Raw genomic sequence first — 55,186 nt, 5'->3', positions numbered from 1 at the left:
CTCGCACCACAGGACGTGAACTGCGATCGCCACGAGAACCCGAGCCCGCCGTAGCACACTGGATCATCGCAGTGCGCGCACCTCCGGATAGGGATGTTCGCCGGCCAGCAGCGGGGACGGGCGGTGATGGATGACCTGGTCGGCGAACTGGGTGACGTAGGCGTCCTGGATGCGCAGGCCGCGTGCTCCGTCGATGGACGCCAGGGGGAACAGGGCGCGAATCGGAGCGGCCAGATAGATCACGGCGTAGTCGGTGAAGTTGAAGTGGCCGGTGCCGGCGATCTCGTAGCGCCAGACGGGGCCGCTGCTCTTGGCGAGCAACTGCCGGGTCCGGTGGCGCATGGTCTGCTCCAGGGGGACGGTGGCGCGGCAGGTGCCGGTGACGCACGAGTTCTCACCGCCGAGGATCAGCGCCGGGGCCCGTAGGCCGGCCCGGACGACGGTGCCGAACAGGGCTCCGTCGAGGTCGACCGCGCCCGCGCAGGACGGGTCGTCGTGGCAGGCCTGGAAGGCGGTGGCGCCGCCGAAGGAGTGCCCGATGTAGAGGGGGTGGGAGGCGCCGATGTACCCGGCCAGGCGCGCATCCTGACCGGTCTGGGCGGCGACGAAGCGCGCGTCGGTGGCCCAGACGTCGATCAGCCGGTCCGCGGTCGTCCCCTCGTCCAGGTCCTCGTGGTTGCCGGCCGGGGTGCTGGTGACCGCGTGCCCGCGCAGGACCGTGACGTTCGCGCTGTAGGTCGGGGTCATACTGGCCACGACGTAGCCGTGGCTGGCCAGGTCCTGGGCGAGGGTGCTGAACACCGGCGCGCTCAGCCCCATCCCGGGCGCGAGCACGATCAGGGGGAAGCGGCCCGGCGCTGTGGCTGCGCGAGCACCAGCGCACCCACGGCCTCCACCCCTGCCAGCACGCCACCGGGCAGCAGCGGCGCCACCAGGCGGCCGTCGCGAGCCGGCACCAGGACGCTCAGCGTGAGCAGCAGCGCCGCCGCCGCGGCCACCAGGCGATCCAGGTCGTGGCCAGTGTCGCCTGCATGCGGCGCCGTACGCGCGCGGCCGGATCACCCGACAGCGCGGGCCGCAGCCAGGCTCGGACGGCACCCGCCGCGAGGTCCAGCAGCACCCGAGGGCCGCCGCCTGTCTCCTCGACAAGCGCGGCGAGCTCCTCCCCGTACCGCTCGCGGAACCACGGCGGATGGCACGCCATCACGACGCGCGCCACCAGGCCGCTCACCGCGCGACCCCCATCGACAGGCGGCGCAGGCCGACGGTGGCGAAGCGCGACATCTCCGCCAGCTTCTCGCCCAGCTCCGCCGCTCCAGCCGCGGTGATCCGGTACGGCCGGCGACGTTCCTCCCCCGGCAGCGCCTCGACCAGCCCCCGCTCCTCGAGCCGGGACAGCGCGCCGTACAGCGTCCCCGGGCCGAGCGTGACACCGGCCTGCTCCCGTACGTCCTTGATGATCGCGTAGCCGTGCTTCGGCCCGTCGGCGAGGCTCCCCAGGATGAGCAGCGGCGGATTGCCCCAGCCCAACGGATCGGTACGGCGCGCCATCGCGGCCCCCTCTAGTACGTCAAACTTTAGATCGCGCGACGATGGTATCCGTTGCCGTGCATGATCAGGAGCTCGACGACCGCAAGGACCCGGCGCACACTGATGCACGCACTCTAGGAGGGCCGATCCTAGGGAATCGGCTCCCCTCCTCATCGCCGCAGGCTCCTGGCATCGTCCCTGGTGTCGAGCAGCGATGAGAAGGGAGACAGACATGAGGGAGCTCACAGTGGGCGCCGCGCGTGTGCCGTACCGGGTGATGGGCGAGGGCCGCCCGCTCGTCCTGGTGCATGGGGGCAGTCCGGGCTCGAAGGCCTGGGACGGCGTGGCCGGGGCGTTCGCGGGCAGCAGCACGGTGGTGCTGCCGGATCTTTCGGGAAGCGACGCGGCGCGCGACGACGGGGGCGAGCTCACGGTCGAGCTGCTCGTCGAGCAGGTCGCCGCCGCGATCTCCGATCTCGGACAGGGGCCCGCCGACGTGGTCGGGCACTCCATGGGTGCTTCGGTGGTCGCCGCGTTGGCCGCCGTCCGGCCGGACCTGGTGCGCAGTGTCGTGCTGGTCGCGGGCTGGGCCGGGCGGGGCGATGAATATCTGCGCAACGCGTTGACCGTCTGGCGCGATCTCGCCGGCGATGGCGACACCTTCGCGCGGTACACGATGCTGATCGCCTACAGCCGTGAGCATCTGGCTTCCATCGGCCCGGCGGCCGTGGCGGAGGTCGCCGCCGCCTATCGACCGCTTCCGGGCAGGCTCCGGCAGATCGATCTCGCCTTGCGGCTGGACGTCCGCGACCTGCTGCCGCAGGTCCAGGCGCCGGCACTGGTGATCGGATGCGCCCGCGACGCGCTGATCTCCGTGGCGTACTCCCGCGAGCTGGCCGCCGCCATCCCGGGCGCCTCGTACGCGGAAGTGGACAGCGGACACAACGTGACGGCCGAGCGGCCGGCGGAGTTCGCGAAGCTCGTCCGCGACTTCATCCACCAGGGATGACCGAGGTGGTCATCGCGTCGATGGTGAGCTTGAGCATCGGGGCGATGGTGCCACCGAAGCCGGCCCGTGCCTGCGCGGCTCCCGCGGATCGGAGGTCCGCGCCCTGGGCGGAGCGGTAGTTGGCGAAGCTGACCACCTGGAGGTCGGGCAGCACCAGCCAGGCGTATGCCTGGTCGGGTCGGCGGGCGGAGTTCTGGATCACCAGTCCGGATCCGTTGAGCGGCTCGTACGGTCCGGTCAGGCTGGGTGCGGCGAAGCCATAGAGCCCGGTGGGCGCGCGGTCGGCCGGGTGGAAGGTGTGGCGCTGGGTGGAGAAGAAGAGGTGGTACCGGGAGTCGTGGACGATGACGTGCGGTCGTTCCAGCTCGTGGTTGATGCCTTCGGCGACGAGCAGCGGCGGCAGGAGGGACCAGGTGCCGGCTCGTGGCTCGGCCAGGGCGATCGCGCCGGTGAAGCCGTCCTCCCAGGCGGTGGAAGCGGCGACGAGGAGATGGTCGCGCCCGTCGGCCGGGTCGCGGAACCAGCCGGGATCACGGAAGGCCCTGATGCGGCCCGGCGCTCCGTCGGCCTCCTCGGCCGGCAGGCCCGGGGCTCCGTCGCCCTCCTCTGTCAGCAGGTACATCCGCCCGTCGGAGCGCAGGACCTCGCGATGCTCGGCGTCCGGTCGCAACGAGATCCGGCCGGCGTCGGCGATCAGGGCGGCGCGGGCCTCGATGACGCTCTGCCGGTACGTCGGGCGCGCTTCGCCGCGCCGTCCGGCGGCCGTGTAATACACCGACACGGTCCCATCAGGCCGCCGGACCGCTGATCCGGACCATTCGCGGCTGCCGAGCGCGACGCCGTCGGCGAAGGCGTTCCCCAGGTCCTTCCACTCGCCGTCACGTCGGGCGAGCAGGCGAATCCGCGCCTGGTCGTGGCGCTCCTCGGGGTGACCGGCAGCGGGGGCCGACAGGGCCAGCCACAGCTCCTGGCCGCCGACCACGCTCGTCGAGCCGTCCTCGTCCTGGATCGGCCACAGGTCCCACAGATCGTGGTCCGGCAGGATCCGTGGTGCGGCCTCGGGGGTGATGACGGGCGCCGTGGTCGTGGCGGCCTCGGCGAGCAGGTCGAGGTGCCGGCGGGTCCAGCGTGCCGTGCGGAGCTCGGGCATCGCGGTCAGCCCTTCAAGGAGCCCTGGAGCAGGGCCTTGACGAAGTGACGCTGGAAGATGAGGAAGATCACGAGCGTGGGCGTCAGGATCAGCAGCGATCCGGCGCACAGCAGCGGGATGTCGGTGCCCCACTGTCCCTGGAAGGCGCCCAGGGCGCCGGACATCGTCCGTTTGGTGGGATCGTCGACCAGGACGATGGCCAGCAGGAACTGGTTCCAGGTCCACAGGAACAGCAGGATGCCCAGGGACGAGATCGCCGGCATGGCCAGGGGGACGTGGATGCGCCGGAACAGCTGCCACACGTTGGCGCCGTCCATCCGCGCGCTCTCCGACAGCTCTCCGGGCATGTTGACGAAGTGGGCGCGCATCCAGAAGACGCTGAAGGGCATGAACAGGCCGATGAGCGGCAGGATGATCGCCCAGCGCGTGTTGAGCAGCCCCATATCGCGGATCTGGTAGTACAGCGGCGTGATGATGCCCTCGAAGGGCAGGGTCAGGCCGAGCACGAACAGTAGGAAGATCACCCGGCCGCCGATCACGCGCAGGTGGCCGATGGCGAAGCCGGCCATCGTGCCCAGCAGGATGGAGATCGGGACCACGCCGAGCACGATGAGGGCGCTCGACTTCAGCAGCTCGCCCATCTTCGCGGCCTCGAAGGCGCGCGGGAAGTTGCCCCACTGCGGCTCGTCCGGCCAGGCCAGCCCGGCCGGATAGCTGCCCGAGGGGTGCAGGGCGGTGACGAACAGGCTGAGGAACGGCAGGAGCGTGACCGCCATCATGAGGATGAGCAGCAGCCTTCCGGTCCAGGCTTCGCGCGAGGCGGTGATCATTTGTTGCCGTCCTTCGCGAACCACTGGATGGGAAGGGCGCAGGCGATCACGAGGACCATGAGCACCACGGCCAGGGCCGAGGCCATGCCCACCTCGCGTTCGGAGAAGGCCAGGTAAAAGATCTGCAGGCCGGGCACCATGGTCGTGTTGCCGGGACCGCCCTGGGTGGAGATGTAGATGATGTCGAAGCTCGCCAGGGCGGCGATCACCGTCACGGTGACGCAGACCGCGATCTCCTGCCGCAGGCTCGGCACCGTGATGGAGACGAACTCCCGCCACGCCCCCGCCCCGTCCAGCCGGGCGGCCTCGTACAACGCCGGGTCGATCTTGCTCATGCCGGCCAGGAGCAGGAGCGTGCACAGGCCGAGGAGCACCCATGCGCCGATCAGGCCGACCGCGGGCAGGGCGGTGGCGAAGTCGCCCAGCCAGGCCCGGGTCACTCCCCCGAGACCGACGAGCGAGAGCAACTGGTTGATCACACCGGTGGAGGCCAGCAGCCAGCTCCACGCGATGCCGGCCGCCACCAGCGGGATGACCTGCGGCAGGAACAGCACGGTCCGCGCTATCAGGGCGAGCCGGCTGGCGGCGATCCGCCGGATCGTCGCGGCGATCGCCAGGCCCAGCACGACCGGGATCGCGCTGAAGAACACGATCAGCTTGACGGCGTTGACCAGCGACTCGAACAGGTCTGGATCGGTGAAGACCTTGCCGTAGTTGGCCGGGCCCACCCAGGTGGACGGGCCGATGCCGTCCCAGTCGTACAGCGAGTACTGGAACGTCAGGGTGATCGGGCGCAGGACAAACACCGCGTAGAAGGCGAGCGCCGGGGCGACGAACAGCCAACCGGTAAGGCCGCGCAGCTTGGCCACCGCGGGCCGCCGGTGCGAGGGTCCCACCTGCCTCAGTTCCCTTCGAGCTGGCCGGCGTAGTCGGCCTGGACGGTCTTCAGCAGTTCCTGTGGCGTCTGCTGTCCCGCGACGAGTTTCTGCAGCTGGGGCGTCCAGCTCTTGGCGTAGATGGCGCCGGTGGCGTTGGCGATGAAGTCCATCGCGCCGTTGTCCTTGGCGATGTTCGCTCCCGCGGCCAGCGTGCCGGCGGTGACCGTGCCGGCTTTGACGGTGGGCATGTACGCGTCGGCCGGTCCCATCGGACGGGATCCGCCGACCTCCACGCCGATCTCACGCGCCCGCTTGTCGGTGGCCACCCAGTTGAGGAAGAAGGCGGCGCAGTCGGCGTTCTTGGCGTTCGCGGCGATGCCGAAGGTCAGAGGTGCCGACATGGCGGCGCGCTTGCCGCCCTCCTGGACCGGCGGCATCAGGGAGAAGCCGACGTTGCCCGCCATCTGCTTGTCGAGGTTGCCCGACTCCCAGTCACCGTCGAACATGAACAGACCCTTGCCGCCGATGAAGCGGCTCATCATCGTCGCGTAGTCGACCGCGTTGACGTCCTTCTGGAAGTAGCCGGCCTTGATCCACCGCTCCAGGTGCTGGGCGGCCCGCAGGTTCGACGGGGTGTCGATGGTGGCGCCGGGCTTCTGGAAGATCCAGTCGTTGATCGGCTCGGGCGGTCCGTAGGAGGCCATGAGGTTCTGCAGCGGGAAGGCCAGGCCGCCGGTGGCACCGCCGTTGAACTGCACGATGGGTGTGATGCCCGCACTCTTGGCCTTGGCCAGCACCGCGTCGAACTCCGCCAGCGTGGCGGGCGGCGCGGACATCCCTACCTGCGCGGCGAGCTTCTTGTTGTAGAAGACGCCGGTCATGCTGAAGTTGAGGCCCAGGGCGTACAGCGAGCCCTCGCCGCGCGGCCGACCGCCCGGACCGAGGCGCAGCTGCTGGAGCTGCGAGGCCGGCCACTTGTCCCAGCCGAACGCCGTCGCGTAGCCGTCCAGGTTCTTCAGCAGGTTGTCCTTGACCAGCTCGGAGACCTGGGGCAGGCGCATCAGGTCGGGCGGGTTGTCCGCCAGCACGCGCGGGGCGTTCTGGGTGATGACGGCGAACTGGTCCTCGCGGATGTTCCACGTGACGTTAGGGTGCTGCTTGGTGAACTCGGTGGTCAGCGCCTTGGGGAGCGGGAAGCCGGTCTCGAAGTAGCCGTTCATGGTGATCGGCGCGGTGCCGCAGGTGGGCGCCGCGGACACCGGCGACGCGCTGGTGGCCTGGGGTCGCGGGCTGTCGCTGCCGGGCGCCGCGCAGGCGGCGGCCAGCGTCCCCATGGCGATCACAAGCGCGGCCCCGGACCTGCCGGGGCGAACTCGGCGAGCCATGTGCATCTCCTCTGCTGCATGGGACGATCGGCACCGGGCTGATGTCCCGCATTCCATTGCTAAATCGGGTTAGCGCCCGATAGTCTCACGGCGCGCATCGTACGATGTCAACCCCCCGTAACACTCTCTTGACGATCGGAGGTCCTGGGTGAGCCCACGACGGGTCACGCTGGCCGATGTGGCCAAGGCCGCCGGTGTCTCCCGCCCGACCGCCTCGCTGGTGCTGTCCGGCCGTGGCCGCGAGCTGCGCATCTCTCAGGACGTCGAGCAGCGGGTCCTGCGCGCCGCCGAGGAGTTGCAGTACCGGCCCAACATCGTCTCCGTGGGCCTGCGTACGGGCACCAGCCGGACGATCGGCTTCGTCTCCGACACCGTCGCCACCTCCCGGCTGGCCGGCGACATGATCAAGGGCGCGCTCGAGGCGGCCCGTGAGCGCGGCTTCATGCTGTTCATCGGTGAGACCGAAGGCGACGCCGAGCTCGAACGCCTCCTGCTCCAGGCCATGCACGACCGCCAGGTCGACGGGCTCATCCTGGCCTCGATGTTCACCAGGACCATCAAGGTGCCCAAGGGCATCACGGCCGCGCCCGCCGTGCTGCTCAACGCGCTGCCCAAGCAGCCCACTCCCCTGCCCGCCGTCATCCCCGACGAGGTCGAGGCGGGCAGGCGCGCTGCCCGCGTCCTGCTCGACGCCGGCCACCGCGACGGCATCTACCTGATCGGCGCGGGCCCGCGCCTGCGCGACGTGCCCGCACAGAGCGTCGCGGCGGTGGAGCGGCTGGTCGGCATCCGCGAAGCGCTCCGCGAGGCGGGGGTCAAGGTGGCGGGCGCCCGCACCTGTCCCGACTGGCAGCCGGAGTACGGCCTCACCGCGACGCGCGACCTGCTGCGGACCGCCCAGCCGCGGGCGCTGATCTGCTTCAACGACCGCATCGCCATGGGCGCCTACCAGGCACTCGACGACTTCGGGCTCAAGGTGCCCGCGGACGTCTCCATCGTCTCCTTCGACGACCACCCCATCGCCTCGTGGATGCGCCCCAAACTGACCACCGTGGCGCTGCCCCACTACGAACTGGGCCGCAAGGCCGTCGACGTGCTGTTCACCGAGATCGACCGGTTCACCGAGGCCGACCGCGACCGCCCGGACCCCGACCGGGCCGGCGAGGTGCACCGGGTGCCGATGCCGGTCCGCGGCCGCGAATCCGTCTCGCCGTCACCGGCTTGACGCTCCTACTCGAAAGCGCGTCGTGGATCACGTGCCGGCCGGCGTCTCCAGCGATGGCGCCGCCTCGGCACGGTCGAAGCGGTCCCAGACGCCGCTGACCGAGCGGTTCTTGCGGCCGTTGCGCAACAGCGTCACGCTGACCAGCGCCGACAGGGGACGTTAGGCGCGCCCTTGTGTTCGGGTCCAACGATTGTTGGCGATGGGAGCCATCTCCCGCGGAGAACTGAGCGCTACAGGTTCGCCGTCAGGCGGGTCAGGATGCGCGCCGCGGGCTCGGCCGATGCGTGCCGGTAACCGGTGCCGGCCCACAGGTGGAGGCGCTCGGCGTCACCGGCGGCGGCCGCGGCTCTGCGCAGCGGGCTGGTCAGGTGGTGCAGCGCGGGATAGCCGGCCGGGGCGAGGTGATCGTAGAGGTCGGTGAACGCGTTGCGGAGCGCGCGTGCGGGGCGGCCGGTGAACGCGCGGGTGACGAGCGTCCGGTCGCGGGCCGGGTCGGCGAGAGCGTCCTGGTGCGTTTTCGAGGCGCCGCTTTCGTCGGCGCGGAGCAGGACGGTGCCGACCATGGCCGCCACGGCGCCGGACAGCAGGACCTCGGCGACGGCATCGCCGGTGGCCAGACCTCCCGCGGCGACGAGCGGGAGATCGGTCACGTGGGCCACTTCGCGCAGGAGCCGAGTGATCGGTGTCGCCGTGGGGACGCGGTCAGGGGTAAGGGTGCCTGAGTGACCGCCGGCCGCGCCGGCCTGCACGGCGAGGAGATCGGCACCGGCGTCGGCGGCGCGCAGCGCTTCTTCGGCCGAGGTGACCGTCTGCATGATCAGCGTGCCGGCGGCGCGCAGCGCTTTGACGACCGCCGGATCCGGGATGCCGAAGGTGAAGCTCGCCAGCGGGACGGGGTCCGCCAGGAGGAGGTCTATCTTGTCGCGCCAATGGTCGTCGTCTTCGGTGAGAGCGACGTCGGCGAGGTCGAGCCCGTAGCGGTCGGCTTCGGGCTGGATGGCGAGGGCGTAGCGGCGGTAGGCGGCGGGGTCGGCCGGGATCGGATTGGGGGCGAACAGGTTGACGCCGAACGGCACGGCGGCCGCCCGTACCTCGGCGATCTGCTGCGCGAGCACTTCCGGGCGCTTGTAGCCGCCGGCCAGCAACCCGAGGCCGCCGGCTTCGGCGGCGGCGGTGACCAGCCGGGGCGTGGTGGCGCCGCCCGCCATGGGTGCGGCCAGCACGGGAACGGACAAGCCGATGGCGGTCAGTGCGCTGTTCATCGGACCCTTCTCTCCTGCCGGTGCCGGATCCGGCCCTTCGCCGTCCTGGGCTCCGAGGTTAGGAGGTGGGACCCGTGACAGGGAAATTCCGCCGCCACTCAAGGAGCTGCCTGTCGGCGGCGTCGCGGCCGCGCCTTCGCGCTGAGCGCGCCGCTGATCCTCACCGGGCCCGCCTCGGCCCTCCGGCGGTCGGTCTCGCCTCCTGGACCGGCCACGCCCTTCCACGCCCGGACGGAGATGGCGAGCTGACGGTGATGGCGGTGCCCGCCGTACACGGTCCGGAAGACGGCGAGCGTGACAGCGACGGCGACGTCAACTGCGAGGTCACCGGATTCGTCCTGTCCGGACGTGGCCTGCCCACCGTGTACGTCAGCGGCGACAACGCCTCGATCCGTACCCTGGCCGAGATCGCCCGCCGGGTGCCGGAGATCGACGTGGCGGTGCTGAATGCCGGCGCGGTCAGGGTCGCGGCGACGTTCGACGGCCGGCCACTGTCGCTGGACAGCCGCCGGGCGGCGGCAGCTTGCGGCCCGCGCCGGCGTCGTCGCGATGATCATCGTGCCAGGAGGTGGAACGCGCCCCGGATGGCGGCCTGACCGCGGGCCGCCACGTCGAGGGTGTCGAATGCGGTGGCCGGGTCGGACACCATGAGACTGACGGCCAGCGCTCGGCGGTCGGGAGTGCGGGCGAGGTAGTGCAGGGATACGACCCCGGGCTCGCTGCCGCCCTTGTACCACACCACCGGAAAGCGGGATGCGTCCAGGTTGAGCCCGTCGTCGTTGAGCGACAGCGCGTGGTGGATCCGCGGCTGGTCGAGCCGCAGGAGCCCCGCGTAGGCGTGGCAGATGTCGGCCGGCGAGGCGAACCACTCGATCTGGTCGATGTATCTCGGTTGGGGCCAGGTCTCGTGCACCTCGGGCAGCGGTAGCCGTTCCAGCTCCAGCACCGTGGCGATGCGATGCTGGACCGGCAGGGCCAGATACTGCCGTGCGCGTTGCGCGTCCGAGGTGGCCTTGAGCTGGAATAACGCCTTGGTGGTGAGGAACGGGACGTTCGCGTCGGGCCGCCGGTGGCCGAACAGCGACAGCTGGCGCACCACCGCGTCCCGGCCCAGCCGATGGATCAGGTGGTCGGTGGCGGTGTTGTCGCTGATCGAGATCATGTGGTCGGCGTATTCCGCCAGCGGAAGGGCCGCGCCGGCCGGGCGCTCCTGCAAGATGCCCGAGGGCAGGCTCTTGTAGTCGTCGCGGATGACCAGTTGCTCGTTCCAGGAAAGTCGCCCGTCGGCCACGGCTTGGGCGAGCGCACCCAGCACGTACAGCTTGAACGCCGAGCCGATCGGACCTGGCGTGCCGGCATCGCGGCCGTGCGCGATCCGGCACTGTCCGTCCGGCTCGATCTGCGCCGCGGCGAAGGACACGCGTGCGCCCAACCCGGCCAGCCGCGTGTCGATCTCCGTCCATGTGGCCGGGTCGGGTTCGTCCGGGGTCAGGCGCATGGTGTCCACACGCCCGGCCGCGTCCACGCCCACCGTGATGCGGTAAGCGGCGGTACGGCCGCGCACCGCTGCCTGGACGCGATCCGGTCGCGTGGTGAGGATCTCGCGGAGTGCGACCGGGCCCACCGCGGCCAGTGCCGCGTTCAGTCCGTCCGGTCCGCCACTCGCCTCCAGCAGGGCCGGGGCCAGGCGCTGGCGGATCTCGCTGTCCTTGAGTGGAGTTCGGGTAGTCGCCTCCACCAGCCAGTTCAGTTGCTGTTCTGCGGTGCTGGAGGGAATGTTCGCCGCGGTTTCGTCGATCACTGTCGTGCCTTCCCTGAAGAGGTGGTCAGCGCTTGAGCCTGGAGATGAGCCGGGCCATGGCCGGCCGGCGGGGTGCCAGCCAGTCGGCGATGTCGGCGATCACGGCCGCGTCGACGTGCTGGGGCGCCTCGTAGCTCGCGGGTGTGGACGGGCCCGAGCCCGGGAAGAACAGGTGGTCGTCGGCGTCGTAGACGCGAATGTCGACGTCCGGGCGGTGCGCGAGACCCTCCCGCCAGCCCGCCAGGTCGTCGGCGACGGTCACCTGGTAGTCGCGGCCGCCCTGCAGGATGAGCATCGGCTTGTCCAGCGCCGCCGCGGTCGCCACCGGGTCATAGCCGCGCAGGTCCAGCCAGTACGCCCCCGAATAGCCGAACGGCAGGTCCGCGGCGGGAGTGGCGGCCGACAGGCCGGGACTGTCGACGAGTGCGGCCTGCCGGGTGATCGTCTCCACCGCGGCCTGCGCGCCGGGGTCCAGCGAGGCGAGGTAGCGGACCACGCGTACGGCGGCCCGGTGCATGGGCTGGCTGTCGCCGGCCAGGAGGACCAGCCCGGCCACGGACGGCTCGGCGGCGGCGACCCGTGGGGCGACCTTGCCGCCCATGCTGTGGCCGGCGACGTGCACACGCGCGGCGTCGACGGCCGGGTGGTCCTGGAGCAGGTGTACGGCCGCGACGGCGTGCGGAACGTACTCCTCCCTCATCGTGAAATCCGCCCGTGCCGCCACCTGTTCGGCGTGCGCGCAGGTCACCTTGTCGAAACGCAGCACCGCCACACCACGGCCGGCCAGCCCCCAGGCCAGGTCCTTGAGCGGCTTGTTGGCGCCGCTGGTCTCATCCCGGTCGAACGGGCCGCCGCCGCTGAGCAGCACCACGCCGGGCCACGGCCCGCGCCCGCGCGGCACGCTCAACGTGCCGGGCACGGCCAGCGCGCCGGAGCCCACGGTGACCTCGTGCTCGTCGAACCTCCTGCGGCGAGCGTACGGTGGCGGCGTCCACTGCGTGGTGAGCGCGGGCGCCAGTCGCAGCCCGTGCAGCAGGCCGGCCTCGTCGACCGACATGACCACCGTCAGACCGCCCCGCTCACACGTCACCGGCACGCTCACCCGGACCAGCCCCGCCTTGACCGGCTCGCTCACCGGCGTCCCCAACGCCGAGACCGCCCCGGACCTGGCGACCTCGCTCTCCCAGCCGACGCGCAGCGTCTGTGCGGACACCACCGCGCGCAACGGCGCGGCGAACACCTCCTCGACCTCCGCGAACCGCCCATCGCACACCATCTCGACCACCGCCACAGCGACTGCCGCAGGATCGGTTGCCACCATCACGCCATCCCCAACCTTTCTACTGTTTTGCGAACGGTAGCACGGTATGAGAACGTCGTCTGGTGGACACCTTGGAGCTACTGGCACATCCGGTACGGCTGCGGATCGTGCACGCGATGCGCGGCGGGCGGGAACTCACCACCACCCAGCTGTGCGCCCGGATCCCCGACGCCTCGAAGGCCATGGTCTATCGGCACGTCGACCTGCTCGCGGCCGGCGGAATCCTGGAGGTGGCCGACGAGAGGAGGGTGCGTGGGGCGGTGGAGCGCCACTACCGCCTGCGCCTGGACCGGGTCGTCGTCGACGCCGAGGCGCTCGCGGCCCTGTCGCCCGACGACCACCGGCGCGTCTTCGCCACCTCGATGGCGGTCCTGGTCGCCGAGTTCAACGCCTACCTCGACCGCCAGGACGCCGACCCGCTGGCCGACCTCGTCGGCTACCGGCAGCACGCCGTCTGGCTCACCCGTGGCGAGCTGGAGAAGTTGATCGGCGAGCTGCGCCGCGTCATCTGGCCCCTGCTGGCCAACCAGCCGGCACCGGACCGCGCGCAATACCTGCTCAGCCCGATCTTCTTCCCGGTCGAGCAGCCACCCGCCGACTCCGGCCCGGCCTAGCCCGTCAAACCCAACGGCGAATGACGTCGATCGTCGTTTCCGGTGAGGTGTTGAAGCAGAACCGGACTCCTGGAGCCGTCGCCGCCAGAACAGGGGCGCGGGCCGCGACCCCCGCGTCAGGTCATCGCCGCATTGGCCCAGACCCTGCGGCTCGACGACGATGATCGCGACCTGGTGTTCCGGCTGGCCGGCCACGAGCCGCCGCAGGCGGAACGCATCGCGATGGTCTACGGCCGAGCGTACTGCTGGACCGCATGGCGGACCTGCCCGTGGAATTACGTCGTGGCAGCCCACGATTCGAGGAGCTCTGGCGGGAGGGGCGCTCCTCCCCTTGGCGTACCGCGACCAAGAGCATCAGGCATCCCAGCCTGGGCACGATCTCGCTCGACTGCGACACCGTGCTGCTGCCGGACGGCCATCAGACCGTGCTCGTGTACTCGGCCGATCCCGGATCTCCCGAAGCGGCGGTGCTCGACATGCTGCGAGTGATCGGGCTGCAGCAGGTGTGAGGCTCCGAGGGCGCGTCCCGGTCCCTTTGGGGGCGGGTCTACCGGGCGTCGTGTCAGTCGTCGATCGCCTGGTAGAGGGTGGTCCAGAAGTCGTGGATGAGCCGTGCCGAGTTCGGGACGGACATGCCGACCTGGGTGAGCAGGATTCCGGTGAGCTGGTTGGCGGGGTCGGCGTAGGTGGAGGTGCCGCTTCCGCCGTCCCAGCCGAACTGGCCGATGGGGGCGTAGTCGCCGCGGTAGGTGCGCACCGCCATGCCGAAGCCCCAGCCGCCATGCTGGCCCTGGCCGAAGGACAGGTGGACGTTGTTGACGGCCATGGCGTGCCGGGCGGCCTGCTGCTCGGGCGTCAGGCGGTTGGTGGTCATCAGCTCGACGGCGGGCCGCGACAGAATCCGTTCGCCCCCGTGCGTGCCGCCGTTCAGCAGCATCCTGAAGTAGGCGTGGTAGTCGTCGGCCGTGGAGACCAGCCCGCCGCCGCTGCCCTGGAAGGCCGGCGGCTTGCTCCAGCGTCCGCCCTCGGCCTCGTCCCACACGGTGAACTCCCCGCTCTGCGGGTCGGGGGCGTAGAGGGCGGGCAGCCGGTCGATCTTGCCGGCGGGTACGTGGAACCCGGTGTCCTTCATGCCCAGCGGTTCGAAGATGCGCTCGCGCAGGAACTCCTCGAACGACTGGCCGGTGACCCTGGCGACCAGCACGCTGAGTACATCGTGGCTGATCTGGTACTGCCAGCGCTCGCCTGGCTGGTACATCAGCGGCAGCTCGCCAAGGCGGCGCATCCACTCATCCGGCTCGGGCATCGGCTCCGGCAGGTCGGGCGTGAGTCCCCGCTCGAAGATCGCGCCCATGATCGGCGTGCCCAGCGCCGTCATGTCCATGCCGAGCCCGAACGTGGAGCTGAGCAGGTCTCGTACGGTGATCGGCCGCCGCGCCGGCACGGTGTCGTCCAGTGGGCTGTCGATCCGCTTGAGCACCTGCCGGTCGGCCAGTTCCGGAAGCCACGGCTCCACCAGGTCGTCCAGCCGCAGCCGGCACTCATCCAGCAGCACCATCGCCCCCGCCATCGCGACCGGCTTGGACGTCGAGGCCATCCTGAAGATCGTGTCCCGCCGCATCGGCGCGCCACCCTCATGACGCATCGTCCCGATCGCCTCGACGTGCGCCTCCTCGCCCCGGCCGACCAGGGCGACCAGCCCGGGAATCTTCCCGGACTCGACATGCCGCGCCAGCACCTCACGCAGTCTCCGCAGCCCCGCCTCGGAGAAGCCGCTCTTGCCAGTTTCCATGATCAATATCCTTTGTCCACAGTGTTCGATCGTGCGAGACCCGACCCGGACTGGCGCCCATGGGCTTCCATGAGCGACGCGCGAGGGCCGGGACCGAGCTCAGTCATCGGGACTCCCTTCGCGGCGTCGCCTGCGTCCGCATCGTTCGGGAATCCCTGAACGGCTGTGACACTACATTGCGTTCATAAATCAGTCAACAGACAATGAAGACTCACACTGCTGCTATACCTGGCAAATAGAGCGCGCTTTGCAATGACAGTGAAGCTGAATGCAATGAATGATCATTGTGCATTGCAATGGGATCTGAGTGAATGCATACTGTGCAGCGAGTGTGCGGCCGCAGAGCTCAGCGCATGTCGGCAGACAGGAGACGAGCACCGATGCCCGGAGGCAGACTCACCAATGAGGACCGTCAGCACATCGCTGCGGCCCTGGCCGAGGGACTCGGATACGCAGAGATCGGCCGGCGTCTGGGGCGGCCCGCCTCGACCATCATGCGGGAGGTCACCCGCAACGGCGGACCCGACGATTACGGCGCGGACCGGGCGCACGAGGCCACCCGGCATCGTGCGCGCCGGCACAAGCAGGCTCAGCCTCCGGCCCCGCCGATCCCCGACACCGGCCACGGGCGCGACCCCCGAGCGGTGCGGGACTTCACGGAGTCCTTCACCGCCCTCCTCGGTCAGCAGGGCCTGTCCCGGATGGAGGCCAGGGTGCTGGCCTGCCTGTACATCACCGACTCCGGCGCTCTCACCGCCGCCGACCTGGTCGCGCGGCTCCGCGTCAGCCCGGCGTCGATCTCGCACGCCGTCGCCTTCCTCGAACAGCAGGGAATGCTCAGCCGGGTACGGGCTCCCGGGGAGCGCCGCGAACGCTATGTCATCGACGATCAGATCTGGCTCGGGACGCTCCGCGCAGCTCTGCGGATGAACGACACACTGGCCGTCGCCTCGCAGCGCGGGGCCGAGATTCTCGGGGTCACGACCCCGGCGGGCGCCCGCTTCGAGTCATCCGCCGAGCTTCTTCGCCTCCTGAGCGGAGCCTTCCGGGAGGTCATGGAGCAGTGGCTGCAGAGCCAGGCCGCCCGGAGCGCCTAGCTCCCGGGCAGGAGCGATGTGGCTGCGCTCGGCTCGCCCCCGGCCCGCCGGACGGGCGGCGGGCCGCGCGGGCTTCGGGGATCAGCCCGCGGACCCGTCCCGGTCGATCATGTCGAGCACAAGTTTGGCCGCCCGCTCCGCCCCGTCGGTACGGACCGTCGGGGCCACGACGGCCGCGCGGGCACCGGTCTCGGGAGCCAAGGCGATCTTGAGTGCGGTCGACAGGGACTCGGCGGTCGGCGTCGGGCCGTCGTGTCCCGTACCGATGCCCAGCTCGGTTACCCGGCCCGCCCAGTACGGCTGATCGGCGACCTGGGGCACGATCACCTGCGGTGCCCCGGCACGGGCCGCCGTCACCGTGGTGCCCGCGCCGCCGTGGTGCACGACCGCGGCCACCCGGCCGAACAGCTCCTGCTGGTTGACCTCACCGACCACGAAGCAGTCGTCCCGGTCGTCGATCAGCGACAGATCGGCCCAGCCGCTCCCCAGCAGGACGCGGCGACCCTGCGTGCGGACCGCTTGGATGACGGCCCGGGAGATGTCCTGCGCGCTCGCGCCCCGCATGGGCATGCTGCCGAAGCCCACGTACACCGGCTCCGCACCGGCGGCCAGGAACGCCTCCAGCTCGGCCGGAAGCGGGCGCTCGTCCGGGCGGATCCACGCGCCGGTCTGTGCCACGTGAAGCTCCGGCGTCTCCTGCCACGGGCCCAGGACCGGGTCGGCCGCCAGGAACGGATGGTCGGTGAAGACATGATCACGGATGCCGTCCACCGGCGGCAGGCCGACCGAGGCCCGGTGGGTGTTGATCGTCTCGCCGAACAGCGCGTTCATGTGCCCGGCGTGGATATCCCACAGCGCCCGGTTGTCGGTCACCTCCGCCGGGACCTCCTGGCCCGGCCAGGGGCGAGGCGCGTGGTGCGGCGACGGCAGGTAACTAGGAGAGAACGACGTGAACGCATAGGGCACGCCCAGCTTCTCGGTCGCCGCCCGCGCACCGGCCACGGCCGGCAACGAGCCGGTGGCCACCACCGCGGCACCGCCCTCGGCCACCCCGGCGACCGCCTCGTAGGCCATGGCGGTCAGCTCGGCGGCGATGTCGGACAGGCGCGTCTTGCCGGGGACCGCCCCCGTCGCCAGCGCGCGGATCGGCCAGGCGACGGGAGTCAGCGGCACGTCGATGCCGTCCAGCAGCTCGGCGAAGTCCGGCGGCGCGCACACCCGCACCTCGGCGCCGAGAGCCCGCAGCCGCAGCGCCAGCCCCGTCATCGGCTCGACGTCCCCGCGCGACCCGTAGGTCACCAACACAACGCGCATTCCACGCCCCCCACTTTCCGTACGTTCCTGCGTCGAGGGGTGATTGTGCGGCATGACCGGGGTCTTGTGGCAAGACCCCCCATGCGCTATAGGTTAGAAGTGAAAGGGAGTGGATCTCCCTCGTAGTCGATCTCGCGCAGCGCGGCCACGCCCTCGTCCGGGTCGGTGATCACATCGGGTAGCAGCCCTGGCCGAACAGCACCCGCAGGGGCGGGTTGCCGGAGTCGACGAGCTTGAGGAGCGCCTGGACCACGGCGGCCGGGTCGCCGACGGGCTGCTTCCCGGCGACCGCGCCGAGGCGGCGCGAACTTTGTGCCAGTACGGTCATGTGACATACGCCACCGATCACAGGTGTCACACAGCGGTGCGGGCCGGCGTCTTGTGCCTGGAGCACAGTGGAGAAGCCAACAGGCAGGAGCCGGCCATGGACGAGCGCAGCGAGCCGACGACGGGCACAGCCGAGCCGCTCACTGGTGGCGACCGGCTGGACTCCGCCACCGAGGCGTTCGTCACCCACCGCAACCTGCTGTTCACCGTCGCCTACGAGATGCTCGGATCGGCGGCCGACGCCGAAGACGTCCTCCAGGAGACCTGGCTGCGATGGATGAAGGTCGACCTGGCGCAGGTGCACGACCAGCGCGCCTACCTGGTCCGGATCACCACCCGGCGCGCGCTCGACCGGCTGCGCACCATGAAGCGCCGTAAGGAGGCCTATATCGGCCCCTGGCTCCCCGAACCACTGCTCACCACGCCGGACGTGGCCGAGGACGTCGAACTCGCCGAGAGCGTGTCCATGGCGCTCATGCTCATCCTTGAGACGCTCTCGCCGACCGAACGTGCCGTGTTCGTACTGCGCGAGGCCTTCGATGTCAGTTACGACGAGATCGCGACCGCCGTCAGCAAGAGCCCCGCGGCCGTACGCCAGATCGCGCACCGCGCCCGCCGGCACGTCGAAGCCCGCCGCCCCCGCGAGGTGATCTCCCCCAGCCAGGCCCGGGCGGCTCTGGAGTCGCTGCGGCACGCCCTCGAAACCAGAGACCTGCAGGGCCTGCTCGACGTACTCGCCCCCGAGGTCGTCCTCATCAGCGACGGCGGCGGCATCAAGCAGGCCGCGCCACGTCCGATCACCGGCGCCGAGAAGGCGGCTCGTTTCATCGTCGGCGGCCTCGGCAAGGCCCAAGTCGCCCTCACCAGCGACCCCACCGTGGTCAACGGCAACCCGGCACTCGTCCTTCGCGTGGACGGTGAGATCGACGGCGTCATAGCGATCCAGGTCGAGGACGCCCGCATCACCGGCCTGTACTACGTCCGCAACCCGCAGAAGCTGACCCGCATCGCATCCGAGACCCCGCTCACCCTGCGCTGACCGCCGACGACATGCTCGCCACCGGCCAGCGTCCGGTCGACCTGGTGCAGGCGCTGTCCCTGCCGGTGCCCTCACCGGTGATCTGCGAACTGCTCGCGCGACGATTGACCCTGACGCAGGGTGAATGTCTCAGCATGGTGGCATGACCAAGAAGACGAGGGCGATCGAGGTCGGCGGCCTGCGCACGTCGTCCAGCGATAGGGCTCAGGCGGCGAAAGGCGACCGGACGATGCGGCACTTCACGATCCATCACGACGGCGTCACGCTCCCGGTGACCCGCGGTGGCCACGGGCGACCGCTGGTCCTGTGCCCTGGACTGAACTCGACCCAGGCCGGCCTGCACGAGCTGGCCGAACTGCTCCGGCGCGACCACGACGTGCTGACCTTCGACCTCCGGGGCCATGGCCTCGCCTCGGCCGCCGACCGGTATTCCTTCGAGGCGTTCCTCATTGATCTGACCGCCGTGATGGCGGGGCCGGCACACCTCGACCTGGATGCGGCGCCCACGCTGGTGGGTTACTCGCTGGGCGCGGACCTGGCCGTCCACTATGCCGCCCAGCATCCCGGCACCGTCGCCGAACTTGTGCTCATCGACGGCGCGAACCCGGTGCCCGAACCGTTCATCACCGAAGCCCTCCTGCCGGAGGTTCGCGCCATGTGGGCGGACCTGGCGGCCCAGCAGGAGACCGAGCGCGGCACCGCGCGTCAGGTGCTGCTCACCGCCCGGGAGATTCTCGACCTGAACATCGAGATCGACGCGGTCCGCTCCAGGATCCTCGACCAGTACAGGAAGATCGACCGGCCCATCACCCTGATCATGTCGACCTCGATGGCCGGCGACAGCGGCGAAGGGCACACGCCGCGGTTCAACCACAACTGGCGGGCCGGTGTCGAACGGCTCGTCCGCGAGCAGCCACACCTCGCCACGTCCTGGCTCAACGCCGACCACCAGCTGGTGTTCACTCATGCCCCGGAAATCGCCCAGATCATCCGGAACACCCAACACCCAGCCGGCCAGACGACTTCTCCAGCAACTCCTGAGAGGCTGCTCTGATGCTGACCATCGGCGAGCTGGCGTCCTACGCCGGAGTGACAGTACGCGCGGTGAGGCACTACCACGCCAAAGGGCTGCTGCCGGAACCGGAACGCGACCACTCCGGCTACCGCAGATACGACGCCGGCGCCGCCGTCGAACTGATCAAGATCCGTACCCTCGCAGAGGCCGGAGTCCCGCTGGCGCGCGTACGGGAGCTGCTCCAGGCCGACGAGGAGGAGTTCGCCGCGGCGGTGGCAGACATCGACAAGCGGCTGCGGGCGGAGATCCGGCAGCGACAGCACCACCGGGAGCGGATCGCCCGGCTCGCCGCCGGCGACAGCTTGACGCTGCCCCCGGAGGTGGTCGAGTATCTCGGCCGGCTGCGTACGCTCGGGGTCGACGAGCGGATCATCCAGGCCGAGAGCGACGGCTGGGTCCTGCTGGCCGCACACTCCCCCGAACGGGTCCCGGAGTGGATGGCCCGCAAGCGGGAGCAGATCGCCGACCCGCAACTCATCGATTTCTTTCTCACCCTGAGCCAGGCACTTGACCGGGTTACCGGCGACCCGCGGCTGGCCGAGCTGGCCGACAAGCTGGCCGCCTACTTCACGCGACTGGCCGAGGAGAAGGGCGAGGACTACGTCGACGACATCGACCTCGACCCACCGCTCGTCAAGCTGATGGACACACTGGCATTCGACACTGTGCCGCCGGCCCGCCGGCTGATCGAGCTGCTGAGGAAGCGTGGCTGGACCGGCTGGACCAAGCTCGAGCGCGTCGAACCCACGCGGGACGCGGCTCCTCGGTGATCCTTCGCCCGAGCGCCTTTACATTGTAGATCACGACTACGGGCTGACCAGCACCAGATCGAGTACGTCGATGCCGACCGGGGTGCGCCCGGTGGCGATCCGGCCCACCGACCACGGACCGGGGAACCGGTGCAGCAGTGCGTTGACCGCGATCGCGAGCTCATGGCGGGCCAGGTGCGTGCCGAGGCAGAAGTGCACGCCATGGCCGAAGGAAAGGTGCTCGTTGGGCGTCCGGTCGGGCCGGAACTCCTCTGCCTGGGCGAACACCCGAGGGTCCCGGTTGGCCGAGAGCACCATGGCGATCACCCGCTGGCCGGTCTCGATGGTGTGCCCGGCGATGCTGGCCGGGCCGGTGGTGAAGCGGTCGGTGCCACCCACCGGGGGCAGGAACCGCAGCACCTCCTCGATGGCATCCGGTACCAGTCCAGGGTCGGCACGCAGCCGGGCCAGCGCGTCAGGATGAGCCGCCAGGCACAGCACCGTGTTGACCAGCAGGGTCTTGGTCGTCTCGTGGCCGTTGATGAGCAGCAGCGTGCAGAAGTCGATCAACTCCGCGTCGGACAGCCGGCTGCCGTCCGGTTCGGCGGCCAGCAGAGTGTCGATCACGTCACCCCGGGGGCGGGCACGGTGCTCGGCGAACACCTCCAGGAAGTACTCGACCAGTTCGGCGTGCGCGGCGCGGAACGCGGCCTGACGCACCGGGTCCTCGGCGAACGACCCGGCGAAGGAGGTGATCGCCTCGGTCCAGCGCAGGAAGTCCGGTTGCCGGTCCGCTTCGACCCCGAGCAGCGCGGCGATGGTGCGCACCGGCAGCGGGTAGCCGAGCCGGCCGATCACGTCCAGGTCACCGTCCACATCGGCCAGTTGCCTCCGCACGGTGTCGGTGATCGACGGGAGTAACGCCTGAATCGCGCGGGGTGTGAAGGCCCGGCTGACCAGTCGGCGCAGCAGGTGGTGCCGGGGCGGATCCATCGCCGACAGGCTGCTGAGAACGGGGTTGTCCCGGTGCGGCATGGGTTGCGCGCTGTAGCGCAGCTCGTCGGAGGAGAACATCGAGTAGTCGGTGAGCACCTGGTTGACCTCGGAGTAGCCGTGCACCACCCAGGCGCCGAATGGTTCGACGAAACGCACCCCGTCCCCGGCGAGACCGTCCCGAGCGGTCTCGCGGTGCCAGTCGAGGATCTCTACGACAACATCATCAGTCATGCGTCGAGTGTGTTAGGCCCGGCAGGTCGAGGCTTGGAGAAAACGGACATCCGCCAGCAACGTGGTCGGCGGCACCCCCACCGCGTGGCGGAACTCGGCGAGCAGGTGTGACTGGTCGTAGCAGCCGCTGCGTACGGCGATGGCGGCCCAGTTCGGGCGCTCGCCCCTGGCCGCCGTAGCGCGCGCGTCGGCGAGCGCTCGGTGCAGCCGCACCACGCGTGCGTAGGACTTGGGCCGCAGCCCGACCGCCACTCCGAAACGCCGCCGAAGCTGCCGCTCGGACAACCCGGCCTCAGCGGCATGCCGGTCGACCGGCGCACCCGGCGCCGCGTGCATGGCCGCCAGCACGATGCGCACCCGCTCGTCGACCTGGCATCGCCCAGCCCGCGCCCGCACCAGAGCCAGCGCCCCTGCCAGCCGCTCGGTCGCCGACCCGGCCAGTTGCCCGACCTCGATGGGCGCCCCGGCCAGCGGCACCTCGTCGGCCGCGACCCCGAACAGCCCGGTCACCGTCCCCGGTCGCAGCCGCACCCCGACCAGGGGCCCGTCTTTGGGCAGCGCCCCCTGCCGAGCGCGCGTCTCCGGCCCGGCCAGCCGGCCCGCCCCATCAGGCATGACCAGCAGGTCGACGGCGGGCTGCGGCAACCCTCTCGGCACCACGTCACCGTCAAGCACCCAAATCCCCGCCACCAGTCGGGTCAGGTCGGCGGGCACGGGCAAAGCGGTCACCCGTGCAGTCAACCCGGAGACCGCCGCGTCCGCCAGCGATTAACCGGACGGAGAACGCGGGACACGCGAACTCACCCCCTTCGCGCACCCCGGGACTCTGAAAGGCCGTGAGTTCCGGCCGAAGAGCCTTGAGCAGCGCTGAACCCACGGCCGACGTGCCGGTAAGAAAGGTGCCATGAGCCCCCAACGACGTCGATCTCGTTCTGCCTTGCCTGGTCAGGGCGGCGGCGGGTAGTCGTCGACGGTCATGGAGTTGTGCAGGCGTGCGCTCTTGGAGGTGAGGCGGAGGAGGGCGCGGCCGGGCCCCGCGGGCAGGGCGGAGATCAGGCGGGCGCCCTGGGCCAGTCCCGACACGCCGAGGCGTGAGGTGGGGATCAGGGTCTTCGCCACGCTCAGCGCGGCCGCGCGGCTGCCGCGCACGTGCTCCGCCATCGCGCGCTCGTAGGCGGGGAAGGCGCGCTCATGGTCGCCACCTGCCCGCGCCAGCTCCCCGGCGAGGACGTACGCGCCGACGACGGCCAGGCTCGTGCTGCCGCCGACGGCCGGGCCGGGACAGTAGCCCGCGTCGCCGACGAGCGTCACCCTCCCCCGCGACCAGGTGTCCATGCGGAGCTGGGTGATCGAGTCGAAGTAGAACGCCGGGGTGCGGTCGAGCTCGTCCAGCCAGCGGTCCACGTCGGGGTGCATGCCGTCGAACGCGCCGCGCAGCAGTTCCTTCTGCCGGGGCACGTCGTGGTGGTGACAGTCGAGCTCGCGCTCGCTCCGGAACAGGAACAACGCCCGCGCCTCGCCGAGGTGCCGCGCGCCGTACATGCCGGCGGTACGGCCGACGCCGACGTGCATGAGCAGCTCGCCGTCGAGCCCGGAGGCGTTGGGCAGGGTCAGCACCCCGAGGTAGGCGCCGATGAAGGAGCTGAAGCGGGACTCCTCGCCGAAGACGAGGCGGCGCACGTTGGAGTGCAGCCCGTCCGCGCCGACGACGAGGTCGAAGCGGCGCGGCGCGGCGTTCTCGAACCGCACCTCGCCGTCGGGCGAGATCGCGGTGATCGAGTCGCCGAAGACGTACTCGACGTCGTCGCGTGCGGCGTCGTAGAAGATCTCGCTCAGGTCGTCGCGCATGACCTCGAAGTGCCGGTCGGAGGTGGCACCGAAGATCTTGGAAAGATCCACCCCGACGGGACGCCGTGAGCCCTCCCGGTAGACGGTCATCCGGCTGGTGCCGGTGGCCCGCTCCTCGACGCGCGGGAGCACGCCCATCTTCTCCGAGATGTCCATCGCCGGCCGGAACAGGTCGACCGCGTGCCCGCCCGTCTTGCGCAGCACGGAGGCCCGTTCCACGACGGTGACCTCGAAGCCGTGTCTCGTGAGCCAGTAGGCCAGCACCGGACCGGCGACGCTGGCGCCGGAGACGAGAATCCGCATGGCACCTCTCCTTGTCATTCAGTTCGCCCGTGCGGTGTGGATCGCGGTGAAGGCCAGAAGAAGCGCGGCGGTCCGCGGCGGATCCTCCATGATGGGCGAATGCCCGACACCGGGCAGCACCTCGACTTTCGCGCCCGGAACGGCGCTGTATTCGGCGGCGGAGGAGGATCGCCATCTCCGGTCCTCCTCACCGAAGATCACTAGCAGCGGCTTGCCGAGGGGAACCAGCCGATCGGGGAGCGCGCGCTGGTTCACGTAGTCGTCGCCGGTCTGCGTCGTCGCGATGAGGGCGTGGTAGGTCATGTCGCGCGCGTCGTCCACGACCGCCTGCGGGACCTGGTAGCCGCTGCGGCTGAACGCGCTGCTCGCCGCGTTGCGGATCAGACCGTCGGTCCGAAGCCGCCACAGCAGCTGCCCGATGACGGGGGTGTACAAGAGCCCGCCGACGCCACCGCTTGAGACGGCGGCGGCCAAACGAGGCGCGGTGTCGATGAGCACGAGCGAGGTCACCAGGTCGGGGCGTTGCTCGGCGAGAGCGGTGGCGACCGCGCCACCGGTGGAATGGCCGACCACTGTGGCGTGCTCGATCCCGAGCCGGTCCATTGCCTCACCGACCCGGCGTCCCTGCTCCGGCATCCCGTAGCCACCGCCGGCCGGTTTGGCCGACCGGCCGTGCCCGAGCAGGTCGATCCGGATGACGCGATGGGACTTGGCCAGCAGCGGAACGAGCGCGTCCCACGAGCGGGCCGACGCGGCGAGCCCGTGGATCAGTACGAGTGCCGGAGCATCGGGGGGACCGTCCTGGCGCACGTAGATGTTCCCGCCGTCGAGGGGCAGGGTCGGACTCCCACTGGCCTCGGCGCTCTGCCGCGTCACCACCTCCGCGTTCACGAGAAGCAACCCGACGACGACCAAAAGGACAGCCGAGGCGATCAAGAGGCGCCGCCGGCGCCGTACCGCGCTGCTCACATCAGCCTGCCGGTGCGGAAACCGCAGGTCCGCGCGGTCGAAACAGCGGGGTCATCGAGCCCCAGGGAAATAATCATGGGCCTACTGTGGCCGCCGGTGCGCGCCGGCATCTTGTACAGATGTTCCGGTCAACCCTGCGAGCGCTGGAGATCCGCCATCCCCGTCTGACCCGGTACACCTCCAGCCTCGGGAGGCGAGAGGGCTGCTCTCTTGACATGCAAGTAGCGGCTTGCCTATGGTGCGGCGTGTGGGTGACGTCTTCAAGGCCCTGGCCGATTCCACGCGCCGGACGATCCTCGACGAGCTGACCGACCGCAACGGACAGACGCTCTTCGAGATCTGCGCCCGGCTGGCCACCAAGCATGGGCTTGGTTCGTCACGGCAGGCGATCTCGCAGCATCTCGACGTACTCGAGGCGGCCGGCCTGGTCGAGACCAGGCGCGAGGGCCGGTACAAGTTCCACTACATCAACACCGGACCGCTCGAACCGATCATCGAGCGGTGGCTCGGCAAGCCCGAGAAGGACGCCGGCGACGGCGCCGGCACAGACGACGAGAGGGACCGACATGAGGATCAACCTGGCGAGCGTCCTCGTTGACGATCAGGAGAAGGCGCTGCGCTTCTACACCGAGGTGCTGGGTTTCGTGAAGAAGCACGACGTCCCGCTGGGCGAGCACCGGTGGCTGACCGTGGTGTCCCCGCAGGACCCGGACGGCGTCGAACTGCTGCTCGAACCCAGTGGTCACCCGGCGGTGAAGCCGTTCAAGGAGGCGCTGGTCGCCGACGGCATTCCGTACACCTCTTTCGCCGTCGACGACGTCAAGGCCGAGTACGAGCGGCTCCGCGGCCTCGGCGTGCGCTTCACTCAGGAGCCCGTCGACATGGGCCCGGTGACCACCGCCGTGCTCGACGACACCTGCGGCAACCTGATCCAGATCGCCCACCAGGCCGGCTGAGCGACATCCGGCGGGGTGGCGCATCGCCCGCCGCCCAGCTCTCGACGCCGCCGATGATGACGATGGCGGCCGAGGCCTGCCGGTCGGCGTGCTGAGCTACTGGTCAGTGCGGGATCTCGGTCCGGTGTGATGCGAGCAGGTCCATCCCGAAGTCCCCGTCCGGGTCCCGCCATACGGAGTGCGCGTGGTCGGCGGCGCGCTGGGTGTTGTCGTACTCGACGAGAAGGCGCGGTCCGGTGAGCCGGTAGTAGTGGGGCTCCCCCGGCGACACACTGCCGGCCCAGGCGAAATGTACGCGGTCGAGGTTGTGCTCGACGAGATAGTGGCGGCGGTAGGCGTCGGCGACCGGCGTCGGAGAGCGGTCGGTGTACGCCGCCAGCAACTCGCGGAGCAGCCCACGCTGCTCCACCGTCATCTCGTGGGCGGGGACCCCTTGGGGCTCGAGGGTGAGCGCCATCGTCTCGTGGTCCTGCTCCGTGTAGCCGGAGGCGCGCTCGGCGGCTTCGTCGTGCCGGTCGGCCTGCGCGGACAGCCGCGGCGTGGGAAGCGGTCCGCGGAACAGATCCTGCAGGTGCATCATGCGGTCGCCGGGGCGTACGCGGGCGCGGTTGCCCGAGACGATGTCGGAGATCGCGCGGGGATGCAGCAGCGCCCGCGCCTGCTCCGGCGTCCGGAGCGAGCCCATCACGGAGCGAGCGAGGTCCTCGGCCCCGCCGAGCGGGCGCAGCGTCCCGGCGAGCAGCGGCGATGCCGCAGGGTTGGCGCCCAGGAACGACGGGGTCGTCGCCGCGATCTCTCCGTCGTGGATCAGGAGGTTCACCGACAGATGGTGGCCGCCGACCCGCCACCCCCACAGGGGGTCACCGGGACGTCCGAAGACGCGTACCCAGTACAGCCCCGGATCGCGGGTACGCTCCCGGCCCCAATCGGCGCTCCACCCCTCCAGCTCGTCGAGAACGTTCTCCAGACCCATGATGACGCAGGCGGTGGCGTACGCCGGGCGCGTCAGGCCGCTGGCCAGGAGCCGCATGGCGAGGCCCTGCTGCCGGGGTGAGAGTTCGCCGATCGGCACCCCGCCGTGGTCGGTGGGAGTGTAGAACCAGCGGACCCGCTCGGCTTCGACGGCCGGGTCGCCGAAAGGCAGCTGCACCGCTCGGGAGTACAGTTTCTCCGGGAGCGAGTCGAGGAACTCGGTCGCGATGTGGACCATGTCGCTCACGAGCATCCGCTCGGCGTCTCCCGGACCCGCCGCTCCCTCACTGTCCGTGACCTTCTCACCCACCCGACCCACCTCATCCCTGTCGCAAGTCCGACGGTCCCTTTTCGGGAGCCATGCGGCGATACGTCCGGTTCCGCGAGATCGAGCATAACCGCGATGCCGACCGAGACGCCGGTCGCGAAACCGAGCCTGAACGAACTCAGCCGGCACCCCTGACGGGGTGGCGCCGCCCTTGGCCGGGGGTTCATGCCAGTACCCCTCACAGCGGGGACTCCCACGTCGCGGCTGTTTCCCCTTGCATGGTCAAAGGCAACGACAGAATTGACACATCTCGCCAGGGCTTCCCGCGACCCGCGACAGCGCGAGCTCGCCAGAACCGGCGGCGCGTTGGTGCCACGCCACCTCGTACAGGAAAGGATCCCGCATGAAAGGGCCGAGCATGCCCGCTGTGTCCGGCCGTCGGATGACCCCGGCGCGTACCCTCGTCTTCGCGATCGCCGCCGGGATGGCCGTCGGTAATCTCTACTGGGCCCAGCCGCTGATCGAGGTCATCGCCGCGTCCCTGGGCGTCTCGTCTGCGAGCGCCGCGACGCTGGTGACCGTCACCCAGGTCGGATACGCGCTCGGGATCTTCCTCATCGTGCCGCTCGGCGACGTGCTCGACCGGCGCCGGCTCATCCCCCTCATCGGGGTCCTGTCCGCCGCGATGCTCCTGGGCGCCGCTTCGGCCCCGAGGTTCCCGGTGCTCCTGGCGGCGCTCGGCGGGGTCGGGCTGACGACCGTCGGCGCGCAGCTGCTGACCCCGCTGGCCAGCGAGCTCGCCGAGCCCGAGCGGCGCGGGCGGGTGGTCGGCGCGGTCGCCTCAGGCTCGTTGATCGGCATCCTGCTCTCCCGCACGATCAGCGGTGTCGTCGCCGACCTCCTCGGCTGGCGGGCGATCTACGTGATCGCCGCCGCGGTCACACTGCTGCTCGCCGCCGTCCTCCGCGCGGTCATCCCGCCCCTCGAACCGCGCGAGCCCGTCCCCTACCCGCGCCTGCTGAGCTCGGTGTTCACCACCGTGGCGCGTCACCGCGCCGCGCTGCCGACGCCGCCTCACTGACGCCACCCCGGTGGCCGAGGGCCGCACCGACCCGCACGTCGAAAAATCGAACGCCGCCCCCTGACGCGCGGATCAAGGCTTCCGACGAGAAGCCGGTTCCCATGGAGTCCACCCGCGCCGTCACCGCTCGGGAGAAGCTTGTCCGTCCGCGACGGACGGCGAAAAGCGAAGGGAAGGGGGTTGCCCGCTCCTTCCACTCTCAACGTATAGCGCGCCGGGGGGCTTGCGGCAAGGCCCGGGTCGTGCTGCAGAATCGGCGGCCGAGGCCAGGCGCGCGGAGGTGCGGGTGTGCGCGCCGCCGGATTGGGGGGTTCCATGATTGACGTGATCGTTGCCGGCGGTGGACCGGTCGGCATGATGCTGGCCGCCGAGTTGCGGCTGCGCGGCGTGTACGCGGTCGTGCTGGAGAAGGAGGCGGAGCCGACCAGGGTTGTCCGCGCGCTCGGCCTGCACACGCGCAGCATCGAGGTGATGGACCAGCGCGGTCTGCTGGACCGGTTCCTCGCGCTGGGCCATCAGTACCCCGTCGGCGGTTCCTTCGCCGGCATCATCAAGCCGCCGCCGGACCGGCTGGACACCGCGCACCCGTACTCCCTGGCCATCCCGCAGACCACCACCGAGCGCCTGCTGACCGAGCATGCCATCGAGCTCGGCACCGAGATCCGGCGCGGCTGTGAACTGGCCGGGCTGAGCCAGGACGAGGACGGGGTGACCGCCGAGCTGGCCGACGGCACGCGGCTGCGCTCGCGCTACCTCGTCGGCTGCGACGGCGGCCGCAGCACGGTGCGCAAGTCGCTCGGCGTCGGCTTTCCCGGCGAGCCGGCCCAGGTCGAGTGGCTGCTGGGCGAGGCGGAGGTGACCATGCCGCCGGAGGAGCTGGCGGCCCTGGTGGCCGAACTCGGCAAGACCCACAAGGGGTTCGGCGCCGTACCCCTCGGGGACGGGGTCTACCGCGTCGTGGCGCGCGCCGACGCGGTGGCCGAGGACCGTACGGTCCCGCCGGCCCTGGACGAGCTGAAGCAGGCGGTACGGGCGATCGCCGGCACCGACTTCGGCGTGCACTCGCCGCGCTGGCTCTCCCGTTTCGGCGACGCCACCCGCCTGGCCGAGCGCTACCGGACCGGCCGGGTGCTGCTGGCCGGCGACGCGGCGCACATCCATCCTCCGATGGGCGGGCAGGGACTCAACCTCGGCATCCAGGACGCCTTCAACCTCGGCTGGAAACTGGCCGCCGCGGTCGACGGCTGGGCGCCGGAGGGACTGCTGGACAGCTACCACACCGAACGGCACCCGGTGGCCGCCTCCGTGCTGGACAACACCCGCGCGCAGGTCGAGCTGACCTCCCTCGAGCCGGGGCCCCAGGCGGTGCGCCGGCTGATGTCGGAATTGATGGACTTCGAGGAGGTGAACCGGTACCTGATCGAGAAGATCTCGGCGATCGGGATCCGCTACGACTTCGGCCAGGGGCATGAACTGCTGGGACGGCGGATGCGGGACATGGAGCTCAAGGGAGGGCGCCTCTACGAGCTGATGCGCGGCGGCCGCGGACTGCTGCTCGACCGGACCGGCCGGCTTTCGGTGGCGGGCTGGGCGGACCGGGTCGACCACGTCGCCGACGGCAGCGAGGAGCTGGACGTGCCCGCGGCGCTGCTGCGGCCGGACGGCCACGTGGCGTGGGTCGGTGAAGACCAGCAGGAGCTGCTCAGCCGGCTGCCCGAGTGGTTCGGCGCTCCCCTCGGCTGAGCCGGCCGCGAGGCTCGCCTGTCAGAGGGCGAGCGAGCGGACCACCTCCTCGTCCACGCCGATCCCCAGGCCGGGGCCGGTGGGCACGTGGGCGACGCCGTCGGCGACGGTGATGACCGGGTCCGTGGCGTACGGGCTGGTGATGAACTGCCGGCCGTTGAGGTCGACGGGCGTGTCCACGCCGAACGCGGCGAACAGGTGCAGCGAGGCGGCCAGCCCGATGTCGGACTCGGTGAGGCCGGAGCCCATGACGGCCAGGCCGCTGTCCTCGGCGAGCTGGCACTGGCGCAGGGCCAGGGTCAGCCCGCCGCAGCGCTGCACCTTGGCGACGGCGACGTCGATGGCGTCGAGCCGGACGAACGTCGCCAGGTCGCTCGGGTGACGCAGGCTCTCGTCCACGGCCACTGGGATGGGGCTGGCGTCACGCAGGCGGCGCAGTCCGGCGATGTCGTTGGACGGCAGCGGCTGCTCGAAGACGAAGACGTTCAGATCGGTCAGGCGCCTGGCCACCCGGAGCGCGGCGGCGGCCGTGTAGCCCTGGTTGGCGTCCACCCAGAGCACGGCGTCGGGGGCGGCGGCCCGTACGGCGGCCACGATGGCCACGTCCTCGTCCTCGGTGTGCAGGCCGAGCTTGACCTTGACGTGGCGGTAGCCGTGCGCGCGGCCCTCGGCCACCGAGTCCGCGGCCTCGGACGCCGACTCACCCGACACGATCCAGGCCAGTTCGATGGTGTCGCGTCTGCGCCGGCCCCACAGCTCGCCGAGGGACACGCCCAGGCTGCGGGCGTAGGCGTCGTGGCAGGCCACGTCCACCGCCGCGCGCGCCAGCGGCATGCCGATCGAGAACCCCTTGCTGATGGTGCGGTCGAAGGCGCGGCAGAGCCCGTCGAGGTCCCACAGCGGGCGGCCCACGGCGGCCGGGGCAAGGTATCCCTCGATGGTGGAGACGATGGATTCGGTGGTCTCGTACGTCCATGAGGGAATCGGGGTGGCCTCGCCCCATCCGGTGGCGCCGTCGTCGGCCGTGACCTTCACCAGGACCCTGATGGCGGGGCGGCCGCTCTGGACCACGGACCCGCCCGCCACGGCGAAGTCGCGCAGCGAGGGCAGGGCCACGGTGAAGGTCTCGACGCGTGCTATCTGGTTCACGTGATCAGTACCATTCCGACTTGTCCACCACATTGATCAGTTCTCGCCCGGCCACGAAGCGGCGGGCGTTCTCCAGCAGGACGGCGAAGCACCGCTCCGAGGCGTGCGGTCCCACGCCCGCGACGTGCGGGGTGATGATGACGTCGGGACGCCGCCAGAGCGGGTGGTCGGCGGGGAGCGGCTCGGTCTCGAAGACGTCCAGGGCCGCGCCGGCCAGGTGGCCCGAGGACAGCGCGGCGGCCAGGTCGTCGAGCCGGACGATGGCCCCGCGGCCGACGTTGACCACGTACGCCCCCCGCTTGGCCAGCGCCAGCCGCCGCGCGTCCAGCAGGCCCTCGGTGGCGGGGGTCTGCGGGACCGTCAGGATGACCAGGTCCGCCTCGGGAAGCAGCCGGTCGAGGGCGTCCGGCGGCAGCACTTCGGCGAAGCCCGGCACGGGGCCACCGCGCCGGGCGTCCGTGCCCACGACCCTGGTGCCGAACGCCGCCAGCAGCCTGCCGACCTCGGCCCCGACCGCGCCCACCCCCACGACCAGGGCCGTGGCCTCGCCCAGGGGCAGCACGGCGCCGGGGTCCCAGTCGGGCGCCCAGCGCGCGCGGGCCTGTTCGCGGGCGTACCTGGGCAGGTCCCTGGCCAGCGCGAGCACGAGCGCCAGCGTGTGCGCGGCCACGTGGTCGGTGTAGGTGTCGCGCATGTTGGTGACCTGTACGGGGTGCGCGACCAGGGCCGGATGGTAGAACGCCGGCGGCGGCCCGGCCTGCGGCGCCTGCAGCCAGCGCAGCCGCCCGGCGTGCGCCAGCAGGTCCGCGGGCAGCGCGCCGTAGGCGGCGTCGGCCTCCGCCAGCGCCTGTGCCGCCTCCGGCGCGCTCTCCGGCTGGAGGACGACGAGCCCCGGCACCGCCTGCTCCAGCCGGGCCTGCCAGCCCGCGGTGGCCGGACCGTGCGGCGGCAGCAGCACCAGGGTGACGCTCACGCCCTTCTCGCCAGGCCGGACTCGATGATCTCGTACAGCAGCGGCTCCCCCGCGACGTAGCGGGCGAGCTCCTCGGCCATCGCCTCGCCGTGACGGCGGCGCTCGTGGCCCAGGCTGCCCGCCACGTGCGGGGTGACGACGATGTTCGGCATCGTGAACAGCGGCGACCCGGCGACCGGCGGTTCCGGGTGGGTGACGTCGAGGACGGCGAACAGGTCGGTCCGCCGGCTCAGCACGTCCACGAGCGCGGCCTCGTCGACCAGCTGGCCGCGCGCCGAGTTGATCAGGGTGGCGTCGTGCTTCATCGACTCCAGCAGCCCGGCGCCGACCATGCCGCTCGTCTCGGGGGTGAGCGGGGCGTGCAGGCTGACCACGTCGGAGGTGGCGAACAGCTCCTCGAGGCCGACGAGGCGCACCCCGAGCCGCTCGGCCTCCGCCGGGTCGGCGTACGGGTCGTGGGCCTGCACGTCGAGCTTGTGGTGGGCGAGCAGCCGCGCCGTGGCCCGGCCCGTGGCGCCGAGCGAGACCAGCCCGACCGTCGCGCCGTAGGCCCCCAGCTCGGGTCCGCGCGGGGCGGGGGCGGCGGCGGCGCGCGCGTTCAGCACGTAGCGCCAGCCGTGCTTGAGCGCGTACAGGATCTGCGAGAGCGCGAACTCGGCGACCGGCTCGGCGTTGGCCGTGGCCGCCGTGGTGACCCGCACTCCCCTGGCCCACATCTCCGGGGTCACCATCGAGCGGATGGAGCCCGCGCCGTACAGCACCAGCGAGAGTTTGGGCGCGGCGGCGAGGAACTCGGCGTCCAGCTTGGGCGCGCCCCATCCGGTCACCAGCACCTCAAGGCCGCCGAGCACGTCGGGAGTGAGCTGGTCAGCGGTGAGCGGGGGCGAGTCGATGGACAGGTGCCGTTCGAGCGCGGCCATGGCCTCCGGGCCGTAGACGTCGTCGAAGCGGTTCAAGTCCATCACATAAAGGCCGTTCAGCATGATCTCTCCTTCAAGCGAGCCGCCGCCCGCACACTGGCCAGGCGGGCCGGTGAGCCCAGCCCGGCGTGGTAGTAACGCAGTTGCCGCGCGCCCCCGGCGACGAGGTCGGCGGCCAGAGCCGGGATCCGGGCGTGCCCGTCCTCCAGCACGGTCAGGTTGGCGACGATCGGGACCTCGGTACGGCTCGCCGCGGCCTTCACCTGGGCCCGGGCCGCCTCCTCCTGGCCCCAGCACTTGAGCACGTACGCGTCGGCCGGCGCGTCGAAGGAGGCCAGGTCGATGCCCACGTCGGGGCCGGTGACCTGCGGGTCGTCGGTGGCCATGAGCAGCAGCTCACGGCCGCCGGCCAGCGCCGCGGCCTCCCGGACCAGGCCGGCGATGACCTGCCCGCGGTGACCGTACACCGCCTGGGCACGCTCGGAGCCGAGTACTTCGTCCAGGCTCGTCCCGGCCGGGACGCCCCACTGGAGCTCCCCGTCCACGGCGGCGCGCACGTCACGCGCCAGTTCCTCGACGTCCAGGCCGCGCCCGGCCAGCCCGGCCCGGCAGGCCGGGCAGAGGCAGAGGGACAGCAGCGCCTTGCCGCAGGCGGACAGGTCGGCGCCGGAGGTCTTCTCGTGGTGGCCGGCGTGCTCCATGCCCAGCCAGCCGCACGCCTCCAGCATCAGCGCGGGCACGTCGTACTGCTCGCACACCTCGCCCACGACAGTGAGCGCGTAGTCGTGGACGTCGGGCTGGGCGGGGCAGAGCGCGTAGGGATAGGACTCGCCGTAGGCGTTCGTGACCGTCAGGTCGGGCGCTTGGCGGCCCAGCACCGAGGAGTGCGTGAGCACCAGCCAGGCCTCCGCCCGCAGCCCCGCCCCGGCCAGCGCGGTCAGCGCCGTGCCGAACCGGTCCTCGTCGGCCACTGCCCAGCTCGGCGGGTGCGGCCGGAGCCGGCCGCGCCAGCGCTCGGGGCGCAGCCGGAAGTAGGCCGCCGCGTGGTCGGCCTGCACGATCCGGTGGCGCGGGTGCCACGGCGTGACGGCCCGGACCGAGTGGTAGGCGGCCTGCAGGGTCACCGTGCTCACGCCCAGACCGGCGATGCGCTCGGCCGCCGCGGGGTCGCCCACGACGTCCCAGGTGTAGGCGAACGCCCCATGCCTCACGCGTCATCCCTTCGTGGCGCCGGCCAGGCCGCGCGTGAAGTAGCTCTGGAAGAACAGGAAGATCATCAGCATCGGCAGGAACGAGATCGTCATCCCGGCGGCGAACCCGGTCCAGTCTGTCGCGTGCTCGCCCTGGAAGGACAGCATCCCGACGGCGAGGTTCTGCAGCTCGGGCTGGCCGAGCGTGAACACCAGGGGGATGTTGAACTCGTTCCAGCTGCTGATGAACTGGAAGATGACCACCACCGCGATGACCGGCTTGGCCAGCGGGAGGATGAGGCGGAACGTCTTGAGGAAACCGGCCCCGTCGAGCTTGGCCGCCTCGAACAGGTCGGTCGGGACGCTGGAGAAGAACCCGACGAACAGCAGGACGTAGAGCGCGCCGGCGCCGCCGGACATGGCCAGGATGACCCCGGCCCGGGTGTTCAGCAGGCCGAGGTTCTCGATCAGCACGAACTGCGGCACGATGATCGAGGCGACCGGGATGAACAGGGTCCCCACGATCATCCGGTAGAGCAGGGTACGGCCGGGGAACTCGTACCTGGCCAGCACGTAGCCGCACAGGGCCGCCTTGACCAGCTCGACCAGGGTCGAGGCGGCCGAGTAGAGCACCGTGTTGAAGAAGTATCCGGAGAACCCGGCGTTGACCCAGGCCCGGACGAAGTTGTCGAAGTTCAGCTGGTCGGGCAGGAGGCTCGCGCCGCTGGTGAACATCCCCGCCTGGGTCTTGAACGCGGCCGAGATGGTCCACAGGAAGGGATAGACCCACACGAGCCCGACGACCAGCAGGATCGGCAGGGCGATGAGGTTGGCCCGCACGGCATGGCTGCGCCGGCCCGCCCGAGTGGTCGCTGCCATCAGACGCCGTACTCCTTCCTGAGCCGCTGAGCCCGGCGGACCGCGAGGCCCTGGGCGGAGACCAGGACGAAGGCGATGACGGAGAACAGCAGCGCCGCGGCCGAGGCGTAGCCATAGGCGAACGGCACCGAGCCGAAGGCGTTCTGGTAGATGAAATAGGACACCACGTAGGTGCTGGTGCCGGGCCCGCCCGCGGTGAGCGTGACGACCAGCCCGAAGACGTGCATGGCGTTCACCAGGCCGAGCAGGGTGATGATCACGGCGACCGGGCGGATCATCGGCAGCGTGATGCGGGTGAGCTTCTTCCACTCCCCCGCGCCGTCGATGGCGGCAGCCTCGTAGACCTCCTCCGGCACGTTCTGCAGCGCCGCGATCCAGTAGATCATGTACTGGCCGAAGATCTGCCAGATGGAGACGAGTACGAGCACGACCAGCGCGCTCCACCTGTTGGCGAACACGTCGAACCCCTGGTCGACCAGGCCGAGGTCGCGCAGAATCGCGTTCAGCGCGCCGTTGGACGGGTTGAGCAGGTAGGTGAACACCAGCCCCGCCATGGCGACGGGGATGATGAGCGGCGCGAAGAACATGGTCCGGAAGAACCGCTTGCCGCGCAGCCACTTGCGGGTCAGCAGGATCGCCGCCAGCAGCGAGATCGGCAGCTTGATGACGGTCGTCAGCAGGGCGAAGACCAGCGTGTTGACCACCGAGAGCCAGAACAGCGGGTCGGCCAGGATCGTGCCGTAGTTGCCGCCCCCGACGAAGTGGTCGATGGGGCCGACGCCCGACCAGTCGAAGAAGGAGTAGTAGATCGTCGCGATCAGCGGCCAGATGGTGAAGCCGAGGTAGAGCAGGAGGAAGGGGGCCAGGAAGACGAGCAGCCAGACCCTCTCGATGCCGCGCACGCGCTCGCGGGAGTGATCGGCGCGCTCGGGCACACGCTTGGCGGGCGACCGGTCCCGGTCCGTCACCCTTTCCCTCCCGGGGGCGGGAGCGGTGGTTGTCATGGATGTGTCCTCACGAGGAGTCCGGTCAGTTGCGGTACATGTCCGAGGTGAAGTCCTTCGTGTACTCCCAGTCGGGGAAGGTGTAGCAGTCCATCGACACCTTCAGGCCGCTGGCCGCCTCCTGCTTGAGCCCTTCCTCCAGCGCGGTCTGCCGCTGCTTGACGATGGCGGCGCCCACGGTCTCCAGAGGCTGGCCGCTGGTCAGCGCCTCACCCATGGCCTCCCACTCCCCGTCGGGGCTCTTCGACAGCGCGTTGACGTACGCCTTGGACTTGGCGATGTCGGGGCACTTGAGCAGCGGCACGGGGAGCTGAACCCGGTAGCCCGGCTTTCCGCCGATCTCCATGATCTGCCTGAGCGCCGGGTCGGTGACCATCTTCTGGTTGTCGACATAGGCGAGCGTGCCGAAGGCGCTCTTGTAGTACTGCTTGACGAAGTAGCCGTTGGGGTCGGTCATCCACTGAATGAACGTCCACATGGCGTCGGGATGCTTGGTCTGCGAGCTGACCCAGTACTTGTTGGTGTCGTACTTGCGGCCGGCCGCGCCGGTCTGCCCGCTGTCGGGGTTGACGCGCGGCGCCACCACGTACTTGTCGCTGGTGAAGCCCTGGCTGGCCCACACGCTCGGCAGCCAGGTGCCGTCGAAGAAGATGCCGGCCTGATCGGCGGCGAACTGCTGGCGGGAGAAGTTCTTGTCGTTGGTCCCCGGCGCCAGGTACCCGGCCTTCTTGAGCTCCTGGATGAAGGCGAAGGTCTTCACCTGCCCGGGCTCGGTCAGGTCGAACTTGCCCGTCTTGTAGTCGAAGAACTCATCCGTCGAGACGCTGCTGATCATCGCGTACCAGATGCGCTGCATGTCCGGGCCCTTGGTGGGGGCGGCGATGCACTCGGCCTTGGTCTTGGCCTTGATCTGCGCGCAGGCGTTCTTGAGGTCGGTCCAGGTCTTGGGCGGATTGTTGACGTCCAGCCCGGCCTGCTGGAAGACCTGCTTATTGAGGAACATGTAGCCGGAGCCCCAGTAGAGGTTCTCCGAGAACGGGAAGCCGTAGGTCTTCCCGTCCTGCATGTTGATGCCTTCCAGGAAGGACCCGTCCGGCCAGCGCTTGACGAAGTCGGCGGGGACGGTGCCACCAGGGCTGAGGGGACTGATCCACTTCTGGTCCAGCAGCTGGGACAGCCCGGTCGCGTTCCAGTAGAACATGTCCGGCGCCTGGTTGCTCTGGAAGGCCAGCGGCAGGGTCTTCATGTAGTCGGCCTGGGTGATCGAGCGCCACTCGATCTTGATGTCGGGATGTTCCTTGGTGAACTGGGCGCCGACATCCTTGTGGAAGTTCACCTGTTCGGCGGAGAAGTCCCAGATCCGCAACGTGGTCTGCGAGCCACCTCCGCTCGGGCTGCTCGAGGTGCCGCACGCCGCAACGAGCAGTGACGCCATGGCTGCGGTGGCCATCACGGCGGTCCAACGCGAACGGGGGATCATGGACCCTCCTAAGGAGGCGGAGGTCAGAGGGGGTTCGGGCGGCTGGTAAGCGCTTACCCGAGGGTGGGTCGAGAGTAGCCCGCCTCATTCCCTGTTTCAAGGCTTGTGAGAAAGCGGTTTCAGATGGATGCTCAGCGATGAAGTCCGTCTGACCCAAGATGTACAAGCGCTTTCTCAACTTCAGGAGTACGTGTGCGCCTGCTCGCCTTCACCAAGCCCTTCGGCTCCATCGACGCCCCCCAGCTGGCCGAGGCGGTGGCCTCGGTGGGCGCCGAGGGGGCGGACCTCCTCGTGCGCGAGGGCCAGACGGTCAGCCCCACAGACCCGGACGGCATCGCCGTCGTCGCCGCGGAGCTCGGGCGCCGCGGGCTCACCCTCGACGTCGTCACCACCGACTTCCTCGACGCCGACGCGGACGCCGAACGGATGATCGCGGCCTGCGGCGAGGCCGGCGTCCCCCTCGTCCGGACGGGCTTCTACCGCTACGACCCCGCCATCGGTTACCAGCATCAGCTGAAGGAGGCCAGAGCCGCGCTGACCCGCCTGGCCGGCCTCGCCGCCCGGCACGGCGTGCGGGTGGCGGTCCAGCTGCATCACGGTACGATCCATCCATCCGCCTCGCTCGCTCTCGCACTCGCCGGCGACCTGAACGACGTGCGCTTCTACGCCGACCCCGGCAACCAGGCCAAGGAGGGCAGCGAGGCATGGGCGCTCAACGTCGATCTGCTGGGCGATCGGATGGCCTGCATGGGAGTGAAGAACGCCGTCTGGCGATCGGGCGCGGACGGCTGGACCTGCGAGTGGCAGCCGTTCGCGGACGGGGGCGTGGTCCGCTGGGCGGAGATCCTCCCCGGGCTGCGCGAACGCGGCTACAGCGGGGTGCTGTCGCTGCACGTCCACTACCCGGCGGCCGACCCGGTGGCGGCCGTACGGAGAGATCTGGATCATCTGCGCGGGCTGCTCGGCTGACGGGCGCGCGGGGGGCAGGAGGAGCGGGTGCGTAATCTGCGGCAGGGCCGCGGGAGCCGGGTGACGATCAGCGACGTCGGGGCGGCCGCGGGGGTGTCGGCCTCGACCGTCTCCCGCGTGCTCAACGGCACGGCGAAGGTCGATCCCGCGCTGGCGGCGCGGGTCCACGACGCCGTCACAGAGCTGGGCTACCGGCCCAACGCGGCGGCGCAGGGGCTCGCCCGCGGCGAGTGGGGCACCATCGGCGTGCTGGTCCCCGACCTGGCCAATCCCTACTTTCCCGGCGTGCTCAAGGCGGTCTCGGCCGTCGCCCGCTCCCACGGGCGCCGCGTCATGGTCATGGAGTCGGACGACGACCCCTCGATCGAGCACGACCTCGTCGAGGACCTCATGCGCAGTTGCGACGGGGTGCTGCTCGCCTCCTCCCGTCTGGAGCGCGCCGACCTGGCCGTCCTGACCGGCCGGGGCCACCCGCTCGTCCTGCTCAACCGGATCGTCCCCGGCCTCGCCGCGCCCGCCGTCTCCGCCGACTTCTTCGGCGGGATGATGTTGATCTGCGGCCACCTGGCGCAGCTGGGCCACCGCCGGGTCGCCTACCTGAGCGGGCCCGAGGTGTCCTGGGCCAACTCCGAGCGGATCAGGGCGCTGGAGGCCGCCAAGGCGTTCGGCCTGTCGGTCACGATCCTGCCGTGCGGGGCGACCAGCCGCTGCGGGTACGAGGCCGCCGCCGCGGTGGCCGGCACCGGCGCCACCGCGCTCACCACCTACAACGACCTGGTGGCCCTGGGGGCGGTGACCCGGATGCGCGAGCTCGGGGTGCGGGTTCCCGAGGAGCTGTCGGTGGTGGGGTTCGACGACATCGCGCTGGACCACGTGGCGCACACGGGCCTGACCACGGTGTCGGTGCCCCGGGGGCAGCTCGGCAGGCAGGCGGCCGAGATGCTGGTGGCCCTCATGACCGAGGGGCACGACGGGGAGCCGCTGACCCTGCCGATGGAGCTGCACGTCCGCGACAGCACGGCCCCACCCTCGGCTGTCACGGTGTTGACAAGCGAGGGCGACGGGGGGAAACCTAGCTCGGGATAGCGCTTTCCCAGCGAAAGAGAGACCCCCGTGCACCCCGACGACCGGCCCGGCGGCGATCGAGACGAGTTGGCGCGTCAGGTATTGGACCTGGTCACGCCCCTGATTTCCCGATTCAGCCCGGGGCGGGGACGACTGCGGCTGGGGTTCCACACGGCGCACTACGACCTGGCGTCCGCCGAGCTGGAAGCGTTTGCACGCCCGCTGTGGGGGCTGGCGCCGCTGGCTGCCGGCGGCGGGGCGTTCGACCACTGGGAGCTCTGGAGCGCCGGGCTCGCCGCCGGGACCGACCCCGACCACCCCGACTACTGGGGCGCGGTCTTCGACAAGAACCAGCGGCTGGTCGAGACCGCCGCCATCGGCCTGGCGCTCGCCCTGGCCCCCGAGCGGATCTGGGACCCGCTGACCGGCCCGCAGCGCGACACGGTGGCCGCCTGGCTACGGCACGCCGTCACCGTGGAGCCGAACAACAACAACTGGCTGTTCTTCCCGGTCATGGTGGGGCTCGGGCTCGACCGCGTCGGGATCTCCCACGACCACGACGCCAACACGGCCAGGCTCGACCGGCTGGAGGAGTTCGACCTCGGGCGCGGGTGGTACTCCGACGGGCCGACGTGGCAGCGCGACTACTACATCCCGTTCGCCATGCACTACTACGGCCTCATCTACGCGGCGCTCGGTCACGACCAGGACAGGGCCGGGCGCTTCCGCGAGCGGGCCGCGACGTTCGCCCAGGACTTCCAGCACTGGTTCTCCAGCGAGGGGGTGGCCGTCCCGTTCGGCAGGAGCCTGACCTACCGTTTCGCGCAGTCGGCGTTCTGGGGGGCGCTGGCCTTCGCCGGCGTCGAGGCGCTGCCGTGGGAGGTGACCAAGGGGCATCTGCTGCGGAACCTGCGCTGGTGGGACAGCCGGCCCATCCGCGACGCCGCGGGGTTGCTCACCATCGGCTACGGCTATCCCCAGCCGCACATGGCCGAGCAGTACAACGCGCCCGGCTCGCCGTACTGGGCCATGAAGGCGTACCTGCCGCTCGCCCTGCCCGCCGAGCACCCGTTCTGGACCGCCAAGGAGGCCGACGCTCCCCCGCTGCCCGAGGTCAGCACCCAGCCGGAGGCGGGCGTGGCGCTGATGCGCTGCGAGGAGGGACGGCACGTGGTGCTGCTCAGCGCGGGGCAGCGCAACCCGTGGGCGCGGCACGGGGCGGCCAAGTACGCCAAGTTCGCCTACTCCACGCGGTTCGGCTTCAGCGTGCCCGCCGGGACGCTGAAGCTGGAGCAGGGCGCCTTCGACAGCACGCTGGCGCTCAGCGAGGACGGCGAGCACTGGCGGCCCTGCGAGCTGCCGGATCAGGTCTCCGCCGCCGACGGTGTGCTGCACTCCCACTGGACGCCCTGGGCGGACGTGGAGATCGAGACCTGGCTGGTGGCGCTGCCGCCGTGGCACGTACGGGTGCACCGGATCAGGACCGGGCGGGCGCTGCGCACGGCCGAGGGCGCCTTCGCGGTCGACCGCGACCGGCCGCCCGTCCGGGTCGACACCGGTTCCGGCCGGGCCCGGCTGGACTCGCCCCACGGTCTGTGCGTGATCGAGGACCTGACCGGCGGGCGGGAGGGCGAGCTGGTCACGGCCCTGCCCGGCACGAACGTGCTCGCGGCGCGCACCACGATCCCCACGCTGATGGGCGATCTGCCGCCCGGCGAGCACCTGCTGGCCTGCGCGGTGCTCGGCCTGGGGCCCGCGGGCCCGGACGCGGCGGCCGGGTGGCCGGAGCCTCCCGCGTGGGAGCGCATCGAGCCCCTGATCGGTCTTGGCTGACGCTCCCGAGCGGCTATCTGGCCAGGTATCGCTGGAGGAGTTCGTCCGTGGTCCGCCCGACCTGGTCGAGGTCGGCGCCGAGCTTGACCAGCACCTGGGCCGCCAGACTCTCGCCGTCGCGGATGAGCCCGAGCAGGAGGTGTTCGGTGCCGATGTAGTCAAGACCGCGGCGCAAGGACTCCTGGTTCGCCGCCTGGAGCACTTCGTTGGCCGCCGGCGTGAACGCAAGGTAGCCCGACGTAGCGGACCGGCCTCGGCCCCGGCTCTCCTCGACCTGCCGGCGCACATCCTCAAGGCTGAGGCCCAGGTTCGTGAGAACCTGGGCGCCCACACCCTCACCCTCACGGATCAGACCGAGAAGAACGTGCTCGGTCCCGATGGAGTCGTGGTTGAGCGCCCTGGCCTCCTCCTGGGACAGGACGATGATACGTCGAGCTCGGTCGCTGAACTTCTCGAACATCCCGCCACTCCTCGGCAAGCAGTCAGTCAGGCCGGTGGACCCGGCTTCGTCCTTGCGCATGCTAGTGCGTCGACGGGGTGTCAGCGTCCTGCTCCTGACCTGCGGTGGCGGACCAGCTGGCGAGCAGCTTCAGACCGTCCTCCGCGGCGCTTCCCGGCGGTGCGCTGTAGACGACCACGCTCAACCCGTTCTCGTCCGGCAGGGCCAGACTCTCGTGTTCGAGTTCCAGCTCGCCGACGACCGGGTGGCGCAGGCGCTTGGTGCCCTCGCGGAAGACATGCACGTCGTGGGAGCCCCACAGCACCCGGAAGGCGTCACTGCGGGTGCACAGCTCACCGATCAGGTTCGACAGCTCCCGGTCGTAGGGGTTCTTTCCCGCCGCGATGCGCAGCACGCCGACGGCGCCGTGGGCGACACGCTTCCAATCGACGTAGAACTGCCGGGCTTCGGGGTTGAGGAAGGCGAACCGGGCGCTGTTCGCCTGGCACGTCGGATCGGCGTACATCGGCGAGAACAGCGCCCGGCCCAGCGGGTTGGCGGCCAGGGTGTCCAGGCGGTCGTTCTTCACGAATGCCGGCAGCTGCGGCATGCCCTCGATGATCCGCGCCATGCTCGGCCGCAGCACCGGCCGGCTCTCCCGCTGCCTCGCCTGCCCATGGGGCGCGGGCCCTGCGGCGCGGGCGAGGTCGTACAGGTGCATGCGCTCGATGTCGTCCAGGCGCAGGGCCTGGGCGAGGGCGTTCAGCACGCTGTCGGAGACGCCCCTGAGGTTGCCGCGCTCCAGGCGCGTGTAGTACTCCACGCTCACCCCGGCGAGCATCGCGATCTCGCCCCGGCGCAGGCCGGGGACCCGCCGCTGGCCGTACACCGGCAGTCCCGCCTGCTCGGGTGTGATCTTGTCTCGCCGGGAGCGGAGGAATGCGCTGATTTTGTCCCGGTTGTCCATACCGCCAGGGTAGGCACATCCCGCCGCAGGTGGGGGTCCCTGCCAGCACCTCTCACGCTCTGTGACCGGTAGCGGTTGCATGCATCGTACGAAGACGTACGCCGGAGATCTTGCAGGGGGCTGTGGGGCTGACGGAGTTCGGCGGGCCGGAGGTGCTGCGGGCTCTGGAGCTGCCGGTTCCCGAGGCCGGGCCGGGCGAGATCCGGATTCGCGTGCCCGCGGCGGCGGTCATAAGGTCGCCGCCTGACCCACGAGTACGCCGCCGCCGTCCACGTCCCGGCGCACCGGCCACTGCTTGCCGATCGACGTGCGGGCCGCCGGCCGCCGGGCGGGGCATTCCACCTCTGGTGAAATGCCTCGCCGTAGAGAGCGATTTACCAGTGGGCGCCATTGTGGAGCTGGCCGCGGACCGCGCCGTCGGGGAACTGGGCGGTGTGCAAGTTGGCGTACCAGTTCTTGGGGTGCTTCTTGATGTCCCTGAGCAGGCTGCTCTTGACGCGGACGGAACCGAAGCTGGTGTTGCCGCGAATCGTGCCCTGGGACAGCAGGTCGATCACCACGGGGCCGTTCACGCCCGCCTTGCCCCGGTGGATGTGGAAGTTGGTGGGCTTGCCGGTCCTCCTCCACTGGACGAAGTAGTAGAAGCGGTTGCCGTTGATACGGAACTTGGCAACGGCCACGCCGTCCGGGTCGTTGACCTTCTTGCCCGCTTCGCGCACCTCATTCCTGCCGAGGAGGCCGGCGGCGAAGTAGTACTTCCTGGACGCGCCGGCCATGGGAGCGCGGCTGTGCGCGACGAGGACCGTGCTCGCCTCGGCGGGGTGGGGCAACCGCCACTCCGGTGCGGCGGCCGCGGGAGCGGCGGTCAACGCCGTGGCGGCCACCACCGCGACCGCTCCCGCCGCCGCCGCGCCGCCAATGACGCGCCGCCACGAGATTCGCCCGTTGCCCGCCTGCTTTAACGTATTCATCATTGCCTTTCCTTCTTGACTGGTTCTTGTGACTGATTGGCCACTGCAGACCGTATGGAAGACGGTAGTGGTCGTTCTGCGTAGAAATACACATTCGGCATGTGAGCAACGCCACAGAGCTTTCACAAGGGCAGATCCGGCGTCGATTCGCTGCATCACGTCGCCGCTCGCGGCTGAAACGCTTGGATGCGCTCTTGACAAATACTGAACATAAAATGGAATCAGCGCTTGCCGACCCGGAGCCACATCAAGCGCCGGACAGAAACAACTTAGGCGTCTTGATAACGAGTGAATATTTACTGGATTCGTCGCTGAGCCCTTTTCAGGATCGCCTGGATCAGGGGTGGGTCCCGCGTTCGGCGGACACCTTGCGGCACCTCTCCGCGACGGCCCTCACCACAGGGCGGCCAACTCCACCTCCGCGAGCTTGGCCGCCCGGGCCACCCGGACGGCCGACGAGGGGGAGGGCACTCCCCCTCGCACCCCGGCATCCTCGATGAATGGGCGTGGTCAGTGAAGCCGGCCGGTCCTGTGATCCTGCTCGACCAGTGCCCATTCCGGCGGCCTCGCGCCGCACGGCGGCCTGGAGCCCAGGGGGCGCGTGTCATGCGATGGGGTGGCCGCTTCTAAGATCCGAGGTGTGGCCAAGTATTTCGCTCTGCATCCGGACAACCCCCAGCCCCGCCTGATCAGCCAGGTCGTCGAGTCTTTATACGCGGACGGGCTGATCGCGTACCCGACGGACTCCTGCTACGCGCTGGGGTGCCGCCTGGGCAACAAGGAGGGCCTCGATCGGATCAGGGAGATCCGCAGCCTCGGCAGCGATCATCACTTCACGCTGCTCTGCAGGGACTTCGCGCAGTTCGGTCAGTTCGTTCATGTGAGCAATGCGGTGTTCCGGTTGGTCAAGGCGGCGACTCCGGGTGGCTACACGTTCATCCTGCCCGCGACCAAGGAGGTGCCGCGGCGGTTGCTGCATCCCCGGAAGAAGACGGTCGGCGTCCGGATCCCTGATCATGTCGTCACCCAGGCGCTGCTGGCCGAGCTCGGCGAACCGCTGCTGTCGAGCACCCTCCTGCTGCCCGACGAGACCGAACCCGCGACGCAGGGCTGGGAGATCAAGGAGCGGCTCGACCACCTGGTGGACGCCGTCATCGACTCCGGCGAGTGCGGCGCCACCCCGACCACCGTCGTCGACTTCTCGCAGGGTGAGCCCGAGATTCTTCGCCGCGGCACGGGAGACCCGTCCCTCTTCGAGTAGGCGACCGCCCTCGCGACCGGCTGGACGAGCTGACGTACGCCCGCCTCGAGGTGCATGACACGTCAATTCGCGACCAGTGCGTGCGGCTACTTGGCGGCCAGCTCTCGGCCCGCGTCGCGGGCGGCGGCGAGGGCGTCGCCGTGCAGCTGCGCGGCCAGCGGGCGCAGCGCTTCCATGGCCGGATTTGCGGCGGCGAGAGTGAGCTCCCGTTCGACGACGGTGAGGTCGGCCTCCCACATGTCAGCCAGGACCCGCGTCAGGTACGGGGTGGAGTGGTCCCAGCCCTCGCGTGGGGTGCCGGGTCCATAGCCGCCCCCACGTACGGTGGCCAGCACGGTCGGCTTGCCCTTGAGCACCGGGGTGCCGGTGCCCGCCCCGGCGATGACCAGGTCGGCCCAGGTCTTGAAGTGCTGGGAGACCCCGTAGTTGTACAGCGGCACGGCCAGCAGGACCGCGTCGGCCGCCTCCAGTTCGGCCGCGAGCCGCACGGCCAGCGCGAGCGCGTCGCGCTGCGCCTGGGTGCGGTCGGGCTCGGGGGTGAATCCCGCGGTCGCCGCGAGCGCCCATGCCTCGGCGGGCAGCGGGTCGGTGGCCAGGTGACGGCGCACCACGGGCACACCGGGCCGGGTCGCGGTCCACTCGGCTTCGACGAGGTCGGCGAGCTCGGCGCTGGAAGAGGTGCCGGGAAGGATGCTGGCGTCCAGCCGGAACAGGCTCATGATCGTCTCCTTTGGAGTGCCGCGTCATGCGGCTCAGCGGGGTCGGCGGCGGGTCTGGCCGGGGTGCCAGTGCCGTGACTCGCCTCAGCATAAGCGGACTTTACCCCGCTTTCTACTCCAGGGGTAGGGTGAGAACTTGTGGATCTCCCTGTGGTGCCCTTCGGTCGTCCCCGTGCCGAACGCGTGGACGCGGCACGCAACCGTCTGCAACTGCTCCAGGTGGCCCGCGAGATGATCGCCGAGCACGGGGTGGAGAAGGTGACCATGGACGGCCTGGCCGAACGGGCCGGCCTGGGCAAAGGGACCGTCTTTCGCCGGTTCGGCACCCGCGCGGGAATCTTCCAGGCCCTGGTGGACGAGGACGACCGCGCCTTCCAGCAGGCCGTCATGGGCGGGCCACCGCCGCTCGGCCCCGGAGCCGACCCGGTGCGGCGGCTGATCGCCTACGGCCGGGCCCGCATCGCCTTTCTGCTCGACCACCACGCGATCGTCCGCGCGGCCCTGGACCGCAACCAGCCCGTCCCCGTCGGCGAGCACAACCTCTCCCGGGTGCACATCCGCATGCTCCTGGGGCAGGCACGCCAACACGGGCAGTTGGACCTCGCCGACCTCGACAGTCTGGCCGTCCAGCTCACCGCCGCCCTCGAAGGCCCGATCCTGCTCTATCTGGGCATGACGCCACCCGTCCCGGCCGACCCCACCCCGGCCTCCGTCCCGTTGGCCGACAGCTGGCAGACCATCATCGAACGTCTCTTCCGAACGCCGTCACACAGCTGTTAGCTCACGGCAGCGGCGATGGCGTCCGGCCTGTAGAGGTCAAGGCCCGTGGGGAACGTCGTGTTCAGAGGGTGGCGTGGGCCCAGTCGGTGAAGGTCGTGGCCGGGATCGCGAGGGCGTGGGCGAACTCGGGACGCGCCGGTGCGGGGTGCAGGCTGGCGTACTGCTGCGACAGGACATACTCGCTGCGCAGGCCGGCGGCCCGTACCTCCGACAGGTCGGCGGGAAGGGTGATGGGCTTTCCGCGGACCTCGGAGAGGATCGCGGCTGGCCTGCCCCCGACACCGAGGTGTGCACGATCTGTTCGACGCCGGCCTTCTGCGCCGCCGCGGCGAGATTGCCGGCGTACCGCACCTCCGAGTCGCCCATGAGATCGGCCAGGTCGGGCATCTGCATCGAGAACACGTCTCGGGCCCCGTCGAGGGCCGTCAGCAACGAAGCCGGGTCCTCCAGGTCGCCCGTCACGAGCGTGGCACCGTGAGCGGCGATCTCCTGTGCGCGCGGCGAGGTGGGATCGCGTACAAGAGCGTGCACGTCCGTTCCCGCTCGGAGCAGGGCCCGCGCGGTCGCCCCGCCCTCTCGACCGGTCGCCCCGGTGACCAGCACGAATGATGAATCCGCGCGAGTGTCGGCTCAGCCACCCTGCACCGGCACTTCCCCTCGCGACACGACCTGCTCAACGCGGTGTTCCACGAGGGCGTGGAACGGCTCAGCCGTCGGGCCCGAGAGCTCGCCGACAGCCTGGCTCCCGGCGATGCGCTCGCCGCGTGGCTCGAGGAAGTGACGACGTACACCGCGACCGCACGCGGACTCGCGACGGCCCTGCTGTCGACCCCGGACTGCGCTGTCGCCGCGGAAGACAGCTGCCACGGCCTGATACGTGATGCGGCGACGCGTCTGGTGACGGACGCGGAGGAAGCGAGCGTCCTGCGCACCGAGGCGACGACCCACGACCTCATAACCCTGGCCAACGCCATCTCCGTGGCCTCCGACGGCGATCCCGACAGCGCTCGCCGGCTGTTGCGGCTCACCCTCGGCGGTGTCCTGAAGAGTTCGCCCACCGAGCACTCTCCAGTGAGCCGAGCAGCGACGAACGCCCGCTGACTCGGCCTCCCGGCTCTACGCATGCCACCATCCACCGGTGGTGCCCGGCGGCTGCGCTCAAAGCTGACAGCCGCTGTCCACCGGGGCAGCGAGGATTGTTGGCGACGCTCCATGAGATGATCGAGTTCATGATGGGTTTGTCAGGCACGGGCCGCCGCGCCCTCGGGTCGGCCGGCGAGGCTGCCGCGATGTTCAACGCCGACCTGGTCACGGCGTCGGCCGCGTGCTGAGCATGGTCGAAGCGGAGACCACCGCGCGAGTCCCGCGCGCGTTCGGGGGCGGCCTCGCGTCTCCCCTTCTCGACGGCGACCCCATGAGACCCGCGCGCCATCCAGAGCCGGTCGGCGTCGGGCAGATCCCGGGATTACGGCCGCGCCTGCGCCCTGGTGACGGGGGCGAGGTCCCCGCCGCCGACGTCGATCTTGTGGACGCGCTGGATCCGCCGACCCGGCGGACGGTGACGGCCTGGCTTCGCGAGAAGCCCTCCGCGCCCCTGCGACAGACACGGCTGCGGGTCCTGGCCTCGTTCCTGCGCTGGCTGCACACCGCCGAGCCGGCCCTCGGCCTGCTCACCGCCACCGAGGCCCAACTGGACGCCTACTGCTACACCGCCCTCACCACCGGCGTACGCACCTCCGGCAAGCCCTTGACCAGGGCGACGGTGATCCGGAGACGGGCCACGCTGGCCTCCTTCTACGCGTTCGCCCGGCGAACCGGCGCTGATCGGTCTCACCGCTGCGTGACCGGCACGCCGCCGCTCACCCCGGCCGAACGGCGCCTGCTGCGAACAGGTGCCGGGCGGCTGGCCGACGACGGCCGGTGGGCCGAGGCCCTCGCCGTCGCGCTGCTGGAGGCCACCGGCGCCTCCGTGGAGGCGCTGGCCGCTTTGACCGCCCACGATGTCCGCCCTTCGGCCCCCGCCGACCGGCTGACCCTGATCACCTTGCGCAACGGCCGTGATGGCGTCGTCGCGTTCCCGGTGTCGCCGGAGGTCCGCCACCTGTTGCGCGCGCTGTGCGGCAGCCGGGCCCCTGGAGAGCCGCTGATCAGGCGGGACGACGGCCGGAGCGTGGACCTCGAATGGCTCGGGGCCGCGCTCACCGACGCCGCGCTCGCCGCCGGCGTAGACAGGCAACGAGCCGAACTCCTGCACCCGCACCTGTTGCGCGCCCGCACGGTGACCGGGCTCGCGCGCCCGTAACTGGCGGGCCGGGCAGCCGGCGGGCCGGGGGGCCTGTCTGGCGGGCCGAGCGAGCGTAACCGACGGGCCGAGCGGGTCAGCGCCCGGCTGCGGTCTCGGCGTGGTAACCGGACGCCTGAAGAGCGAACAGTCTGGCGTACTCTGTCGTACCCCGCGGGGTCCTGCTCGACGAAACCCCGTCTCTGGACGGTCCGGGGGTCGCTGAGCGTTCGCCCGGCCGGGGTCACCTTCCGCCGATGAAGTACTTGGCGGGGATGAAGAGCTCGTGCCCGGTGTTGAAAAGCACCCGTACCCCGGCGGTCGTCCACTCTGTCGTCTTGACAGAGTCGGCGGACGTTTCGATGTCCACCCAATGGCCATAAGAAAGGCTGGTGTCCCGGCCGACGAAGATCTGGTGCGACTCCCCGAGAAGGGCACTCCGGCGAATCAAGGCCAGCAGATGCTTCGAATCGTCGTCGTAGGCCACAGTGGCCGGCTGGTCGCTGCGATAGACCACCTCGGACCGCGGCCACCGCACCGCGACGGACAGCACCACACCCAGCGCGATGCCGAGAACGACCAGCCCGAGTCCCTTCAGCCGCCGCAACCGGTGCGAGCGGGTCAACGATGGTTCCACAGCCAAGGGCGAAGTCATCTACTGCCTCCGTAGTGGTCGACTTCGTAGTTCGTCGCTCCGGCACGAGGGAAAGTTCGCGAGTGCCGACGGCTGTTCACCGTTCCTCAGCCGGACTTGCCCTTGCGCCTCAGACGTGGACCTCCGCCGTGTGGGCGTGCCCGCGGCTGCCACCGACTTCCACCTTGACCGCGTGCTTGGACTTGCGCACGCTGCGGTCCTTTTTCCCGACCGATTTCACCCGCCAGGGCAGCGTGATCTTCACCTCGTCGGCGGTCCTGGACGGGTCGGAGACCGCCAGCCGTACCCGCTGGTGGTCGCGGCGGATCAGCAGCGTGCAGGGGCCGTCGGCGGTCAGCGGTCCGTCCGCGGTCTCGACGGTCCCCGCGCGCCAGAAGACGGCGGCGAGCACGTTGTCGCGGGAGATGGCCTGCACCGCCCGGGAGTTGGCGAGGATCTTGATCAGCCGCCCGTAAGCCGCGGTCTGCGCGACGGAGGCGTCGGGCAGGACGGCATAGGCGTAGCGCGCCTTGCGCGGATCGACGCCGTGGTCGATGAGGATCGTCGTGTAGTGCCTGGTGACGGGGGTGGTGTCGCCTCCGGTGGTGGCGCCCTTGTCGATGTCGCGCCAGCGGCCGGTGCGCTGGTCGCGGACCACCTTCGCCTCGGCGTCGTCGAGCAGCGCGTAGCCGGCCACACCGGACAGGTGGACCCAGCCGTCGCCCCGGGTCAGCGGCGGATGCCAGTCGTGGGTGTTGCGGTTCTCCACGATGGTCTCGATGCGGCGGCCGTCGGAGGCCGCGATGCCGGTGCCGAGGGCGATCACCGCGTCATCGAGCAGGAACCACGCCTTCTTGGCCCGCAGCGAGGAGCCGTCGGCGATCAGCTTCATGGCCGCCACGCCGTACTCGCCGTCGAGCGCCACGCCGCCCGCCCACGGGGTGGGTGGCAGGCGGCGCTTGCCGTACGGGAGATCGGCGCGTCTGCGCGTGTCGACCGTCGTGCCCGGCAGCCGGTGCGGGTCGATCGTGGGCCACAGGTCGTCGTTCCAGTGGGTGAGGTCGGCGGTGTAGAGGTAGGTCATGCCGTCGCCGGTGTACCAGCCGTGCAGGTTCTCCTGGTTCATGGCCTCGGCCGCGCCGATGCGCTCCGAGCTCATCGCGATCGCGTAGGCCCAGGTCGGACGGCGGTGCACGACCCGGTCCATGTCGGCGAAGACGTACGTCCCGGTCATGCGTGGGCCCACCGGCACCGACGGGTCCTCCAGCAGGGCCTTGGCCCCGGCGATGCTCGCCAGCGCTGGGAGCGTGGGGGCGGCCTGGTTGCGGGTGAGCCAGCCCTTCACCAGCGGTCGCCAGCGCTGGGCATAGCGCTCGGGCGCCGCCTCCAGCAGGGTGAGGATGGACTCGACCGCCTTCTCTCCCGAGTGGTGGTCGCGGTGGCCCTGCACCGAGATCTGCCGGCCGCGTACACAGTCCATCATCAGCCCGTCGAAGATGAACGGCGCGAAGGAGCGATCCACGAGGTCGTAGACGTTGCCGATTCGGCTGATCTCCCACGGTGACCTCGCGAGCATGGCGATCAGCTTGGCCACGCTCTCCAGGTAGTCCACGCCGTAGCTGCCGGTGTAGGGGTACACGTCGTGCTGGATGAACGACCCGTCACGGTAGAAGCCGTCGCCGGGGCCCCTGGTCGGCCGCAGCAGGTCGGAGACCGCGTCCCTGGCCCGCTTGATGAGGCGGGCGTCGTGGGTGAGCAATCCGCGCATCGCCACCGCCGTGGCCTTGCCCGCCCGGTTGGCGCCGGTCTCGACGACGCCCGGGTGGCTGACGCGGCGCTCGGGGTCGGGGCACCAGCGGCGCAACGGGCGCAGCCAGCGCTCGAGGCGGTCCTTGGGCAGGCCGTCGTACAGCAGGGCGCAGGTGTCGGTCAGCGCGCGGGGGACGCCGATCTCCCACCAGTACCAGTTGCTGCCCCGCCGGTCGAGCCCCTCGTGGTAGGCGTGCTCGTACAGGAAGTCCAGCGCCATGATCGCGGTCTCGGCGACCTGCCCGTCCCGGTGCATGGTGGTGCCCGGCGTGGCCCAGCCCAGCGCCAGCGTGCGCATGCGGTTGTAGGCGCGGTTGAAGTTGCCCGTACGGGGGTCGTCGAGCGGCAGGTCGGGCCACAGGCTCGGGCGGCCTGGGGCGGGCTTCAGCTTGCGCAGCACCGCGTTGGCCGAGCCGTCGACCGCCTGCGCCTTGTCGGTGTAGACGGAGTCGTACGACCCGCCGGCCAGCAGGCTCACCCATCGTTCACGCGCGGCGTCGAACGTGGCGGCACCGACCGTGGCGGTGCCGGCCGCCTCCGCCGGTCTGTCCCAGAGAGCGAGGCCGGCCACGGCCGAGGTGCCCAGCAGGGCGGACCGCCGGCTGAGGGGGTGGGTCATGGCGGCCTTCCGACAATCGGGCGAATATCAGCTCAAAGGATCATATGTCGACTTACCCACGGCCCGGATCACCGCGCCGACAGGATCCGCCGCGTTCACCAGTCATGGACGGTGCCGTCCGCCAGCCGGTTGAACGGCAGGTACGCCGGTTGGTACGGGAATCGCGCCGCGGCCTTCTCATCGAGCTCCACGCCGAGTCCCGGCAGCCCGCCGGGGTGCAGGTAGCCGTCGGTGAAGCTGAACGACTGCTGGAACACTTCGTTGGTCGCCGGGCCGTGCTGCATGTATTCCTGGATACCGAAGTTGTGGATCGCCAGGTCCAGGTGCAGGGCGGCGGCCATGCCGACCGGCGAGATGTCGGTCGGGCCGTGGATGCCGGACTTGATCTGGTACTGGGCGGCGTAGTCGAGCAGCTTCCGCATGGCCGTGATCCCCCCGGTGTGGGTGACGGCGGAGCGGACGTAGTCGATGAGCTGTTCGCGGATCAGGGTCTGGTAGTCCCACACGGTGTTGAAGACCTCGCCGATGGCCAGCGGAGTGGTGGTGTGCCGGCGCACCAGGCGCAGCGCCTCCTGGTTCTCGGCCGGCGTGCAGTCCTCCAGCCAGAACAGGTCGTAAGGCTCAAGGGCCTTGCCGAGTTTGGCGGCCTGGATCGGGGTCATCCGATGATGCCCGTCGTGCAGCAGCGGCAGCTCGGGCCCGAACTCGTTGCGCACCGCCTCGAAGACGCCGGGCAGGTGGCGCAGGTAGGCACGGGTGTCCCAGTCCTCTTCGGCGGGCAGCGCGGTGCGCTGGGCCGGCTCGTAGTCGTACCGCTTGCCGTCCACACTGGGCTGGGCGGCCACGCCGTACACGGCGTTGATGCCAGGTACGGAGGTCTGCACCCGGATCGACCGGTAACCCATCTCCAGGTGCCGGCGGATCGAGTCGAACAGCTCTGGCAGGTCCCGGCCCGAGGCGTGCCCGTACGCCATGATCCCGCTCCGGGAGGCTCCGCCGAGTAGCTGGTAGAGCGGCATCCCGGCGGCCTTGGCCTTGATGTCCCACAGCGCCACGTCCACGGCCGCGATGGCGGCCATGGTGACGGGTCCTCGCCGCCAGTACGCCGAGCGGTAGAGGAACTGCCAGGTGTCCTCGATGCGATGCGGGTCCCGCCCGAGCAGGAGAGGGACGACGTGGTCGGCGAGGTACGACGCGACCGCCAGCTCCCGCCCGTTGAGTGTGCCGTCCCCCAGCCCGCTGATCCCCTCATCCGTCGTGATCTTGAGGGTGACGAAGTTGCGGTCGGGGCTGGTGACGACGACGTCCGCTGCGATGATCTTCACACAGATGCCTTTCTCACAGGTGGCGGCGGTGCGGCCGAGAGGTCACGTTCACCATTCCGCGTAGGAACCGTCCCGGTGCCGCCAGATGGGGCTGCGCCAGGCGTGTCCTGTTTTGTCGGCGGCGCGGACCGCCTGATCGTCGACCTCGATACCCAGGCCGGGTGCGGTGAGCCGCTCGACGTGCCCGGCCACGAAGGTCAACGGGGTCTTGTCGAGGCAGTAGTCGAGGACCTCGGCGCCAAGGTTGTAGTGGATGCCGATGCTTTGTTCCTGGATGAGGTAGTTCGGCGTGGCGAAGCCGATCTGCAGGCAGGCCGCGAGGGCGATCGGGCCGAGCGGGCAGTGCGGGGCGAGCTGCACGTCGTACACCTCGGCGAGGGTGGCGATCTTGCGTACCTCGGTGATGCCGCCGGCGTGCGAGAGGTCCGGCTGGGCGACCGCGATGCCGGCTTGGAGGACGGGCAGGAACTCCTGCCGGTTGTAGAGCCGTTCCCCGGTCGACACCGGGATGGTGGTCGAGCGGACGAATTCGCCGATGAGGTGGGAGTTCTCCGGGACGACCGGCTCCTCCAAGAACAGGGGCCGATACGGCTCCAGCAGCGGCGCCACCCGGCGGGCGTTGGCCAGGGTGAACCGCCCGTGCAGGTCGACGGCGACGTCGCGCTCGTCGCCGAGCACCTCGCGGGCGGCGGCGACCCGGGCGACCACGTCGTTCAGCTCGGCGACCGAGGCGACCGGGCTCATCTTGCCGGACGCGTTCATCTTCACCGCGGTGAGCCCGGCCTCGACCTGGGCGGCGATGTGGTCGCGGACCTCGCTGGGCTCGTCGCCGCCGACCCAGCCGTACACCCGGATCCGGTCCCGGACCGGGCCGCCGAGCAGCTGATGCACCGGGGCGCCGAAGTGCTTGCCGGCGATGTCCCAGAGGGCCTGGTCGAGGCCCGCCACGGCACTCGCCAGGATCGGGCCACCCCGGTAGAACGAGCCCTTGGTCAGCACCTGCCAGTGGTCCTCGATGCGCAGCGCGTCCCGGCCGATCAGCAGCTCCGCGAGCTGGTCCACGGCGGCGCGGACGGTCTCGGAGCGCCCTTCGCAGGTGGCCTCACCCCAGCCGACGATCCCGGAGTCGGTCTCCATCCGGACGAAGAGCCAGCGGGGGGCGACGAGAAAGGTCTCTATGCGGGCGATGGTCGTCATACCGGTCAGCCCTTTGTCGCGCCGGCGGTGAGGCCGGAGACCACGTACTTCTGCACGAACAGGGCGATCACCATGATCGGCAGGGTGACCACGGTGGCCGCGGCCATCAGGCCGCCCCAGTCGATGCTGGCGTAGCCGACGAAGTCGAAGATCGCCACGGGCAGGGTCTTGGTGTCCGCGTCGGAGAGCACGAGCGCGAACATGAAGTTGTTCCACGAGAAGATGAAGGACAGGATGCCGGCGGTGGCGATACCCGGTACGGACAGCGGCAGCATGATGCGGCGGAAGGCGCCGATGTGGGTCAGCCCGTCGACCAGCCCCGCCTCTTCCAGCTCCTCGGGCAGGCTGTCGAAGTAGCCCATCATGATGTAGACCACCAGCGGCAGCGCGACGAACATGTGGCTGAGGATCAGCACCCCGAAGCCGCCGACCATCTTCAGGTTGGAGAAGACGTAATACCAGGGCACCAGCAGCGAGACACCGGGGATGACCCGGGCCATCAGCACCACCAGCGCGGACTTCCTCATGTTGAACCGGCTCATCGAGTACGCGGCCGGCAGGCCGAGGATCAGCGACGCCACGGTGGCGGCGAACGCCACCCAGAGGCTGTTGACGATGAACTCGACGTAGTTGGCCTGCTGGAGCACCTTGGCGTAGTTGCCCATGGTGGGCGAGAAGGCCAGCGCCTTGCCCGGGTCGTAGATGTCGACGTTGGTCTTGAACGACGCGGCGATCATCCAGAGCAGCGGCGCGAGCAGGGAGAGCACCACGAAGGCGAGCGCCACCACCCGGAACACCCGGTACGCGGGACGGGGCTTCATCGCTTGGCCTCCTTGCGCCGGGCGGTCAGGGCCCACATCGCCCCGATGATGATCAGGAAGAAGAGGATGAGGACGGTGGAGGAGACGCCGTACTCGTTGTAGTCGAAGCTGAGGCCGTAGGCGTACACGTTGAGCG

56 protein-coding genes and 1 pseudogene (1 of these 57 only partly in view) are annotated in these 55,186 nt (G+C 70.4%); 21 read left to right on the top strand and 36 right to left on the bottom strand.

All coding sequences use genetic code 11. From position 1 onward, the window contains the following. Positions 1–63: 63 nt before the first annotated feature. The 3 genes from LDL49_RS34205 to LDL49_RS34195 form a co-directional block, all read right to left on the bottom strand. The gene (locus LDL49_RS34205; protein WP_308016233.1) at positions 64–834 is read right to left on the bottom strand and encodes an alpha/beta hydrolase; all 771 of its coding nucleotides are present in this window, start codon (positions 832–834) and stop codon (positions 64–66) included. A gap of 130 nt (positions 835–964) precedes the next feature. Then, a complete protein-coding gene (locus LDL49_RS34200) occupies positions 965–1,231 on the bottom strand; it encodes a hypothetical protein (RefSeq protein ID WP_225297349.1) in 267 nt (88 codons plus the stop codon). Further along, the gene (locus LDL49_RS34195; protein ID WP_225297347.1) at positions 1,228–1,551 is read right to left on the bottom strand and encodes a PadR family transcriptional regulator; all 324 of its coding nucleotides are present in this window, start codon (positions 1,549–1,551) and stop codon (positions 1,228–1,230) included. Before LDL49_RS34195 ends, LDL49_RS34200 begins: the two co-directional genes overlap by 4 nt. Before the next feature lie 211 nt (positions 1,552–1,762). Between LDL49_RS34195 and LDL49_RS34190 the strand changes: the two genes are divergently transcribed. After that, positions 1,763–2,539: an alpha/beta fold hydrolase gene (locus LDL49_RS34190; RefSeq protein WP_225297345.1), complete on the top strand. Its 777-nt coding sequence runs from the start codon at positions 1,763–1,765 to the stop codon at positions 2,537–2,539. Here LDL49_RS34190 and LDL49_RS34185 read toward each other — a convergent pair. From LDL49_RS34185 to LDL49_RS34170, 4 genes are read right to left on the bottom strand one after another with little or no spacing between them, the layout of a single operon-like run. After that, entirely contained in the window at positions 2,523–3,689 is a 1,167-nt protein-coding gene (locus LDL49_RS34185; RefSeq protein WP_225297343.1) for a glycoside hydrolase family 68 protein, read from the bottom strand. The two genes, LDL49_RS34190 and LDL49_RS34185, sit on opposite strands and share 17 nt — an antisense overlap. A 5-nt stretch (positions 3,690–3,694) precedes the next feature. Further along, positions 3,695–4,519, bottom strand: coding sequence for a carbohydrate ABC transporter permease (locus LDL49_RS34180; RefSeq protein WP_225297341.1), 825 nt, complete (start codon positions 4,517–4,519; stop codon positions 3,695–3,697). Then, positions 4,516–5,415: a carbohydrate ABC transporter permease gene (locus LDL49_RS34175; protein WP_225297339.1), complete on the bottom strand. Its 900-nt coding sequence runs from the start codon at positions 5,413–5,415 to the stop codon at positions 4,516–4,518. The genes LDL49_RS34180 and LDL49_RS34175 overlap by 4 nt, the downstream gene beginning before the upstream one ends. Positions 5,416–5,420: 5 nt before the next feature. Further along, the gene (locus LDL49_RS34170) at positions 5,421–6,782 is read right to left on the bottom strand and encodes an ABC transporter substrate-binding protein (RefSeq protein ID WP_225297338.1); all 1,362 of its coding nucleotides are present in this window, start codon (positions 6,780–6,782) and stop codon (positions 5,421–5,423) included. Positions 6,783–6,930: 148 nt separating this feature from the next. Between LDL49_RS34170 and LDL49_RS34165 the strand changes: the two genes are divergently transcribed. Next, complete coding sequence (locus tag LDL49_RS34165; RefSeq protein WP_225297336.1) at positions 6,931–8,007, top strand: LacI family DNA-binding transcriptional regulator; 1,077 nt, start codon at positions 6,931–6,933, stop codon at positions 8,005–8,007. A 230-nt stretch (positions 8,008–8,237) separates the two neighbouring features. On the opposite strand, the gene LDL49_RS34160 is transcribed toward LDL49_RS34165, so the two are convergent. Then, positions 8,238–9,269 (bottom strand): nitronate monooxygenase, encoded by a 1,032-nt coding sequence (locus tag LDL49_RS34160; RefSeq protein WP_225297334.1) that lies wholly within the window; start codon positions 9,267–9,269, stop codon positions 8,238–8,240. A 74-nt stretch (positions 9,270–9,343) separates the two neighbouring features. On the opposite strand from LDL49_RS34160, the gene LDL49_RS34155 reads away from it, so the two are divergent. Further along, positions 9,344–9,865 (top strand): MBL fold metallo-hydrolase, encoded by a 522-nt coding sequence (locus LDL49_RS34155; protein WP_225297332.1) that lies wholly within the window; start codon positions 9,344–9,346, stop codon positions 9,863–9,865. Here LDL49_RS34155 and LDL49_RS34150 read toward each other — a convergent pair. Further along, positions 9,823–11,070, bottom strand: coding sequence for a serine hydrolase (locus LDL49_RS34150; protein WP_225297330.1), 1,248 nt, complete (start codon positions 11,068–11,070; stop codon positions 9,823–9,825). The two genes, LDL49_RS34155 and LDL49_RS34150, sit on opposite strands and share 43 nt — an antisense overlap. Positions 11,071–11,095: 25 nt before the next feature. Further along, positions 11,096–12,391, bottom strand: a complete 1,296-nt coding sequence (locus LDL49_RS34145) for an alpha/beta hydrolase family protein (RefSeq protein ID WP_225297328.1) — start codon at positions 12,389–12,391, stop codon at positions 11,096–11,098. Positions 12,392–12,453: 62 nt separating this feature from the next. Here LDL49_RS34145 and LDL49_RS34140 point away from each other — a divergent pair, with 62 nt between their 5' ends. Both LDL49_RS34140 and LDL49_RS34135 read left to right on the top strand, forming a co-directional pair. Further along, positions 12,454–13,005, top strand: a complete 552-nt coding sequence (locus LDL49_RS34140; RefSeq protein WP_225297326.1) for a helix-turn-helix domain-containing protein — start codon at positions 12,454–12,456, stop codon at positions 13,003–13,005. 254 nt (positions 13,006–13,259) lie between these two features. Further along, positions 13,260–13,514, top strand: coding sequence for an MmyB family transcriptional regulator (locus LDL49_RS34135; protein WP_225297325.1), 255 nt, complete (start codon positions 13,260–13,262; stop codon positions 13,512–13,514). 53 nt (positions 13,515–13,567) lie between these two features. Here LDL49_RS34135 and LDL49_RS34130 read toward each other — a convergent pair whose 3' ends face one another. Then, positions 13,568–14,797, bottom strand: coding sequence for a serine hydrolase domain-containing protein (locus LDL49_RS34130; protein ID WP_225297322.1), 1,230 nt, complete (start codon positions 14,795–14,797; stop codon positions 13,568–13,570). A gap of 380 nt (positions 14,798–15,177) precedes the next feature. On the opposite strand from LDL49_RS34130, the gene LDL49_RS34125 reads away from it, so the two are divergent. Next, a complete protein-coding gene (locus tag LDL49_RS34125; RefSeq protein WP_225297320.1) occupies positions 15,178–15,894 on the top strand; it encodes a GbsR/MarR family transcriptional regulator in 717 nt (238 codons plus the stop codon). A gap of 81 nt (positions 15,895–15,975) precedes the next feature. Here LDL49_RS34125 and LDL49_RS34120 read toward each other — a convergent pair whose 3' ends face one another. Both LDL49_RS34120 and LDL49_RS34115 read right to left on the bottom strand, forming a co-directional pair. Beyond that, entirely contained in the window at positions 15,976–17,208 is a 1,233-nt protein-coding gene (locus LDL49_RS34120) for a glycosyltransferase (protein ID WP_225297318.1), read from the bottom strand. A gap of 169 nt (positions 17,209–17,377) precedes the next feature. Continuing rightward, a complete protein-coding gene (locus LDL49_RS34115) occupies positions 17,378–17,536 on the bottom strand; it encodes a hypothetical protein (protein WP_225297316.1) in 159 nt (52 codons plus the stop codon). Between the two features lie 96 nt (positions 17,537–17,632). Here LDL49_RS34115 and LDL49_RS34110 point away from each other — a divergent pair, with 96 nt between their 5' ends. Genes LDL49_RS34110 through LDL49_RS34100 form a run of 4 tightly spaced genes read left to right on the top strand, consistent with a single transcriptional unit; the run spans position 17,633 to position 20,419 of the window. Continuing rightward, complete coding sequence (locus LDL49_RS34110) at positions 17,633–18,574, top strand: RNA polymerase sigma-70 factor (RefSeq protein WP_225297314.1); 942 nt, start codon at positions 17,633–17,635, stop codon at positions 18,572–18,574. Positions 18,575–18,585: 11 nt separating this feature from the next. Continuing rightward, positions 18,586–18,720: a hypothetical protein gene (locus tag LDL49_RS57375; RefSeq protein ID WP_263655834.1), complete on the top strand. Its 135-nt coding sequence runs from the start codon at positions 18,586–18,588 to the stop codon at positions 18,718–18,720. Then, a complete protein-coding gene (locus tag LDL49_RS34105) occupies positions 18,717–19,628 on the top strand; it encodes an alpha/beta fold hydrolase (RefSeq protein WP_225297312.1) in 912 nt (303 codons plus the stop codon). The genes LDL49_RS57375 and LDL49_RS34105 overlap by 4 nt, the downstream gene beginning before the upstream one ends. Next, positions 19,628–20,419 carry a MerR family transcriptional regulator gene (locus tag LDL49_RS34100; RefSeq protein ID WP_225297310.1) on the top strand — a complete coding sequence of 264 codons (792 nt, stop codon included), beginning with the start codon at positions 19,628–19,630 and terminating at the stop codon, positions 20,417–20,419. The genes LDL49_RS34105 and LDL49_RS34100 overlap by 1 nt, the downstream gene beginning before the upstream one ends. 36 nt (positions 20,420–20,455) lie before the next feature. Here LDL49_RS34100 and LDL49_RS34095 read toward each other — a convergent pair whose 3' ends face one another. The 4 genes from LDL49_RS34095 to LDL49_RS34080 form a co-directional block, all read right to left on the bottom strand. After that, positions 20,456–21,625 carry a cytochrome P450 gene (locus LDL49_RS34095; RefSeq protein ID WP_225297308.1) on the bottom strand — a complete coding sequence of 390 codons (1,170 nt, stop codon included), beginning with the start codon at positions 21,623–21,625 and terminating at the stop codon, positions 20,456–20,458. Between the two features lie 12 nt (positions 21,626–21,637). Continuing rightward, a complete protein-coding gene (locus LDL49_RS34090; protein WP_225297306.1) occupies positions 21,638–22,354 on the bottom strand; it encodes a helix-turn-helix domain-containing protein in 717 nt (238 codons plus the stop codon). Positions 22,355–22,570: 216 nt separating this feature from the next. Further along, the gene (locus tag LDL49_RS34085) at positions 22,571–23,776 is read right to left on the bottom strand and encodes an FAD-dependent monooxygenase (RefSeq protein ID WP_225297304.1); all 1,206 of its coding nucleotides are present in this window, start codon (positions 23,774–23,776) and stop codon (positions 22,571–22,573) included. A gap of 18 nt (positions 23,777–23,794) precedes the next feature. After that, the gene (locus LDL49_RS34080) at positions 23,795–24,667 is read right to left on the bottom strand and encodes an alpha/beta fold hydrolase (RefSeq protein WP_225297302.1); all 873 of its coding nucleotides are present in this window, start codon (positions 24,665–24,667) and stop codon (positions 23,795–23,797) included. A gap of 313 nt (positions 24,668–24,980) precedes the next feature. Here LDL49_RS34080 and LDL49_RS34075 point away from each other — a divergent pair, with 313 nt between their 5' ends. Then, the gene (locus LDL49_RS34075; RefSeq protein ID WP_225297300.1) at positions 24,981–25,343 is read left to right on the top strand and encodes an ArsR/SmtB family transcription factor; all 363 of its coding nucleotides are present in this window, start codon (positions 24,981–24,983) and stop codon (positions 25,341–25,343) included. Further along, positions 25,312–25,701, top strand: a complete 390-nt coding sequence (locus tag LDL49_RS34070; protein ID WP_225297298.1) for a VOC family protein — start codon at positions 25,312–25,314, stop codon at positions 25,699–25,701. Before LDL49_RS34075 ends, LDL49_RS34070 begins: the two co-directional genes overlap by 32 nt. Before the next feature lie 103 nt (positions 25,702–25,804). On the opposite strand, the gene LDL49_RS34065 is transcribed toward LDL49_RS34070, so the two are convergent. After that, entirely contained in the window at positions 25,805–26,983 is a 1,179-nt protein-coding gene (locus LDL49_RS34065) for a DUF3500 domain-containing protein (RefSeq protein WP_225297296.1), read from the bottom strand. Between the two features lie 361 nt (positions 26,984–27,344). On the opposite strand from LDL49_RS34065, the gene LDL49_RS34060 reads away from it, so the two are divergent. Both LDL49_RS34060 and rox read left to right on the top strand, forming a co-directional pair. Next, entirely contained in the window at positions 27,345–28,022 is a 678-nt protein-coding gene (locus tag LDL49_RS34060) for an MFS transporter (RefSeq protein WP_225297294.1), read from the top strand. A 315-nt stretch (positions 28,023–28,337) separates the two neighbouring features. Further along, on the top strand, positions 28,338–29,765 hold the full coding sequence (gene rox, locus LDL49_RS34055) for a rifampin monooxygenase (RefSeq protein WP_225297292.1): 1,428 nt from the start codon (positions 28,338–28,340) through the stop codon (positions 29,763–29,765). A gap of 21 nt (positions 29,766–29,786) precedes the next feature. On the opposite strand, the gene LDL49_RS34050 is transcribed toward rox, so the two are convergent. Genes LDL49_RS34050 through LDL49_RS34020 form a run of 7 tightly spaced genes read right to left on the bottom strand, consistent with a single transcriptional unit; the run spans position 29,787 to position 37,360 of the window. Then, positions 29,787–30,914 (bottom strand): mandelate racemase/muconate lactonizing enzyme family protein, encoded by a 1,128-nt coding sequence (locus LDL49_RS34050; RefSeq protein ID WP_225297290.1) that lies wholly within the window; start codon positions 30,912–30,914, stop codon positions 29,787–29,789. Between the two features lie 4 nt (positions 30,915–30,918). Then, positions 30,919–31,887 (bottom strand): D-2-hydroxyacid dehydrogenase, encoded by a 969-nt coding sequence (locus LDL49_RS34045; RefSeq protein WP_225297288.1) that lies wholly within the window; start codon positions 31,885–31,887, stop codon positions 30,919–30,921. Next, on the bottom strand, positions 31,884–32,870 hold the full coding sequence (locus tag LDL49_RS34040; protein ID WP_225297286.1) for a hydroxyacid dehydrogenase: 987 nt from the start codon (positions 32,868–32,870) through the stop codon (positions 31,884–31,886). Before LDL49_RS34040 ends, LDL49_RS34045 begins: the two co-directional genes overlap by 4 nt. Next, positions 32,864–34,018, bottom strand: coding sequence for a hypothetical protein (locus tag LDL49_RS34035; protein WP_225297284.1), 1,155 nt, complete (start codon positions 34,016–34,018; stop codon positions 32,864–32,866). Before LDL49_RS34035 ends, LDL49_RS34040 begins: the two co-directional genes overlap by 7 nt. Positions 34,019–34,021: 3 nt before the next feature. Beyond that, positions 34,022–34,876 (bottom strand): carbohydrate ABC transporter permease, encoded by an 855-nt coding sequence (locus LDL49_RS34030; RefSeq protein ID WP_225297282.1) that lies wholly within the window; start codon positions 34,874–34,876, stop codon positions 34,022–34,024. Beyond that, the gene (locus LDL49_RS34025; RefSeq protein WP_225297278.1) at positions 34,876–35,880 is read right to left on the bottom strand and encodes a carbohydrate ABC transporter permease; all 1,005 of its coding nucleotides are present in this window, start codon (positions 35,878–35,880) and stop codon (positions 34,876–34,878) included. The genes LDL49_RS34030 and LDL49_RS34025 overlap by 1 nt, the downstream gene beginning before the upstream one ends. Before the next feature lie 25 nt (positions 35,881–35,905). Then, positions 35,906–37,360, bottom strand: a complete 1,455-nt coding sequence (locus tag LDL49_RS34020; RefSeq protein ID WP_225297276.1) for an ABC transporter substrate-binding protein — start codon at positions 37,358–37,360, stop codon at positions 35,906–35,908. 192 nt (positions 37,361–37,552) lie between these two features. Here LDL49_RS34020 and LDL49_RS34015 point away from each other — a divergent pair, with 192 nt between their 5' ends. From LDL49_RS34015 to LDL49_RS34005, 3 genes are read left to right on the top strand one after another with little or no spacing between them, the layout of a single operon-like run. Further along, positions 37,553–38,329 carry a sugar phosphate isomerase/epimerase family protein gene (locus LDL49_RS34015; RefSeq protein WP_225297274.1) on the top strand — a complete coding sequence of 259 codons (777 nt, stop codon included), beginning with the start codon at positions 37,553–37,555 and terminating at the stop codon, positions 38,327–38,329. 27 nt (positions 38,330–38,356) lie between these two features. Continuing rightward, the gene (locus LDL49_RS34010; RefSeq protein WP_225297272.1) at positions 38,357–39,415 is read left to right on the top strand and encodes a LacI family DNA-binding transcriptional regulator; all 1,059 of its coding nucleotides are present in this window, start codon (positions 38,357–38,359) and stop codon (positions 39,413–39,415) included. A 27-nt stretch (positions 39,416–39,442) separates the two neighbouring features. After that, entirely contained in the window at positions 39,443–41,227 is a 1,785-nt protein-coding gene (locus LDL49_RS34005) for a DUF2264 domain-containing protein (RefSeq protein WP_225297271.1), read from the top strand. 25 nt (positions 41,228–41,252) lie between these two features. On the opposite strand, the pseudogene LDL49_RS34000 reads toward LDL49_RS34005, so the two are convergent. From LDL49_RS34000 to LDL49_RS33985, 3 genes and pseudogenes are all read right to left on the bottom strand, one after another. After that, positions 41,253–41,687, bottom strand: a pseudogene (locus LDL49_RS34000) (Clp protease N-terminal domain-containing protein); the annotation flags it as partial. 61 nt (positions 41,688–41,748) lie between these two features. Beyond that, positions 41,749–42,633, bottom strand: a complete 885-nt coding sequence (locus tag LDL49_RS33995; RefSeq protein WP_225297269.1) for a helix-turn-helix domain-containing protein — start codon at positions 42,631–42,633, stop codon at positions 41,749–41,751. Positions 42,634–43,007: 374 nt separating this feature from the next. Then, complete coding sequence (locus tag LDL49_RS33985) at positions 43,008–43,607, bottom strand: CHRD domain-containing protein (protein WP_225297266.1); 600 nt, start codon at positions 43,605–43,607, stop codon at positions 43,008–43,010. A 637-nt stretch (positions 43,608–44,244) separates the two neighbouring features. On the opposite strand from LDL49_RS33985, the gene LDL49_RS33980 reads away from it, so the two are divergent. Beyond that, positions 44,245–44,865 (top strand): L-threonylcarbamoyladenylate synthase, encoded by a 621-nt coding sequence (locus tag LDL49_RS33980; protein WP_225297264.1) that lies wholly within the window; start codon positions 44,245–44,247, stop codon positions 44,863–44,865. Positions 44,866–44,951: 86 nt separating this feature from the next. Here LDL49_RS33980 and LDL49_RS33975 read toward each other — a convergent pair whose 3' ends face one another. Then, complete coding sequence (locus LDL49_RS33975) at positions 44,952–45,584, bottom strand: NAD(P)H-dependent oxidoreductase (RefSeq protein ID WP_225297261.1); 633 nt, start codon at positions 45,582–45,584, stop codon at positions 44,952–44,954. Between the two features lie 138 nt (positions 45,585–45,722). Between LDL49_RS33975 and LDL49_RS33970 the strand changes: the two genes are divergently transcribed. Next, positions 45,723–46,364 carry a TetR/AcrR family transcriptional regulator gene (locus LDL49_RS33970; RefSeq protein ID WP_225297259.1) on the top strand — a complete coding sequence of 214 codons (642 nt, stop codon included), beginning with the start codon at positions 45,723–45,725 and terminating at the stop codon, positions 46,362–46,364. Between the two features lie 36 nt (positions 46,365–46,400). Here LDL49_RS33970 and LDL49_RS59365 read toward each other — a convergent pair whose 3' ends face one another. Beyond that, a complete protein-coding gene (locus LDL49_RS59365) occupies positions 46,401–46,967 on the bottom strand; it encodes an NmrA family NAD(P)-binding protein (protein WP_225297257.1) in 567 nt (188 codons plus the stop codon). A 78-nt stretch (positions 46,968–47,045) separates the two neighbouring features. On the opposite strand from LDL49_RS59365, the gene LDL49_RS33960 reads away from it, so the two are divergent. Next, complete coding sequence (locus LDL49_RS33960) at positions 47,046–47,465, top strand: SbtR family transcriptional regulator (RefSeq protein WP_225297255.1); 420 nt, start codon at positions 47,046–47,048, stop codon at positions 47,463–47,465. A gap of 223 nt (positions 47,466–47,688) precedes the next feature. After that, positions 47,689–48,666, top strand: a complete 978-nt coding sequence (locus LDL49_RS33955; RefSeq protein ID WP_225297253.1) for a site-specific integrase — start codon at positions 47,689–47,691, stop codon at positions 48,664–48,666. Between the two features lie 223 nt (positions 48,667–48,889). On the opposite strand, the gene LDL49_RS33950 is transcribed toward LDL49_RS33955, so the two are convergent. The 6 genes from LDL49_RS33950 to LDL49_RS33925 all read right to left on the bottom strand — a co-directional run. Further along, the gene (locus LDL49_RS33950; protein WP_225297251.1) at positions 48,890–49,270 is read right to left on the bottom strand and encodes a hypothetical protein; all 381 of its coding nucleotides are present in this window, start codon (positions 49,268–49,270) and stop codon (positions 48,890–48,892) included. A 139-nt stretch (positions 49,271–49,409) separates the two neighbouring features. Beyond that, complete coding sequence (locus tag LDL49_RS33945) at positions 49,410–51,707, bottom strand: polysaccharide lyase 8 family protein (protein WP_225297249.1); 2,298 nt, start codon at positions 51,705–51,707, stop codon at positions 49,410–49,412. A gap of 95 nt (positions 51,708–51,802) precedes the next feature. Continuing rightward, positions 51,803–53,032 (bottom strand): D-mannonate dehydratase ManD, encoded by a 1,230-nt coding sequence (manD, locus tag LDL49_RS33940; RefSeq protein ID WP_225297247.1) that lies wholly within the window; start codon positions 53,030–53,032, stop codon positions 51,803–51,805. Positions 53,033–53,080: 48 nt separating this feature from the next. After that, positions 53,081–54,229: a galactonate dehydratase gene (gene dgoD / locus LDL49_RS33935; RefSeq protein ID WP_225297245.1), complete on the bottom strand. Its 1,149-nt coding sequence runs from the start codon at positions 54,227–54,229 to the stop codon at positions 53,081–53,083. Positions 54,230–54,234: 5 nt separating this feature from the next. Further along, positions 54,235–55,050, bottom strand: a complete 816-nt coding sequence (locus LDL49_RS33930) for a carbohydrate ABC transporter permease (protein ID WP_225297243.1) — start codon at positions 55,048–55,050, stop codon at positions 54,235–54,237. Further along, positions 55,047–55,186, bottom strand: the 3' portion of a protein-coding gene (locus LDL49_RS33925; protein WP_225297241.1) for a carbohydrate ABC transporter permease. It continues 796 nt past the right edge of the window; 140 of the gene's 936 nt are visible here — the last part of the coding sequence; its start codon lies off the right edge, out of view; the stop codon is at positions 55,047–55,049. Before LDL49_RS33925 ends, LDL49_RS33930 begins: the two co-directional genes overlap by 4 nt.

The sequence above is a fragment of the Nonomuraea aurantiaca genome (assembly GCF_020215705.1).
Taxonomy (GTDB): Bacteria; Actinomycetota; Actinomycetes; order Streptosporangiales; family Streptosporangiaceae; genus Nonomuraea; species Nonomuraea aurantiaca.
This window is presented reverse-complemented; position numbering and strand designations above follow the sequence as displayed.

Excerpts from the sequence above, each read along its gene's own strand:
- LDL49_RS34195 (WP_225297347.1), bottom strand. The coding sequence starts at position 1,551 with ATGGCGCGCCGTACCGATCCGTTGGGCTGGGGCAATCCGCCGCTGCTC.
- LDL49_RS34190 (WP_225297345.1), top strand. The coding sequence starts at position 1,763 with ATGAGGGAGCTCACAGTGGGCGCCGCGCGTGTGCCGTACCGGGTGATG.
- LDL49_RS34185 (WP_225297343.1), bottom strand. The coding sequence starts at position 3,689 with ATGCCCGAGCTCCGCACGGCACGCTGGACCCGCCGGCACCTCGACCTG.
- LDL49_RS34180 (WP_225297341.1), bottom strand. The coding sequence starts at position 4,519 with ATGATCACCGCCTCGCGCGAAGCCTGGACCGGAAGGCTGCTGCTCATC.
- LDL49_RS34170 (WP_225297338.1), bottom strand. The coding sequence starts at position 6,782 with ATGGCTCGCCGAGTTCGCCCCGGCAGGTCCGGGGCCGCGCTTGTGATC.
- LDL49_RS34160 (WP_225297334.1), bottom strand. The coding sequence starts at position 9,269 with ATGAACAGCGCACTGACCGCCATCGGCTTGTCCGTTCCCGTGCTGGCC.
- LDL49_RS34145 (WP_225297328.1), bottom strand. The coding sequence starts at position 12,391 with ATGGTGGCAACCGATCCTGCGGCAGTCGCTGTGGCGGTGGTCGAGATG.
- LDL49_RS34135 (WP_225297325.1), top strand. The coding sequence starts at position 13,260 with ATGGCGGACCTGCCCGTGGAATTACGTCGTGGCAGCCCACGATTCGAG.
- LDL49_RS34130 (WP_225297322.1), bottom strand. The coding sequence starts at position 14,797 with ATGGAAACTGGCAAGAGCGGCTTCTCCGAGGCGGGGCTGCGGAGACTG.
- LDL49_RS34125 (WP_225297320.1), top strand. The coding sequence starts at position 15,178 with ATGCCCGGAGGCAGACTCACCAATGAGGACCGTCAGCACATCGCTGCG.
- LDL49_RS34120 (WP_225297318.1), bottom strand. The coding sequence starts at position 17,208 with ATGCGCGTTGTGTTGGTGACCTACGGGTCGCGCGGGGACGTCGAGCCG.
- LDL49_RS34115 (WP_225297316.1), bottom strand. The coding sequence starts at position 17,536 with ATGACCGTACTGGCACAAAGTTCGCGCCGCCTCGGCGCGGTCGCCGGG.
- LDL49_RS34110 (WP_225297314.1), top strand. The coding sequence starts at position 17,633 with ATGGACGAGCGCAGCGAGCCGACGACGGGCACAGCCGAGCCGCTCACT.
- LDL49_RS57375 (WP_263655834.1), top strand. The coding sequence starts at position 18,586 with ATGCTCGCCACCGGCCAGCGTCCGGTCGACCTGGTGCAGGCGCTGTCC.
- LDL49_RS34105 (WP_225297312.1), top strand. The coding sequence starts at position 18,717 with ATGACCAAGAAGACGAGGGCGATCGAGGTCGGCGGCCTGCGCACGTCG.
- LDL49_RS34100 (WP_225297310.1), top strand. The coding sequence starts at position 19,628 with ATGCTGACCATCGGCGAGCTGGCGTCCTACGCCGGAGTGACAGTACGC.
- LDL49_RS34095 (WP_225297308.1), bottom strand. The coding sequence starts at position 21,625 with ATGACTGATGATGTTGTCGTAGAGATCCTCGACTGGCACCGCGAGACC.
- LDL49_RS34085 (WP_225297304.1), bottom strand. The coding sequence starts at position 23,776 with ATGCGGATTCTCGTCTCCGGCGCCAGCGTCGCCGGTCCGGTGCTGGCC.
- LDL49_RS34075 (WP_225297300.1), top strand. The coding sequence starts at position 24,981 with ATGGTGCGGCGTGTGGGTGACGTCTTCAAGGCCCTGGCCGATTCCACG.
- LDL49_RS34070 (WP_225297298.1), top strand. The coding sequence starts at position 25,312 with ATGAGGATCAACCTGGCGAGCGTCCTCGTTGACGATCAGGAGAAGGCG.
- LDL49_RS34060 (WP_225297294.1), top strand. The coding sequence starts at position 27,345 with ATGAAAGGGCCGAGCATGCCCGCTGTGTCCGGCCGTCGGATGACCCCG.
- rox (WP_225297292.1), top strand. The coding sequence starts at position 28,338 with ATGATTGACGTGATCGTTGCCGGCGGTGGACCGGTCGGCATGATGCTG.
- LDL49_RS34040 (WP_225297286.1), bottom strand. The coding sequence starts at position 32,870 with ATGCTGAACGGCCTTTATGTGATGGACTTGAACCGCTTCGACGACGTC.
- LDL49_RS34030 (WP_225297282.1), bottom strand. The coding sequence starts at position 34,876 with ATGGCAGCGACCACTCGGGCGGGCCGGCGCAGCCATGCCGTGCGGGCC.
- LDL49_RS34025 (WP_225297278.1), bottom strand. The coding sequence starts at position 35,880 with ATGACAACCACCGCTCCCGCCCCCGGGAGGGAAAGGGTGACGGACCGG.
- LDL49_RS34020 (WP_225297276.1), bottom strand. The coding sequence starts at position 37,360 with ATGATCCCCCGTTCGCGTTGGACCGCCGTGATGGCCACCGCAGCCATG.
- LDL49_RS33995 (WP_225297269.1), bottom strand. The coding sequence starts at position 42,633 with ATGGACAACCGGGACAAAATCAGCGCATTCCTCCGCTCCCGGCGAGAC.
- LDL49_RS33985 (WP_225297266.1), bottom strand. The coding sequence starts at position 43,607 with ATGATGAATACGTTAAAGCAGGCGGGCAACGGGCGAATCTCGTGGCGG.
- LDL49_RS33975 (WP_225297261.1), bottom strand. The coding sequence starts at position 45,584 with ATGAGCCTGTTCCGGCTGGACGCCAGCATCCTTCCCGGCACCTCTTCC.
- LDL49_RS33945 (WP_225297249.1), bottom strand. The coding sequence starts at position 51,707 with ATGACCCACCCCCTCAGCCGGCGGTCCGCCCTGCTGGGCACCTCGGCC.
- dgoD (WP_225297245.1), bottom strand. The coding sequence starts at position 54,229 with ATGACGACCATCGCCCGCATAGAGACCTTTCTCGTCGCCCCCCGCTGG.
- LDL49_RS33930 (WP_225297243.1), bottom strand. The coding sequence starts at position 55,050 with ATGAAGCCCCGTCCCGCGTACCGGGTGTTCCGGGTGGTGGCGCTCGCC.